This window comes from Oceanisphaera sediminis, from assembly GCF_039539745.1.
GTDB lineage: Bacteria > Pseudomonadota > Gammaproteobacteria > Enterobacterales > Aeromonadaceae > Oceanimonas > Oceanimonas sediminis.
Genome location: NZ_BAABDS010000015.1, coordinates 57,672 through 115,342, shown reverse-complemented (window position 1 = coordinate 115,342; position 57,671 = coordinate 57,672). Strand labels below are relative to the sequence as shown.

Annotated in this window: 48 protein-coding genes (2 of these 48 cut by a window edge); 12 read left to right on the top strand and 36 right to left on the bottom strand. The window is 52.1% G+C overall.

Going from position 1 to position 57,671, the window contains the following annotated elements; genetic code table 11:
* The 4 genes in view from ABD827_RS06640 to ABD827_RS06625 are tightly spaced (at most 41 nt apart) and all read right to left on the bottom strand, a layout consistent with a single transcriptional unit that may run on beyond the window.
* A protein-coding gene (locus ABD827_RS06640; protein ID WP_344963491.1) for a maleate cis-trans isomerase family protein crosses the window boundary here: on the bottom strand, window positions 1-596 show its 5' portion. It extends 136 nt beyond the left edge of the window; 596 of the gene's 732 nt are visible here — the first part of the coding sequence; its start codon is at window positions 594-596; its stop codon lies beyond the left edge, outside the window.
* A 41-nt stretch (window positions 597-637) separates the two neighbouring features.
* A complete protein-coding gene (locus ABD827_RS06635) occupies window positions 638-1,918 on the bottom strand; it encodes a TRAP transporter large permease (protein ID WP_344963489.1) in 1,281 nt (426 codons plus the stop codon).
* Complete coding sequence (locus ABD827_RS06630; RefSeq protein ID WP_344963487.1) at window positions 1,915-2,481, bottom strand: TRAP transporter small permease; 567 nt, start codon at window positions 2,479-2,481, stop codon at window positions 1,915-1,917. The genes ABD827_RS06635 and ABD827_RS06630 overlap by 4 nt, the downstream gene beginning before the upstream one ends.
* Entirely contained in the window at window positions 2,478-3,488 is a 1,011-nt protein-coding gene (locus ABD827_RS06625; protein ID WP_344963485.1) for a TRAP transporter substrate-binding protein, read from the bottom strand. Before ABD827_RS06625 ends, ABD827_RS06630 begins: the two co-directional genes overlap by 4 nt.
* A 373-nt stretch (window positions 3,489-3,861) precedes the next feature.
* Between ABD827_RS06625 and nirK the strand changes: the two genes are divergently transcribed.
* Genes nirK through ABD827_RS06610 form a run of 3 tightly spaced genes read left to right on the top strand, consistent with a single transcriptional unit; the run spans window position 3,862 to window position 6,597 of the window.
* Window positions 3,862-5,283 (top strand): copper-containing nitrite reductase, encoded by a 1,422-nt coding sequence (gene nirK, locus ABD827_RS06620; RefSeq protein ID WP_344963483.1) that lies wholly within the window; start codon window positions 3,862-3,864, stop codon window positions 5,281-5,283.
* The gene (locus tag ABD827_RS06615) at window positions 5,283-6,101 is read left to right on the top strand and encodes a formylglycine-generating enzyme family protein (protein ID WP_344963481.1); all 819 of its coding nucleotides are present in this window, start codon (window positions 5,283-5,285) and stop codon (window positions 6,099-6,101) included. Before nirK ends, ABD827_RS06615 begins: the two co-directional genes overlap by 1 nt.
* Complete coding sequence (locus tag ABD827_RS06610; protein ID WP_344963479.1) at window positions 6,061-6,597, top strand: SCO family protein; 537 nt, start codon at window positions 6,061-6,063, stop codon at window positions 6,595-6,597. Before ABD827_RS06615 ends, ABD827_RS06610 begins: the two co-directional genes overlap by 41 nt.
* 483 nt (window positions 6,598-7,080) lie before the next feature.
* Here ABD827_RS06610 and ABD827_RS06605 read toward each other — a convergent pair whose 3' ends face one another.
* On the bottom strand, window positions 7,081-7,716 hold the full coding sequence (locus ABD827_RS06605) for a YceH family protein (protein ID WP_344963477.1): 636 nt from the start codon (window positions 7,714-7,716) through the stop codon (window positions 7,081-7,083).
* A 254-nt stretch (window positions 7,717-7,970) separates the two neighbouring features.
* On the opposite strand from ABD827_RS06605, the gene ABD827_RS06600 reads away from it, so the two are divergent.
* Window positions 7,971-9,854, top strand: a complete 1,884-nt coding sequence (locus tag ABD827_RS06600; RefSeq protein ID WP_344963475.1) for a methyl-accepting chemotaxis protein — start codon at window positions 7,971-7,973, stop codon at window positions 9,852-9,854.
* A gap of 105 nt (window positions 9,855-9,959) precedes the next feature.
* The gene (locus ABD827_RS06595) at window positions 9,960-10,511 is read left to right on the top strand and encodes a hydrolase (protein WP_344963473.1); all 552 of its coding nucleotides are present in this window, start codon (window positions 9,960-9,962) and stop codon (window positions 10,509-10,511) included.
* 72 nt (window positions 10,512-10,583) lie between these two features.
* Here the strand turns inward: ABD827_RS06595 and ABD827_RS06590 are convergent, their stop codons facing one another.
* Window positions 10,584-12,008 (bottom strand): alanine/glycine:cation symporter family protein, encoded by a 1,425-nt coding sequence (locus tag ABD827_RS06590; protein ID WP_344963471.1) that lies wholly within the window; start codon window positions 12,006-12,008, stop codon window positions 10,584-10,586.
* 414 nt (window positions 12,009-12,422) lie between these two features.
* Here ABD827_RS06590 and tal point away from each other — a divergent pair, with 414 nt between their 5' ends.
* Window positions 12,423-13,376, top strand: a complete 954-nt coding sequence (gene tal, locus ABD827_RS06585) for a transaldolase (protein WP_344963469.1) — start codon at window positions 12,423-12,425, stop codon at window positions 13,374-13,376.
* Between the two features lie 201 nt (window positions 13,377-13,577).
* Window positions 13,578-13,766 (top strand): DUF3545 family protein, encoded by a 189-nt coding sequence (locus ABD827_RS06580; RefSeq protein WP_344963467.1) that lies wholly within the window; start codon window positions 13,578-13,580, stop codon window positions 13,764-13,766.
* A 267-nt stretch (window positions 13,767-14,033) separates the two neighbouring features.
* Here the strand turns inward: ABD827_RS06580 and ung are convergent, their stop codons facing one another.
* The 7 genes from ung to ABD827_RS06545 form a co-directional block, all read right to left on the bottom strand.
* The gene (ung, locus tag ABD827_RS06575; RefSeq protein ID WP_344963465.1) at window positions 14,034-14,717 is read right to left on the bottom strand and encodes a uracil-DNA glycosylase; all 684 of its coding nucleotides are present in this window, start codon (window positions 14,715-14,717) and stop codon (window positions 14,034-14,036) included.
* Between the two features lie 261 nt (window positions 14,718-14,978).
* Complete coding sequence (tesB, locus tag ABD827_RS06570) at window positions 14,979-15,845, bottom strand: acyl-CoA thioesterase II (protein WP_344963463.1); 867 nt, start codon at window positions 15,843-15,845, stop codon at window positions 14,979-14,981.
* Window positions 15,846-16,229: 384 nt separating this feature from the next.
* Window positions 16,230-16,445 (bottom strand): hypothetical protein, encoded by a 216-nt coding sequence (locus ABD827_RS06565; protein ID WP_344963461.1) that lies wholly within the window; start codon window positions 16,443-16,445, stop codon window positions 16,230-16,232.
* A 424-nt stretch (window positions 16,446-16,869) separates the two neighbouring features.
* The gene (gene thrC / locus ABD827_RS06560) at window positions 16,870-18,147 is read right to left on the bottom strand and encodes a threonine synthase (RefSeq protein WP_344963459.1); all 1,278 of its coding nucleotides are present in this window, start codon (window positions 18,145-18,147) and stop codon (window positions 16,870-16,872) included.
* Window positions 18,144-19,100 carry a homoserine kinase gene (gene thrB, locus ABD827_RS06555; RefSeq protein ID WP_344963457.1) on the bottom strand — a complete coding sequence of 319 codons (957 nt, stop codon included), beginning with the start codon at window positions 19,098-19,100 and terminating at the stop codon, window positions 18,144-18,146. The genes thrC and thrB overlap by 4 nt, the downstream gene beginning before the upstream one ends.
* On the bottom strand, window positions 19,101-21,560 hold the full coding sequence (gene thrA / locus ABD827_RS06550) for a bifunctional aspartate kinase/homoserine dehydrogenase I (protein WP_344963455.1): 2,460 nt from the start codon (window positions 21,558-21,560) through the stop codon (window positions 19,101-19,103).
* Between the two features lie 232 nt (window positions 21,561-21,792).
* Window positions 21,793-22,491, bottom strand: a complete 699-nt coding sequence (locus ABD827_RS06545) for a tRNA/rRNA methyltransferase (protein WP_344963453.1) — start codon at window positions 22,489-22,491, stop codon at window positions 21,793-21,795.
* 203 nt (window positions 22,492-22,694) lie between these two features.
* On the opposite strand from ABD827_RS06545, the gene ABD827_RS06540 reads away from it, so the two are divergent.
* Both ABD827_RS06540 and aceK read left to right on the top strand, forming a co-directional pair.
* Complete coding sequence (locus ABD827_RS06540; protein WP_344963451.1) at window positions 22,695-23,687, top strand: alpha-amylase family glycosyl hydrolase; 993 nt, start codon at window positions 22,695-22,697, stop codon at window positions 23,685-23,687.
* A gap of 393 nt (window positions 23,688-24,080) precedes the next feature.
* Complete coding sequence (gene aceK, locus ABD827_RS06535) at window positions 24,081-25,805, top strand: bifunctional isocitrate dehydrogenase kinase/phosphatase (protein ID WP_344963449.1); 1,725 nt, start codon at window positions 24,081-24,083, stop codon at window positions 25,803-25,805.
* A gap of 204 nt (window positions 25,806-26,009) precedes the next feature.
* Here the strand turns inward: aceK and ABD827_RS06530 are convergent, their stop codons facing one another.
* Window positions 26,010-26,501 (bottom strand): putative 4-hydroxy-4-methyl-2-oxoglutarate aldolase, encoded by a 492-nt coding sequence (locus ABD827_RS06530; RefSeq protein ID WP_298718287.1) that lies wholly within the window; start codon window positions 26,499-26,501, stop codon window positions 26,010-26,012.
* A gap of 503 nt (window positions 26,502-27,004) precedes the next feature.
* On the opposite strand from ABD827_RS06530, the gene arcA reads away from it, so the two are divergent.
* The 3 genes from arcA (at window position 27,005) to ABD827_RS06515 (ending at window position 29,880) form a co-directional block, all read left to right on the top strand.
* Window positions 27,005-27,721, top strand: a complete 717-nt coding sequence (gene arcA / locus ABD827_RS06525) for a two-component system response regulator ArcA (RefSeq protein WP_298718284.1) — start codon at window positions 27,005-27,007, stop codon at window positions 27,719-27,721.
* A gap of 127 nt (window positions 27,722-27,848) precedes the next feature.
* Complete coding sequence (locus ABD827_RS06520; RefSeq protein ID WP_344963445.1) at window positions 27,849-28,640, top strand: glycosyltransferase family 25 protein; 792 nt, start codon at window positions 27,849-27,851, stop codon at window positions 28,638-28,640.
* 4 nt (window positions 28,641-28,644) lie between these two features.
* On the top strand, window positions 28,645-29,880 hold the full coding sequence (locus ABD827_RS06515) for an O-antigen ligase family protein (protein WP_344963443.1): 1,236 nt from the start codon (window positions 28,645-28,647) through the stop codon (window positions 29,878-29,880).
* Window positions 29,881-30,018: 138 nt separating this feature from the next.
* Here ABD827_RS06515 and pgi read toward each other — a convergent pair whose 3' ends face one another.
* The 22 genes from pgi to ABD827_RS06405 all read right to left on the bottom strand — a co-directional run.
* A complete protein-coding gene (gene pgi, locus ABD827_RS06510) occupies window positions 30,019-31,662 on the bottom strand; it encodes a glucose-6-phosphate isomerase (RefSeq protein WP_344963441.1) in 1,644 nt (547 codons plus the stop codon).
* 168 nt (window positions 31,663-31,830) lie between these two features.
* Window positions 31,831-33,228 carry an MBL fold metallo-hydrolase gene (locus ABD827_RS06505; RefSeq protein WP_344963439.1) on the bottom strand — a complete coding sequence of 466 codons (1,398 nt, stop codon included), beginning with the start codon at window positions 33,226-33,228 and terminating at the stop codon, window positions 31,831-31,833.
* Between the two features lie 226 nt (window positions 33,229-33,454).
* Window positions 33,455-35,425 (bottom strand): polysaccharide biosynthesis protein, encoded by a 1,971-nt coding sequence (locus ABD827_RS06500; protein ID WP_344963437.1) that lies wholly within the window; start codon window positions 35,423-35,425, stop codon window positions 33,455-33,457.
* 28 nt (window positions 35,426-35,453) lie between these two features.
* The gene (locus ABD827_RS06495) at window positions 35,454-36,635 is read right to left on the bottom strand and encodes a DegT/DnrJ/EryC1/StrS family aminotransferase (protein WP_344963435.1); all 1,182 of its coding nucleotides are present in this window, start codon (window positions 36,633-36,635) and stop codon (window positions 35,454-35,456) included.
* A gap of 34 nt (window positions 36,636-36,669) precedes the next feature.
* Window positions 36,670-37,296, bottom strand: a complete 627-nt coding sequence (locus ABD827_RS06490; RefSeq protein ID WP_344963433.1) for an acetyltransferase — start codon at window positions 37,294-37,296, stop codon at window positions 36,670-36,672.
* A complete protein-coding gene (locus ABD827_RS06485) occupies window positions 37,289-37,912 on the bottom strand; it encodes a sugar transferase (protein WP_344963431.1) in 624 nt (207 codons plus the stop codon). The genes ABD827_RS06490 and ABD827_RS06485 overlap by 8 nt, the downstream gene beginning before the upstream one ends.
* A complete protein-coding gene (locus tag ABD827_RS06480) occupies window positions 37,905-39,146 on the bottom strand; it encodes a glycosyltransferase family 4 protein (protein WP_344963429.1) in 1,242 nt (413 codons plus the stop codon). Before ABD827_RS06480 ends, ABD827_RS06485 begins: the two co-directional genes overlap by 8 nt.
* A 60-nt stretch (window positions 39,147-39,206) precedes the next feature.
* Window positions 39,207-41,030, bottom strand: a complete 1,824-nt coding sequence (locus tag ABD827_RS06475; protein ID WP_344963427.1) for a hypothetical protein — start codon at window positions 41,028-41,030, stop codon at window positions 39,207-39,209.
* A gap of 14 nt (window positions 41,031-41,044) precedes the next feature.
* The gene (locus ABD827_RS06470; protein ID WP_344963424.1) at window positions 41,045-42,172 is read right to left on the bottom strand and encodes a glycosyltransferase; all 1,128 of its coding nucleotides are present in this window, start codon (window positions 42,170-42,172) and stop codon (window positions 41,045-41,047) included.
* A gap of 218 nt (window positions 42,173-42,390) precedes the next feature.
* On the bottom strand, window positions 42,391-43,728 hold the full coding sequence (locus ABD827_RS06465) for a hypothetical protein (RefSeq protein WP_344963422.1): 1,338 nt from the start codon (window positions 43,726-43,728) through the stop codon (window positions 42,391-42,393).
* 1 nt (window position 43,729) lies between these two features.
* The gene (locus tag ABD827_RS06460) at window positions 43,730-45,079 is read right to left on the bottom strand and encodes a polysaccharide deacetylase family protein (RefSeq protein WP_344963420.1); all 1,350 of its coding nucleotides are present in this window, start codon (window positions 45,077-45,079) and stop codon (window positions 43,730-43,732) included.
* A gap of 26 nt (window positions 45,080-45,105) precedes the next feature.
* Window positions 45,106-46,062: a GNAT family N-acetyltransferase gene (locus ABD827_RS06455; protein WP_344963418.1), complete on the bottom strand. Its 957-nt coding sequence runs from the start codon at window positions 46,060-46,062 to the stop codon at window positions 45,106-45,108.
* Window positions 46,052-47,014 carry a sulfotransferase gene (locus ABD827_RS06450; protein ID WP_344963416.1) on the bottom strand — a complete coding sequence of 321 codons (963 nt, stop codon included), beginning with the start codon at window positions 47,012-47,014 and terminating at the stop codon, window positions 46,052-46,054. Before ABD827_RS06450 ends, ABD827_RS06455 begins: the two co-directional genes overlap by 11 nt.
* Window position 47,015: 1 nt before the next feature.
* Entirely contained in the window at window positions 47,016-48,266 is a 1,251-nt protein-coding gene (locus ABD827_RS06445; protein WP_344963414.1) for a lipopolysaccharide biosynthesis protein, read from the bottom strand.
* 22 nt (window positions 48,267-48,288) lie between these two features.
* The gene (locus ABD827_RS06440; RefSeq protein ID WP_344963412.1) at window positions 48,289-50,007 is read right to left on the bottom strand and encodes an SLC13 family permease; all 1,719 of its coding nucleotides are present in this window, start codon (window positions 50,005-50,007) and stop codon (window positions 48,289-48,291) included.
* Window position 50,008: 1 nt separating this feature from the next.
* On the bottom strand, window positions 50,009-51,922 hold the full coding sequence (cysN, locus tag ABD827_RS06435; protein WP_344963410.1) for a sulfate adenylyltransferase subunit CysN: 1,914 nt from the start codon (window positions 51,920-51,922) through the stop codon (window positions 50,009-50,011).
* A 60-nt stretch (window positions 51,923-51,982) separates the two neighbouring features.
* Window positions 51,983-52,330 (bottom strand): four helix bundle protein, encoded by a 348-nt coding sequence (locus tag ABD827_RS06430; protein ID WP_344963408.1) that lies wholly within the window; start codon window positions 52,328-52,330, stop codon window positions 51,983-51,985.
* 159 nt (window positions 52,331-52,489) lie between these two features.
* Entirely contained in the window at window positions 52,490-53,389 is a 900-nt protein-coding gene (gene cysD, locus ABD827_RS06425; RefSeq protein ID WP_344963406.1) for a sulfate adenylyltransferase subunit CysD, read from the bottom strand.
* A gap of 18 nt (window positions 53,390-53,407) precedes the next feature.
* Window positions 53,408-55,255 (bottom strand): acyltransferase family protein, encoded by a 1,848-nt coding sequence (locus ABD827_RS06420; protein ID WP_344963404.1) that lies wholly within the window; start codon window positions 55,253-55,255, stop codon window positions 53,408-53,410.
* Window positions 55,255-56,331: a DegT/DnrJ/EryC1/StrS family aminotransferase gene (locus ABD827_RS06415; protein WP_344963402.1), complete on the bottom strand. Its 1,077-nt coding sequence runs from the start codon at window positions 56,329-56,331 to the stop codon at window positions 55,255-55,257. Before ABD827_RS06415 ends, ABD827_RS06420 begins: the two co-directional genes overlap by 1 nt.
* Window positions 56,332-56,601: 270 nt before the next feature.
* A complete protein-coding gene (gene wbpD / locus ABD827_RS06410; RefSeq protein WP_344963400.1) occupies window positions 56,602-57,177 on the bottom strand; it encodes a UDP-2-acetamido-3-amino-2,3-dideoxy-D-glucuronate N-acetyltransferase in 576 nt (191 codons plus the stop codon).
* 146 nt (window positions 57,178-57,323) lie between these two features.
* Window positions 57,324-57,671 carry the 3' end of a Gfo/Idh/MocA family protein gene (locus ABD827_RS06405; RefSeq protein WP_344963398.1) on the bottom strand. The gene runs 600 nt beyond the window's last position, so only the last 348 of its 948 coding nucleotides appear in the window; its start codon lies beyond the right edge, outside the window; the stop codon is at window positions 57,324-57,326.

Sequence of the window (57,671 nt, the reverse complement as noted above, 5' to 3'; positions counted from 1 at the left end):
GCCACTCGGGCACCGCGCAGGTTGGTGCAGAAAATGGTGATGGCATCACATTGCTGCTCGGCGGCCACGGCACGTACCATTTCCTCAAGGGTTTCCTCGCTCACCTCGGAGAAGGAGAAGTTGCCCTTGTCATTGAGGTGACGCTCGGCCACACATTCGAAGCCGGCGGCGGCATAGGTGGCAATCACCTTGCTCTGCACATCGTGCAGGTAGGGGGTGACGAGGCCGAAGCGCTTGACCCCGGTCAGCGTGAACAGCTCGTTCAGCGCCAGCACCGAGGTGGTGGCAGGAATGCCGGTTTCCCGGGTGATGGCGTCACACAAAATCTCGTCATCCTGAAAACCGCGCCAGCCGGACGAGGTGCCGCTCCAGGTAATGGACTGCACTTTGGCATCCGCCAGCAGCCGGGACGCCTGCAGGAAAGGCTCGTTGTCGAACTGGCTCAGGGCCTGCTCGGTCAGCGAAATCTCGGTCACCTTGAGGCGGCCGAAGTGGGCGCTGGTGTTGTCCACACCGTGCAGAATATCGGCAGTCACCGGCTCCAGGCTGGTGTTGGAAGACGGGGTCAGCACACCTAACAAAGTACGATCAGTCATCTTTTTCTCCTTGGAAAAATTTTCGATTTTTCAGTTAACAATCAATAACCCAGGGCATGCGGCAGGGCCGTCACGATTTCCGGGAAAAACCAGCACAACATCAACACCAGGTATTGCAGAGCGATAAAGGGCCAGACATAGCGCAACAGTTGGGACATGGGGATCTTGGCGATACCACACATCACGAACAGCAGCACCCCGACCGGCGGTGTCATCATGCCGATGACCAGGTTGAACACGAACAGAAAGCCGAAGTAGAGCGGGTCTATGCCGTAGGCCAGGGCAATGGGCGCAAACAGCGGCACCAACATGATGTAGGCGGCGTTCGACTCCAGAAACATGCCCACTATCAGCAGCATCACCATCACCATGGCGAGGAACACCTCGGGGTTACTGGTAAAGCCCTGAATGAACTCGGACAGCCGCAGCGGCAACAACTCTATGGTGAACAGAAAGGTCAGTGGCGTGGCAAAGGCGATCAGCGCACCGACGACCGCCGAGGTCAGCGCGGCCCGGAACATGCAGCCCGGCAGCTCGCTCCAGCTCAGCTTGCGAGTGACCCACTTGCCGACGATAAAGGCATAGATCACCGCGATGGCCGCCCCTTCGGTGGCAGTAAAGACACCCCCGACGATACCGCCGATCACCACCACCGGCATCAGGATAATGGCCCCTGCCCGCTTGCCCTGGATCAGCAGATTCTGCCAGCTGAAGGGTTCACCGGTGGGTGCATAGCCCTTGCGATGCGCGATATAGCTGGCCAGGCCCATCATGCCGACCACCAGCAGGATTCCGGGCACCACACCGGCCATGAAGAGGCCGCCGACCGATACCGAAGAGCCCGCCATCAGCGCGTAGACGATCATGGCCGCACTGGGTGGAATAATGGGACCCAGGTTGGAGGCCGAGGCCACCACCGCCGAGCCGAAGCCCACGTCGTAATGCTTTTTCATCGACGGCATCATGGTGGTGCCCAGCGCACTGGCACCCGCCACGGCAGCACCGGTCACCGAAGCCAGGCCCAGGCCGGACAGCAGGGTGACATGGGCCAGACCGCCCTTGACCCGCCCCACCACGGCGTTGGCGAAGTCGATGGTGCGCTGCATCACCTGACCGCCCACCATCAACTCGCCCGCCAGCATGAACAGCGGAATCGCCATCAGCGGAAAGGAGTTGACCGCGTGCATCATTCGCTGCGGCAATACCGACAGCTCGATACCGCTGTAGGCCAGGCCACCCAATGCCGCCAGACCGAGCGAAAACGCCAGCGGCATGCCAAGCAAGGCCAATACCAGAAACAACACTATGGCCAATGTAGTCATGAGACGTCCTCCTCGTTATCCGGCTCGCGCCAGGTATCGGTACCCTGCCAGGCCATGAACAGCAGATGCAGCAAGGCATGGCCGCAGCTGAGCATCACCGGGAAATAGAACACCGAGGCGGTGACCGGCAGCGTTGGCATCAGCTCTTCCCAGGTGTCGATGGAGACCATTACCGCCTGGTAGCAGACCACCACCATCAGCACGCCACTGATCAGCAACATGAGACGCGCCAGTCGCTCCTGCCATTGGGCCGGCAGCCGGTTGGTCAACACATCGATGCCCACATGCACCCCTTGCTTGAGACCGTGGGGAATGGCCAGAAAGATGGCCCAGACGAAGGCCAGTCGTGATCCTTCATCGGCCCAGTCGATGGACTCCGACAGCAGGTAACGACTGAACACCTGGGACGATACCAGCAGCACCATCACCGCCATGGTCGCCTGAATCAGCAGCATGGAGGCCCTGTCCACCCCCAACAGACAGCGCCGTACAGACGCTGCCAGGGATGAGCTTGCTCCCGGCCCGGCAAGCATATCGGCATGCTCACTGTGGCCGGCTTTCATGACTTGGCTCCATCCAGTACCGCGTCAACCAGGTCGGCGCCGAGGCGATCTTTCAGCTCTTCGACGATACCGGCGGTCTTGTCCTGCATGGCCTGATGCAGCTCGGGCGTCACCGCATTGAACTTCATGCCGGCGGCAATCAGCTCGTCCCGGGACAGGCTGTCTTCTTCGGCCGCTTTTTCACGCTGCCAGGCCACGGCCTTGGTCATGGCATCGCGCAGCACCTGCTGCTCGTCGTCCGACATGCGGTCGAACTTTCTCTTGTTGGCCACCACCACGATAAAGTCGAAGAAGTGGTTGGTATCGGTGAGATACTGCTGCACTTCGCCGAAGTTGTTCTTGCGAATGATGCTGAAGGGGTTTTCCTGACCGTCGATCACCTTCTGCTGCAGGGCCGAATACACCTCGTTGATGCCCATGGACACCGGGCTGGCGCCCAGGGCACGGAAGCTCTTCAGGTGAGTTTCATTCGGCTGCAGGCGGATCTTGAGGCCGTCGAAGTCTTCGATGGACTCGATGGGCCGCACGCTGTTGGTGATATGGCGCGCGCCCAGCTCCATGAAGCCGAGGGCGACGAAGCCTTTTTCCGCCAGCTTGTCGTTGAGCAGATCCCCGACCTCGCCGTCAATCACGCGAAAGGCGGTTTCCCGGTCTTTCAGTACAAACGGCAGGCTGATGGCTTCCAGCTCAGGCACGGTGCGCGACAGAAAGGACACGCCGATCCAGGTCATGCTCAGCACACCGGAGCGCACCTGATCGACATTTTCGGAAGCCCCGCCCAGCTGCATGGCCGGAAACAGATGCACCTTGATGTCGTTATCGGTCGCGGTTTCTACCTCCTGCTTGAACACTTCCATCGCCAGGCTGCTGGAATGGTCGGTGGCGAAGTTGCCGGCGACCCTCAGGGTGTCGGCGAGCACAGGTCCGCTGGCCAGTGCCGTGCCCAGCATGATCCCCAGCAGGCTTTTCTGAAAACGTTTTCCAAAAGGCTGTATATTGCTATCCATGGCTTACTCCCTTGGCTTGTCGGTGTGGGTACGGCTAGATATTATTATGAATATATAATTATATATACATAAAATTAACAACCCTTCCTTCTGCATCCTGCCTTCCTCGACCATAAAAACACACAAGAATCTGATTTTATTGATAATAAATTCAAGCGCCGCCATTTTTGGCAATATTAAAAAGTGAGATCCATGTTACATTTTTCGCCTGGCGACCCTGACTCGACTCATTTTTGACCTTCCCTGCCCTAATAACGCCGCTTTATTGATCTGTATCAGGTCTCAATATGAACCGGCTTATAAACTTGCATATGAAATACAGCTTTTGGTTTCTACGGTCATCATACACAGCGCCTCGCGCAGGGAGCATTCTATGAAACTGAGCAATATCGTTACCGCCTTGGGTTTTACCTTCGCCCTGTCGGCCCAGGCCGCCAGTCTGCCGGTAATAGACGCCGTGCTGACCTCGCCGCCCATGGTGCCGCCGCCCATTCAGCGGGATCACGCCGCCAAACTGGTGGTGAAGATGGAAACCGTGGAAAAGGTGATGGAGATCGCCGACGGGGTGGAATACATGTTCTGGACCTTCGGCGGCTCGGTGCCGGGTCAGTTTCTGCGGGTGCGTGAAGGTGACGAAGTGGAGTTTCATCTCTCCAACCATCCCGGCTCCAAGATGCCGCACAACATAGACTTGCACGCGGTCACCGGCCCCGGTGGCGGTGCGGCCTCGTCCTTTACCGCCCCCGGCCATACCTCGGTATTCAACTTCAAGGCGCTCAACCCCGGGCTCTATGTGTATCACTGCGCCACCGCACCGGTGGGCATGCACATCGCCAACGGCATGTATGGCCTGATCCTGGTGGAGCCGAAGGAAGGATTGCCGCCGGTAGACAAGGAATATTACGTGATGCAGGGCGACTTCTATACCAAGGGCGCCTATGGCGAACAGGGCCTGCAGTCGTTTGACATGGACAAGGCCATCAAGGAGCAACCGGACTATGTGGTGTTCAACGGCGCCGTGGGTGCGCTGAATGGTGAAAAGGCACTCACCGCCAACGTGGGCGAAACCGTGCGGCTTTTTGTGGGCAACGGCGGGCCTAACTTGGTGTCGTCTTTCCATGTCATCGGCGAGATTTTCGACAAGGTGAGTGTGGAAGGCGGCAATCTGTACAACGAAAACGTGCAGACCACCCTGGTGCCTGCCGGTGGCGCCGCCATGGCCGAATTCAAGCTGGAGGTGCCCGGCAACTTCATTCTGGTGGATCACTCCATCTTTCGTGCCTTCAACAAGGGCGCGCTCGGCATGATGGCGGTAGACGGCCCCGAAGATAAAATCGTCTATTCCGGCAAGGTGGCCGAAAACGTCTATCTGCCCGAAGGCTCGGCGGTACAGAGCATTCCCAACGGTCATCCCAAACTGGTGGCCAACAACAAGGACGACCAATTGCTGTACGGCAAGCGGGTGTATGAGGCCAACTGTCAGGCCTGTCACCAGGCCGAAGGCCAGGGCATACCCGGCGCCTTCCCTCCGCTGGCCGGTTCCGATTTTCTCAACGCCGATACCACCCGTGCCATCGATGTGGTGCTGCACGGCCTGAAAGGTCCTATCAAGGTCAACGGTCAGGCCTTCGACAGCATAATGCCGGCCATGCGCCTCACCGATGAAGACACCGCCAACGTGCTGACCTATGTGCTGAACAGCTGGGACAACCGGGGTGGCGTCGTCACGCCGGATGAGGTGGCCAAACGCCGCGACGAAGGCAAGGCCATCATCATGGAAGGGAGCGCCCACTGATGAATCCGTTGCTGCTGTTGTCGCTGGCGGCCCTGCACATGGCAGCCTTGCCGATAGCCGCCGGGCCGGTAACGGTGCCACAGATGGCCGAGCTGCCCGGCGGGGTAGTTCGGCCGCTGTATCTCACCAAAGACAGCCCGCTCACTCCGGTGGCGCCATTTTGGCTGGATACCACCCCGGTCACCAATCGCCAGTTTGCCGACTTCGTGCGCCGGCACCCACGCTGGCAACGCAATCGGGCGGTGGCGCTGTTTGTAGAACCCCAATACCTGAGCCACTGGGGGCCGAACGGCCCTCAGCCCGAGCAACTCGAACAGCCGGTAACCCATGTGTCCTGGTTTGCGGCCGGCGCCTACTGTCAAGCCCGGGGCAAGCGATTGCCGACGGTGGCGGAGTGGGAGTTTGCCGCCCAGGCCTCACAGCTTGCCGCCAATGGCAGCCGTGAGCCGGGCTACACCCGGCGTATTCTGTCCTGGTATGCCCGCCCGACCACCGCGACCCTGCCGAAGGTGGGGCAAAGCCCGGCCAACTACTGGCACATACAGGACTTGCACGGCCTGGTGTGGGAATGGACCCGGGATTTCAACTCCAGCCTGGTCACCGGCGAGTCTCGCGGTGACAGCACGCTGGACCAGGGACTGTTCTGCGGCTCGGCCGCCACCGGCAGCGCCGATCCGTCCGACTATGCCGCCTTCATGCGCTTCGGCTTTCGCTCCAGCCTGAAGGCGCCTTACACCCTGGGCAACCTGGGGTTTCGTTGTGCACAGGAGAGACCCGATGAGAGCACCGATGCTACTGCTGATATTGGCAGCCTTTAATCTTCAGGCCGCCCTGCCCGGCGACTCTATTTACCAGCTCAACAGCGATTGGCAAAACCGCCAGGGAAACAGCCTGAACATTCAACAACTGGCGGGCAAGAAGCAGCTAGTGGCGATGATCTATACCGACTGCATCACCGCCTGCCCGGTGATCGTGTCCGATCTCAAGGCGATACAGGCAGCCCTCGGCACCGAACAGCAACAAGGGCTGGGCTTTGTGCTGGTGTCGCTGACCCCGGCGAAGGACACGCCCAAAATCATGCGCCACTTCGCCAAAAAGAGAAAGCTGGATGAGCACTGGACCCTGCTCAGCGGCAACGATGAGCAGGTACGCACCCTGGCCATGGCGCTGAACATTCGCTACATGGGGCTGGCCGACGGTGAAGTTGCCCATTCCAACGCCATTACCGTGCTGGACGAACAGGGCCGAGTGCAGTTTCAGCAAACCGGCCTGCCCGGCGGACCCGAAGCGCTTATCGATAAACTGGGGCTTTAAACAAAGCGGTAGGCCTGTCTCTTAGTCACAAATCGTTGAGAATGACCGCCATGCGAAGCAGCAGCGCGGTTGCACTCCGCCGACACGCTTCAAGCCCATCCATGGGACGCTCGCCAAATGTCATCCCTGACATTTGGCGGTCGGCTTCGGCAATCCCCGCTGCTGCTTCGTGAAGCTGAGGTGCAATCTGTCGAATACTGACAGCCAACCCGATGCTCAACACGGAGGGGTTTGTCAGTGGTGCTCACCGACGACTCCGAGCCTCCAAAGAGGCGGCTGGGATAGACTCTGTCGACCATCACATGACAGGTCAACAAAGGCTCCTGCAATGCTGACACTCCCGCCATCCTTGGCGGTCGGACGTCATGTGCTGAGCGTCGCAGGGATGCGGTTTAGCGTGTCGGAAGAGGCTACCCAGTTGCCTCTGTGCATATTTTATGGACTGACAGACTTGTGACCAAGAGGCAGGCCACAAGCTTTCTTTTAGCCTTCCAGCTCGGCAATGCGAGCCTGTAACCGGGCCACTTCCGCTTCCAGCTCGGTGATCCGCGCCTGCAGCTCTGCCTTCGGCTGATGTGAACCGGCACCGGCCGGTACGGCGGCTTCCAGTGAATAGTCGGTATCGCCAAACAAATGACCGTAGCGCGAATCCCGCCTGCCGGGCTGGCGTGGCAGCTTGATCACGAAGGGTCCCTTCTCGATCAGGCTTTGCAGGCAGTCATCTACCTGCGACACATCCTTGAACTGATGCAGGCGCGGGGTACGACTGCGCAACTCGCCCGGCGTCTGGGGCCCGCGCAGCAGCAGTTCGCAGACGATGGCCAGCTCGCCGGGGCCGAAATGCAGATCCCCAAACTCGGTATTACAGAACCGGTGTTGATATTTGGCGGCGCGGGCATTGAAGCCGGCGGTATTGTTGACCAGCCGCCGGGCAATCAGGGTATTGAGTACCGACTGTACCTCTTCTTCGTTGAGGCTCAGCACCGGATCGCGGTTGCTTTTCTGGTTGCAGGCGTTGACCAGTGAATTCAGGGTCAGAGGATACACTTCGGGCGTGGATACCTGTTTTTCGATCAGACAGCCGATAACCCGTTGTTCCAGAAGCGAAAGCTGTTCCATGTACAGACTCCTTTGTTTTGCTTTCCAGACTACCGGACAAACCCCGAAACACCAACGACTACCGAGGCACGGGCCACGATGAGTTGCGATACCAGTGCTGGTGGCAAGACCGATTAGCCCGGCCAGAAAAACCGGAAAACTGTGCACCAGCGCAGATTCTGAAAAAAAATCAGGCTACTCAGTACGTTGCCCCAGGCGATAAGACTAAAGTAGACGCCGTTTCAGACAAGATCATCACTAAGGGACCTAGTTGTATGAAAATCGCCCACAAGGTCGGCTTTGCCGCCGCCGCCGTGCTGCTGCTGACCGTCAGCATACTGTCATGGATGCAGCTTTCGCAGGTGCGTGACGCCCTGCGTAGCCAGACCGCCGCTTCCATCAATGAAACCAGCTCCACCCTCGCCAGCCAGGTAGAAAACTGGCTCAACACCAAACTCAAGCTCATCGACATGATGGCCCAGAATATCGACGGCCAGTTCAGCCCCGAGCAGGTACAACAGGTATTCAACACCCCGCTGTTGCAGGATGAATTTCTGCTGATATTCGGTGGTCTGGAAAGCGAGAACGGCCGCCGTATCACCAACGACCCCGGCTGGAATCCTACCGGTTGGGATGCGCGCCAGCGCCCCTGGTATTCGGTGGCCATGCAGGCCGAACGGGCCGTGCTGACCGAACCCTATGCCGATGCCGCCACCGGCGAGATTCTGATCTCGGCGGTGTCCAAAATCAGCGCCAACGGCCGGCCCCGCGGCGCCTTTGGCGGCGATCTCAGCCTGCAATCGGTGGCCGACGCCATTAATGTCATCGACTTCAACGGTGCCGGCTATGCCTTTCTGGTGGCCGACAACGGCCACATCATTTCTCATCCCGATGCCGAGCTGAACGGTCAGTCACTCGAAACATTGTTTGAAGGACAGCGCCCGGCCTTTACCCCTTCAATCAGCAACTATTCACTGAACGGCGAGCCGCACTGGGTGTCCTTTACCCCGCTGACCCACTTGCAGGGTGCCGATTGGTACATAGGTGTGGTGCTGGATGAAGCCACGGTGATGGCCAAGGCCGACAGCCTGCAATGGCAGGCACTGCTGATTTCGGTACTGGGCGTGCTGATAAGCCTGGTGCTGCTGATCCTGCTGATGACCAAGCTGCTCAAGCCGCTCAATGGCCTGCACCAGTCGCTGAAAGACATCAACGGCGGCCAGGGCGATCTGACCAAGCGTCTTCCCATTCTGCATCGTGATGACTTTGGTCTGGTGGCCGGTGAATTCAACGGTTTTCTGGCTCACTTGCAGAAGCTGATCGGTGAGGTGATGGACAGCTCGCACAAGCTGAAAGCCAGTATCAACGACACCTCGGGCCAGTCGGAACAGGCCGAAAACCAGTTGCAGGTGCAACTGCAGGAGCTGGATCAATTGGCCACCGCCATGCATGAAATGGCCGCCACCGCCACCGAAGTGGCGCAGCATGCTCAGCACGCGGCCGAGGCCGCCAATGCCGCCAATCAGGAAACCGAGCAGGGCGCCCTGGTGGTATCCCGCTCCACCCAGGCGGTAGAGCGACTGGCCGCCGACATGGAAGACACCATGGCCTCGGTGAACGAGCTGGCTCAATTGAGCCGTAATATCGAGTCCATTCTGTCGGTGATCTCCGGCATTGCCGAGCAAACCAATCTGCTGGCACTGAATGCCGCCATTGAAGCAGCCCGGGCCGGCGAATCGGGCCGCGGCTTTGCGGTGGTGGCGGATGAAGTGCGCTCGCTCGCGTCACGCACCCAGCAGTCCACCCAGGAAATCGGCAACATGATAGAGCAACTGCAGAACGGGGTGCGGCTGGCGGAAAACAAGATGAAGCAGAGCCAGACGCTGGCAGCACAGACCTCGGTGGATGCCGCCGAAGCCAACGAGGTATTGGCCCGCATTCGTGACGCCATCGGCCGCATCAACGACATGAATCTGCAAATTGCCACCGCGGCAGAAGAACAAAGCGCCACCAGCGAAGAGATCAACCAGAACACCACCAACATCCGCGACATCAGCCAGCACGTGGCCACCGGTGCCGTGGCGCAGGTAAAACACTGCCAGGGCATGCTTGAACAGATGCAAAAGCAGAATAACCTGCTGGGCGAGTTCAAGGTCTGATCCCGCTCCATCATCCGTTGGTTATAAAGGCGCCTGCGGGCGCCTTTCTCTTTCCCCGGCAAAAACGGCATACTGGGCGCAAGCCTAATCATCGAGGAGCATGAAATGTTAATGGAGTCTGGTAAAGCGGCGCTGATGGTGGTGGATGTTCAGGAAAAACTGCTGCCGGCCATTGATGAAAGCGAACGCCTCGGCGCCCGTATTGAATGGCTGATCTCGGCCTGTCATACCCTGGATACCCCGATACTGTTTACCGAGCAGTATCCGCGCGGTCTGGGCCACACCCTGCCCGCCCTCACCGCACTGGTGGAGCAGCCCGAAGTGGTGGAGAAAATGCACTTTTCTGTGGTGGCCGCCAACTGTCGGCCCGCGCACTGGCAACAGTATCAGCAGGTGATTGTGTGCGGCATGGAAACCCACGTTTGCGTGCTGCAAACGGTGCTGGAACTGCTGAAGGAAGGCAAAGAGGTGTTTGTGGTGGCCGACGCCGTGGGCAGCCGTAGCGAAGAAAACCGCCAGCTGGGGCTGGAGCGCATGCGCGATGCGGGCGCCCAGATAGTCAGCCGGGAAATGGTGATTTTCGAGCTGATGCACCAGGCCGGCACCGAGGCGTTCAAAACAGTCAGTAAACAGTTTTTGCGCGGCGAGCAGCCTTAACTGATTGTGAGGGGTGAGACGTAAGGCGTGAGGAGTCATACACTTTCCTCCTCACCCCTCACTCCTAACGCTTTACGCTTTTTTGTCCCAGATCCCTTCTTCAAGCTGGCGATGCAGCTCGGGATACTTGCTGGCATCGAAGGAGGGCACCTTGCCCAGCTTGCGCTGGTCGTTATAATCCCGCGCCAGCTTCACCACCACCCCCGACAGCAACAGAATCGCCGCCAGGTTGGTCAGTGCCATCAGGCCCATGGACGCATCGGCCATGGCCCAGATGGTCGGCAGTTCGCCCATGGCACCGAACATCACCATGCCCAGCACGAACAGGCGGAAAATCAGCAGGCCGCCCTTGTGGTTGTGCTCCAGAAAGATCAGGTTGTTTTCCGCATAGGCGTAGTTGGCCACGATGCTGGTGAAGGCAAAGAACAGAATCGCGATGGCGATAAAAGTATTACCCCAGTCACCCACCTCGTGGGACAGCGCTCGCTGGGTCAGCTCGATACCGGTAATGCCGGAGCCGGGCTCGAATTGGCCGGACAGCAGTATGATGGAGGCGGTACAGGTACAGATAACGATGGTATCGGTAAAGACCCCCAGCATCTGCACATACCCCTGAGACGCCGGGTGCGGCGGATACGGCGTGGCCGAGGCCGCGGCGTTGGGCGCCGAGCCCATACCGGCTTCGTTCGAGAACAGACCGCGCTTGATGCCGTTCATCATCGCCTGGGAAATGGCATAACCGATGGCGCCGCCACCGGCCTGATCCAGACCGAAGGCCGACTTGACGATAAGGCTGAACACGCCCGGCAGCTCTGTGATGTTCATCGCCACCACCACCAGCGCAATCAGCAGATACGCCAGTGCCATGACCGGCACGACCAGCTCGGCAAAACGGGCGATGGAGCGCAGCCCCCCGAAGATGATCACCCCGGCCATCAAGACCAGCGCGACCCCGGTAGCCCAGTCGGGAATACCGAACGCCACGTTCATGGCGGCACTGATGGAGTTGGCCTGTACCGCATTGAATACCAGACCGAAGGCGATGATCAGGAAGATGGCGAACAGCACGCCCATCCAGCGCATCCCCAGGCCTTTTTCCATGTAATAGGCAGGGCCGCCGCGATAGTTGCCGTCTTCATCCTTGACCTTGTACAACTGGGCCAGGGCACTTTCCGCAAAGGCGGTGGACATGCCGATCAGGGCAATCAGCCACATCCAGAAAATCGCCCCCGGACCGCCCAGATACAGGGCAACGGCTACCCCGGCCAGGTTACCGGTGCCGACTCGGGCCGCCAGACTGGTACAGAGTGCCTGAAAGGAGGAAATACCCGCCGCATCGGATTTGCGGCTGTGCTTGAGCACGGAAAACATGTGACCGAAATGGCGAAACTGAATAAAGCCCAGCCGCAGGGTAAAGAAGATTCCCGCACCCAACAGCAGGTAAATCAGTATGGTGCCCCAGAGCAGGTCGTTGATAAAACCGATTATTGCGTCCATTAATATGTCTCTGCTTGCTTCAAATGATGAACCCCGCCCGACCGTTAGTCCGGGCCCCGGATCCGCAGCGCACGGAATCTAGCACAGGCAGGAAAAATAGCCATGTGATCCCGGTCACACCAAAACATTACCAAGGGCAAAAAAGCGATCAAAACAGCAATAAATACACAATAAAACGAAGTTAATAAAACAAAAAACCAACATTAAGTTGTTTATTGAAACATAAACCCACTATAAAAATGAACACAAAAACAAGATTCATACAAATCCCGTCCTTGGTGCCGATCGCGGTTGCCGACTTGAAGAATCAGGCATACGTTCTGCCGGCTTGATCCCCTGCTTTATTTTGGTGCCCCGAATAAGGGATACTGTGGCACTCTTTTTACAAGCCGACCAGACAAAGGATCCTTTCCCATGGCCGATAAACTGACCCAACTGAGAGCCTTGACTACCGTGGTTGCCGACACCGGCGACATCGAAGCCATCCGCAAGTACCAGCCCCAGGATGCTACCACCAACCCTTCACTGATCCTGAAGGCCGCCCAGATCCAGGAATATCAGCCGCTGCTGACCGAAGCCGTCGCCTGGGCCAAGTCCCAAAGCCGGGATGCCGAACAACAGCTGCTTGATGCCTCCGACAAGCTGGCGGTAAACATCGGTTGCGAGATTCTCAAGCTGATCCCCGGCCGCATGTCTACCGAAGTGGATGCCCGGCTGTCGTTTGATACCGAGGCCAGCATTCAGAAAGCCCGCCATCTGATTGAGCTGTACCAACAGGCCGGTGTGGGTCGCGAGCGCATCCTGATCAAGCTGGCGTCCACCTGGGAAGGCATTCGTGCCGCCGAAGTGCTGGAGCAGGAAGGCATCAACTGCAACCTGACCCTGCTGTTCAGCTTTGCCCAGGCCCGCGCCTGTGCCGAAGCCGGCGCCTATCTGATCTCGCCGTTCGTGGGCCGCATCCTCGACTGGTACAAGCAGAACACCGATCAGAAAGAATACACCGCCGAGCAGGATCCGGGCGTGCTGTCGGTGACCCAGATCTATGACTATTACAAGGCGCACGGCTACAGCACCGTGGTGATGGGCGCCAGCTTCCGCAACATCGACGAAATCCTGGAACTGGCCGGCTGTGACCGCCTGACCATAGGCCCCAACCTGCTGGAAGAACTGAGCCAGGCAGAAGGCGAAGTGGTTGCCAAGCTGCAGGACAAGGGCGCCACTCAGCCCCGCCCCGCCCCCATGACCGAAGCCCAGTTCCGTTGGGAACAAAACCAGGACGCCATGGCCACCGAAAAGCTGGCCGAAGGCATCCGCAACTTCGCCATCGACCAGGGCAAACTCGAAACCATGCTCAAGGCCATGCTGTAAGGCATGAGCTAAAACATGCATTAAAACAGGGCTCGGCTGCGTAGTTCGCACCGACAACCATGAGCTGAACAGCAAGAGACCGGCGTTAATTGACGCCGGTCTCTTTTTTGTAATCGCAGTGTAACAACAGGATTCTATTTTATAACTGCATGTGATATATCCGAATGTGACTACAACTGATAGCCAACAGGAGGGAGCCCCATGGAAAGGAGCAGCTTCGATCAGGAATTTGTGGTTGAACGGTCCTCACGTAAATCTCGTGAGCCTGCCAAAAAGCGCAAGTGGCGGGAAATAGAAGCATTACAAGACCAAAAGCGCTTACAACAAGAACTTCAGCAACTCGACTGTACCTTCGAACTCGAAGACTTGGCAGCAGAGCTTGAACTGTAGAGCACGGTAAATAAGTCATAATAATTCGTCAGGCGCCCTCGGGCGCCTTTTTGCGTTTGGCCGGACAGATGAATATTCTGCAGAAACCCCTCCCCTGCCCTCCCCTTGCCTTGCACCCCGCCGTGATTGCTGCAGATCCGAGGTTAAGGGGAGGGAGCAAAGCGTTGTCATGCCTGCCATTGGCACCGAACGGCCCCTCCCCCTTGGCAGCGGAGATACAGGCTCAGCGGCCGGTTCTCGCCAGGGGGAGGTTGGGAGGGGGTGTTGTTACGGCTGTTCGACCGTTGCGGGCAGGCACCAGTCGATGGGTGCCTTGCCCTGCTGTTGCAACAGCTCGTTGGTACGGGAAAAATGCCGGCAACCGAAAAAGCCCCGGTAGGCAGACAGGGGGCTGGGGTGAGCGGCGGTCAGTACATGGTGACGGCTGCGGTCGATCATGGCGCCTTTTTTCTGGGCATGGCTGCCCCACAGCAGAAATACCACGCCTTCACCCTGATCGTTGACCGCTTTGATCACCTTGTCGGTAAAGGTTTCCCAACCCAGTTTGGCATGGGAATGGGCCTTGCCCTCCTCCACCGTCAGCACCGTATTGAGCATCAACACCCCTTGCTCGGCCCAGGATTCCAGGTAACCATGTTCGGGCACCTGAAAGCCGGGAATGTCGCTGGCCAGCTCTTTATACATGTTGCGCAACGACGGCGGCACCCGCACGCCGGGCAATACCGAGAAGCACAGACCATGAGCCTGATTGGGTCCGTGATAGGGATCCTGCCCCAGCATCACCACCTTGACGCTGCCCGGTTCGGTATAGTGAAAGGCGTGAAAAATATGCTGCTGCGACGGATAGACAGCCTTGCCGGCGGCTCGTTCCTGTTTGACAAAAGACATCGCCTGCTGAAAATAAGACTGCTGTTGCTCATGGTCGATGAGCTGGTTCCAGGTCTGGGGCATGGGAATTCCGTTAACGACAAATTTGTAAGGCCGAATTTATTCGACCCCAGCGGCAGAAGCAAGCCGGGGCTGGTCGATTCAAATCGAGCCGGTGAATCGAGCTGGAATCGAGCTGAGACACCCACCTCTCGACGGAATCGATTGAGCCTCAAATTATCCGGATTTGGAATGGGCGTCGAGCTGGGACACCCATCCCTCATAAGAGTCTAATGAGTATTAACCTATCCAGATTTGAGGTGGGTGTCCTTTTTCGCCTCCCCCTCACACTTCAATGCGCGGCCGAATAAGTCCTTCCTGCATCGCCGTGGCGACCAGAGTACCGTCCCGGGTGTAAAAATGCCCCTGCACCAGGCCGCGGCCGGCAATGGCGCGCGGGCTTTCCATAACATAAAGCACCCAGTCATCGAAGCGAAAGTCCTGATGAAACCACATGGAGTGATCGATGGTGGCCACCTGCAGTTCGCGTTCCCAGAACGAGTGTCCATGGGGCATGAGCGCGGTGGGCAGAAAATTGAAATCCGAGGCATAGGCCAGCAGGTATTTGTGAATGCGGGGATCGTCCGGCAAGCGGCCGTTGGCCTTGAGCCAGATATGGCGCACCGGCTCGGCTTTTTCCGGCTTCATCGGATTGACGTAATTCACCTGCCGCATCTCTATCGGCTTTTCGGCCAACAGCTTGTTTTTGAGTCGATCCGGAATAAAACGGGACAGGGCCTGGATGCGTTCGCTCTCGGGTGTCAGCCCCTCGGGCCCGGCCACGTCGGGCATGGCGGCCTGATGCTCGAAACCGGCCACCGGTTGCTGAAACGAGGCGGTCATGTAGAAGATGGGCTTGCCGTATTGCAGCGCCTGCACCCGGCGGGTAGAGGTGGTTTTGCCGTCGCGGATATTTTCCACGTCGTAGATAATCGGCTTGTTGACGTCGCCCGGGCGCAAAAAGTAGGAGTGAAACGAGTGCACCGGGCGCTCCGGATCCAGGGTATATTTGGCCGCCGCCAACGCCTGGCCCATCACCTGTCCGCCAAAGACGGCACCAAAGCCCAGATCCATGCTCTGGCCACGATAGAGGCCGTTGTCCAGCGGCTCCAGCGCCAGCAGTGTCAATAAATTATCCAGTGCCTGACTCATGGTCTGTAACCTGTTAATTCTACGGGGCTTATACGTTAGCACAGGCAGATAATACCAGGGTAGCGGCCTCGACTACACATACGGCTGATGAAGAAAAGTAACAAGAAAAAAGGGCAGCCAATGATTGGCTGCCCTTCAAGGTGTCGTCGGTTTGCTCCTTAAACCTGATTGCTCCCTGCATTCCCTGACCTGACGCTTCCCGTGTCTTCCCCTTCCCGTTCCATCGGGCTGTTCCTGCATCGTCCTGATATGGTGGCATCCTGCTACCAGCGCCTCCTTCCGGGAGGTATTCCCTGCCGCATCCTGCGGTTGTCCTCTTGGCCATCCGGGCCGGGTCCTGGTGCCATCCTGGCTGTTTGGCGTTCCTCGCCATCCTTTGCCGCGTTACTCCTGTAACCGCAACGTCCCTGCTCCCTGTTCCGGCTTCTTGCCGGTGATCCCTGAAGGCTTCCTGCCAGTCCACTTCCTGTGTGCCAGCTGCCTTGCTGTTGATAAACATAATACGAGATCCGCCGCCAGGCTCAATGCACCCGGCGGTAACTTCCACTGCACATAAAACAAACAAAAAAATAAAAATTCATTTCTATCAATATCTTGCATTTAATCATGAGCCGAAGCCGGTAACACAAACCGCCTTATCCTAGCGCCGATTGAGAGATCTCTTACAAGATGTAGGGGGAATGGCGTTTCGGCCGTAACAAGGGGATCGCGTCTAGTCGCACCGGCCACTCGATTTATTGTACCGATGCCACTAATCCGGATTCCCGTCTGCTCGGGAATGACGACAAAAGAGAGCCTGGAGAGCTTGGTGGAACACCCATCTTTCAACTGACGAACTTGGTGGGACACCCATCTTTCAACTCGCTGTCACAACCAGATTTGGGATGGGTGTCCTTTTTCATTTGGCCGCTGCGGGTGAATTTGAGATGGGTGTCCCTTTTCGGTTTTCAGTCGCCCAAAACGAAACATGCCGGGACAAGCCCGGCATGACATACAGAGTACTGAGAGAGTACCGAGTGACGCTTTACTTCATCATCTTCGCCTTGAGGGCGGCGAAGTCGGCGGGGATGGTACCGTTGAGGGGCTCCATGGCCAGGTGCTTGGCCAGCGGACCCGGCAGCGGAATGTCCTGCCCCAGGATCTCGTCGACGTTTTCCTTGAACTTGGCCGGATGGGCGGTACAGAGGAAGATACCCACTTCGTCCTTGCCGCGTTCCTTGTTCAGCAGATCCCAACCGATGGTACCGTGGGGCTCGCACAGGTAACCCTGCTCGAACAGGCGCTTGAGCGCGTCTTTGGTCTGCTCGTCATTGAGTGCACCGGAGGCGATATCGGCCAGATTCCAGCCCTTCACCCGGCACAGCTCTTCCACTCGCGGCCAGTTGTTGGGGCGGCTCACGTCCATGGCGTTGGACAGGGTCGCCACTGTGTTTTTCGGATCCCAGCTGCCGCTTTCGAGATAACGCGGCACCGTGTCGTTGGCATTGGTGGCAGCCATGAAGCGCTTGACCGGCAGGCCCAGCGCCTTGGCAATCAGACCCGCGGTCAGGTTGCCGAAGTTGCCGGACGGCACGGCGATCACCGCCTTGCTACGCTGCTCGGCGGGCAGTTGTGCCACCGCTTCGAAGTAGTAGCATACCTGAGCCACCAGGCGGCTGATGTTGATGGAGTTGGCGGAGTTGAGGCCCACGGCGGCTTTCAGCTCTTCGTCGTCGAACGCCTGCTTGACCAGCGCCTGACAGTCGTCGAAGTCGCCCTGCACCGCATAGGTGCTGATGTTGTCGCCCAGGGTGGTGAACAGTTTTTCCTGCAGCGGGCTGATCTTGCCCTCGGGGTACAGGATCACCACTTCGATGTTGGGCAGGCCGTAGAAGGCATGGGCCACGGCGGCACCGGTGTCGCCGGAGGTGGCGGTCAATATGGTGATCTTTTTACCGTCTTTGCTCAGGGTCGCCAGGCACTGAGCCATGAAACGGCCACCGAAGTCCTTGAACGCCAGGGTGGGGCCATGAAACAGCTCCAGGGCATAGGTGTGATCGTCTACCTTGACCAGCGGCGCCGGGAAGGTAAAGGCGTGCTCCACCATGGCGGTAAGGGTGGATTCGGGAATTTCATCGCCGATCAGATGCTGCAAAACAGCCACCGAGCGCGGCACCAGTGGCAGCTCCAGCAGGGCGTCGATGTTGGCGATAGGAGTCAGGTTTTCCGGAAAAAACAATCCCTGACCACGACCCAGCCCCTGCTTTACCGCACCGGCAAAATCGATGGTTTCCGCATTATCCTTGATGTTGTACAACTTCATAATTCTGTTCCTGTTACCCGAGCGCCTTCGGCATCGATTTTACAAATATGGCAAAAGCCATCCTGATTCTGAATAAAGTGTTCGGCCAACCAGCCTTTCAGTTTTTCTGCCTGGCTCAAGTCCTTGAGCACGCAGAACACGGTGGGGCCGCTGCCGGAAATGCCGGTGGCCAGCGCCCCCATGGACGCAGCCTGCTCGCGCACCGCGTCAAAGCCGGGAATGAGCTGAGCCCGATAGGGTTCGGCAATCACGTCCTTGAGCATGGCGGCGGCCACCGGCTCCTGGCCCGTGTGGCTGGCATGCACAAAGCCCGCCAGCCGACGACCGTAGGTCAGGCAGTCCTGGCGGCGATATTGCGCCGGCAGTATGCTGCGCGCCGCCGAGGTAGACACGCTGATGCCCGGATAGCACAGCACCCAGTACCAGTCGTCGAAGCTGGGCAGGGTCTGGCTAATCACGCCGGCATCGTCCAGCACCAGCTGCATGCCGCCAAAGTGGCAGGGTGCCACGTTATCGTAATGAACGGAGCCGGAGATCTGCCCTTCCAGCTCGCCCATCAGCAGCATCAGTTCATGCTCGCTCAACGCCTGATCGTAAAAGGCATTCAGCGCCACAAAGGCGGCCACTATACTGGTGGCGCTGGAGCCGAGGCCCGAGCCTACCGGCATGTTTTTTTCCAGCGTCATCACCAGCGGCCTGGGGGACAGCCCCTTCTGCGCCAGCGCTTGTTCATAGGCCAGATAGCAGTCATAGACGATATTCTGCTTGAAATCGTCCGGCAACTTGTGGGCAAAGGCACCAATATTGTTCAGCGCAAACTCACCCTCGGTGTCGGCCACCAGTACCCGGTCACCCAGCAGGGTGCCGTCCAGCGGGGCCATGGCGGCCCCCAATATATCAAAACCCACGCTCACATTGGCGGTAGAGGCAGGGGCAAACGCAACAACACTCATTTAAATCTCCTGCTTCCAGTTATGGGTGCGCAACAGGTCGGCAAACACGCCGGCGGCGGTGACATCAGCACCGGCGCCGTAGCCACGCAATACCAGCGGAATCGGCTGATAATACTGGGTGTAGAACGCCAGTGCGTTTTCGCCGTCTTTTACCTTGAACAGCGGATCATCGCCATCCACCGCCTTGATGACCACCTTGCACCGGCCATTGTCGATTTCACCCACATAGCGCAGTACCTTGCCGTCGGCGGCAGCCTGAGCCACTCGCGCCTCGAAATAACCGTTGGCTTCGGGCAAACGGGCCATGAACTGTTCGATATCGCCGCTGGCATCGAACTCCGGCGGCAGCGAAGCTTCCACGTCGATGTCTTCCAGACTCAGGTTCATACCGGCTTCGCGGGCCAGGATCAGCAGCTTGCGCGCCACATCCATACCGCTGAGATCGTCTCGCGGATCCGGCTCGGTAAAGCCGTTTTCACGGGCGACGCGAGTGGCATCGGCAAAGCTCATGCCTTCGTCCAGCTTGCCGAAGATGTACGACATGGAGCCGGACAGAATGCCGCCAAAGGCCTTGAGCTGATCGCCGGCGCGGATCAGGTTCTGCAGGTTTTCGATCACCGGCAAACCGGCACCCACGTTGGTTTCGTACAGAAATTTGCGATGGGTACGCTGGGCGGCCCGGCGTAGCTGGCGGTAGTAATCCAGGCTGGCGGTGTTGGCTTTCTTGTTGGGGGTCACCACGTGGAAACCGGCCGCCAGAAAATCGGCGTACTGATCGGCCACGCCGTCGCTGGAGGTACAGTCCACCAGCACCGGGTTGATCAGGTGGCTGTCTTCCACCATGCGCTGCAGGCGCGGCAGATTAAAGGTATCGGTGGCCTGCTCCAGGCTGTCGCGCCACTCATTCAGATTGAGGCCATCGCGGTTCAGCGCCATCTTGCGGGAGTTGGCAATGCCGACTACCCGAATGCCGATATCCTGCGCTTCCAGCACCGGCTGCTGGCGACGAATTTGCTCCAACAGCGCCGCGCCCACACCGCCACAGCCCACCAGGAACACATCGATAAAGCGACGGCTGGAGAAGAAGTTCTGATGACAGGCCTTGATGGCTTCGGTGGTCTTGTTTTTGTGGATCACCGCCGAGATGGAGCGCTCGCTGGACCCCTGGGCGATGGCCACTATGTTGATGGAAGCCTCGGCCAGTGCATTGAAGAAGCGCGCCGACACGCCCTTGACGGTGCGCATGCGATCGCCCACCAAAGAGATAATCGCCAGCTCTTCAATGATGTCCAGCGGCTCCAGCAACTTGTTCTTGAACTCGAGCGCAAATTCGTCGGCGATGGCCTTTTGCGCCTTCAGCTGATCGAAACTGTGAATACATAAGCTGACGCTGTATTCCGACGAGCTCTGGGTGATCAGCACTATGCTGACCCCGGCGCGGGACACGCAAGAGAACAAACGACCGGCCATGCCCACCATGCCCTTCATGCCCGGGCCCGAGATGTTGATCATGGTCATGCCGACCAGATCGGAGATACCCTTGACCTGCTGGTCGTCGTCACTGCACTCGGGGCCAATCAGCGAGCCTTCGCCCTGGGGGTTACCGGTGTTCTTGATCAGACAGGGAATATGAAACTGGGCGATGGGCGCTATGGTCTTGGGATGCAGCACCTTGGCGCCGAAGTAGGACAGCTCCATCGCTTCTTTGTAAGACAGTTGCTTGAGCAACTTGGCATCCGGCACCAGACGCGGGTCGCAGTTGTAGACGCCGTCTACGTCGGTCCAGATTTCGCAGCATTCGGCATCCACACAGGCGGCCAGCACGGCGGCGGAGTAGTCGGAGCCGTTACGACCCAGAATGACGGTTTCGCCTTTCTCGTTACCGGCGGTGAAACCCGGCATCAGGTAGACGCAATCGTCACGCAGGCCCTGGTCGGCAAAACGCCGGCGGGAGACTTCGATATTGACGTGGGCTTCGAGGAAGCTGCCCTCGCCCAACAGCATGGTCTGGGGCGTAATCACTTCCACCTGCTCGCCGCGCGCCTTAAGCAGCTCGGCCATGGTGGCGATAGACAGTGCCTCGCCCCGGCTCAGAATGTGTGCCTGAGTGTTGTCCGGGCATTGCTGCAACAGGCTGACACCCTGCAGCAGGCGCGCCAGCTGACCCAGCTCGCGGTCGACCCGGGCCTTGAGTTCCTGATCGTCCAGTGACGCAAAGCGTGCCTTGAGACCGTCGATGATGGCATGAAAAATCTGTTCGATTTCCTGCAGTACCGGCGCCGGATCCAGGCCGCGAATGGTCTGCTCCACCACGGCAACCAGATGGTTGGTTACCTTGGCCGGAGCCGACAGAACCAGTGCCACCTGCGACTGCTGCTGGTTGTTGACCACGATATCGGCGACGTTGGTAAATCGCTCGCTGTTGGCCAAAGAGGTGCCGCCAAATTTCAAGACACGCATTCATTACTCCCTGTGTAAAACTAAAAAGCGTAAAACGAAAAAGCCCGCATCGGATGGGGACGCGGGCTTTATGATTCTAATCGATTTATCGTCAGCGCATCAGCCCGCCCCAGTGCCACCAGTGGTGGTACCGGTAATAATAATGGTGGTGGTAATGCGGCTTGCACTCGGCAACATGACGAACAACCTCTAAAAGCGAATGGCATAGCAATACCGCGCGCGCCCTGGCTTGTCAACTTTCATCTTTGGCAGACAAGGCCCGTTCCAGGTCTTTATAAAGCAGATGCAACAGATTAAGGTCCCGCTGTTCCAGCATAGGCAGCCGGTCACCTACCCACTCAGCCAGTTTTTCCTGCTGAGAAACACCGATAATTTCAAATAATTGTTCTGTTTTTTGCTGCAACACCCTTAACTGGGTGTTTTCGGTCTGAAGGTCGGATTTTTCTTCGTTTTGTTCACTCAGGCCCTGACTGAATTCATAGGCATAAAGCATGATGGCCTGGCCCAGATTCAGCGAAGGATAACTCACTTTCAGCGGCAGATAGCTGATGATATCGGCCAATGCCAGATCCTCGTTACTTAAGCCGGATTCCTCGCAGCCGAACAACAGCGCCACTTTTTGTACGCTTTTGCTGTTTACCTGGGCGATGGCCTGCTTGGGCGTCAGGTAGTAGCGATACCGTCCCCGATTTCGGGCCGTGGTAGCAATGACCAGATCCATGTCGGCCAGCGCCGGCGCCAGCTCGTCGAAATATTCGGCCTGCTCCAACACCTCCTGCGCCCCATGCGCAACCCAGTGCGCCTTGTCCTGCTCATGCACCCGGCTGTTGACCAGTCGCATTCGACCAAAGCCCATGGTCTTCATCGCCCGCGCCGCGGCCCCGACGTTTTCGGCTCGCGCCGGCGATTTAAGTACAAAATAAAGCTGCATGCCCATCTCCCAACAAAACGGAGCATATTGTCCCACAAATCCCCCCAGGGTGGGACACCCATCTTTCAGACCCGAAACCCGCTCCCACCATGGGACACCCACTTCGAACGCTGCGCCCCCGCCATGGGACACCCACCTCAAATTGCTCATTTTTTAATCTAAACCTATATTTAAGCTCTGCCCTCGAAATGGATAGTCGCATTATGACCCGCCCACGATCCGAGCTGGTATCACCCGATGAAACACCTTATTACCACTGTATCTGCCGCTGCGTACGACGCGCCTACCTGTTCGGTGAAGACCAGCTGACCGGCCAGAATTACAGCCATCGCAAACAATGGGTGCTGGATCGCCTGCGCCAGCTGCAGTCCGTGTTCACCATCGATCTGTGTGCTTATGCGGTAATGGCCAATCACTATCATCTGGTTGTTCATGTAGATACCCAGGCGGCTCTGGCACTGGATGAGACTGCGGTTGTAAGCCGGTGGCGCAAGTTATTTCGTCTGCCGGTATTGGTTGAACGTTATGTGGCGGGCTCGAACGGTTCGGATGCGGAGCAAGTGGCGGCAAAAGGTATTATCGCGCTGTGGCGCGAACGCCTGGCCGATTTATCCTGGTATATGCGATGCCTGAACGAACACATTGCCCGCAAGGCCAACCTCGAAGACGAATGCACAGGGCGGTTCTGGGAAGGCCGCTTTCATTCTCAGGCGATTCTGGATGACGCCGGCTTGCTGACCTGCATGACCTATGTCGACCTCAACCCGTTACGCGCCGGTATCGTCAAACAGCCTGAAGCGTCCGCCGATGTCTCTTTACACCAGCGGTTACAGCAATACAAAGCAGGCAGTGCTTCGACATCTACCTCCAAAAAGGCGACTTCACAACCTCATTTACTCCCATTTGTCCGCGACCTTACAGAGGATAAACGCAAGGGAATTCCCTTTGCTCTAGGCGATTACCTGGCCATGATTGATTGGGTAGGCCGGGTTCAATGCGAGGAACAACAAGGCTACATTCACTCCGGTGTACCTCCCCTGTTGGACAGAATGGGGCTTGATGCCAACAAGTTTCTGACCGCAGTAAAACCACATCAGCTGTCACATGGCACCGTTATCGGCCATGCCTCGGCCAGAATCGCCTACGCACGACTGCATCATCGACGATGTGTTATCGGCCCCGTTATTTCCACCTGAATTACCAGGTTACTGTTCGGTGATGACAACCAAGTACAGCCTTGCGACCTGTACCATCTCTGCTTCCTATCCAGCCCTTCACCCTACCATCATTCGCCATTTATCCGACTAAATTTCGGGATTGACGGTACAGAACCGCTGTTTCTAGCAGACGGTCGATTCAGACCGTCAAAAGTGAGCCAACAAGAGTAACAAAGGGCCACAAAAGGACAGCCACTTTTCAGAGATGGGTGTCCTTTTTCACTTTTTCATTGCTGTTTAATTTGAAAGCAGCATCCACCGCTCAAAATCTAGTCATCCTCAACGACTCACCGGGTTACTTGTTGTAACGTTTGAAGTGGCTGTCCTTTTTCACTTTGTCCTTTTCACTCTTCTCACAATACAGGAGTACGCATGAGCAACAATGCCAGGGACATGGCCCGAATCATCATGATTCGGTTTAATGACTTTTATCGCTGCTTTCTCGATATCACTCAGGAAGCCCAGGCCAGGTTCGAGCACAAGGACTGGCCAGGCGTTCAGCAGGCCGGGCGACAGCGTATTCGTCTATACGACCAGCATGTGAATGAGGCTGTGCAGGCCATTCGCCATCATAACGGCGGTGGCCCCTTGAGCCAGCACCAGCTAAAAGCCATCAAGCAGGCATTTAATGATCTGCTGACCGAACATGCCAATCCGGAAATTGCCGAGTCTTTTTACAACTCGGTGTATCGCCGTTCCTTTCGCCATCAGAACATTCGGGCAGAAAACCTGTATGTGCACGGCTTTGTTCATCGCTCGCCTTCGCCGGATCTCAGCCCCTGTTGTAGTAGCTACCCCATCAAAGCGGAGGATGTGAACAAGACCCTGCGCCAGGTGCTGCAGGCACTGCAGCTCGACGTTCCGTTTCGGGATCTGGAGCTGGACTTACAGTACCTCGACCGCTATCTGCAGCAGTTTGGTCCGGCCGAGTTAAGTGACGGCAACGCCAGCCTGATTTTTATCAAGCACCTGTTTTTTCGCAACAAGGGCGCCTACCTCATAGGCCGGCTGGAATGCGGCAACAGCTGCCTGCCCTTCATTCTGCCCATTCTGCATCATGAACAGGGCGGCCTTTATCTCGACACGCTAATCCTCTCTAACGACGACGCTTCCATTCTGTTCGGCTTCGCCCGCGCCTACTTTATGGTGTGGTGCCCGGTACCGGCGCTACTGGTGCATTTTTTACGGCCGCTGTTGCCCAACAAGGCCGATTACGAAATCTACAACGCCATCGGCTGTCAGAAGCACGGCAAAACCGAGTTTTACCGGAACTTTCTGCAGCAGCTGCACCACTCCCGCGATCAGTTTGTGGCGGCGCCGGGAATAAAAGGCATGGTGATGCATGTGTTCACCCTGCCCTCTTATGATGTAGTGTTCAAAATCATCAAGGACAAGTTCACGCCGCCCAAAGATGTCAGCCACGACACGGTGCGCGCCAAATACCGGCTGGTAAAACAGCACGACCGGGTGGGCCGCATGGCCGATACCATGGAATTCACCAACTTCGAGCTGCCGTTGCATCGCATCAGCCCCGAATTGCTGGCCGAGCTGCAGCAGGTCGCGCCCTCCTTGCTCACCATCAAGGACGATACCCTGATGATTCGTCATCTTTACACCGAGCGGCGCATGACCCCCCTCAACATTTATCTGGAGCATGCCACCGATCAACAGGTGGTTGATGCCATCGATGAATACGCCAACGCCATCAAGCAGCTGGCCACCGCCAATATCTTTCCCGGCGACATGCTGTTCAAGAACTTCGGCGTGACCCGTCACGGCCGGGTGATCTTTTACGACTACGACGAAATTGCCTACATGACCGAGTGCAACTTTCGCGACATCCCCGAGGCCCGCTACCCGGAAGACGAGTTCAGCGCCGAGCCCTGGTATTCGGTGGCGCCCAACGACATTTTTCCCGAAGAGTTCGCCACCTTTCTGCTCAGCAGCCCGCGCATTCGCGAGGCCTTCAAACAGCAGCACAACGATCTGTTTACCGCCGGCTACTGGCGCCAGCTGCAACAGAACATCAGCGACGGAATATTCGGCGACGTTTTCCCCTACCGGCGCAAGCGTCGCTTCCGGTATTTGTACTCATAAATGAAAAAGGACACCCATCTTTGAAAGATGGGTGTCCTGTCTGGGGTGTCCTGTCTGGGATGTCTTGAAAAGTGGGTGTCCCATGTCACTGACTCTGGACCCCCGCCTTCGCGAGGGTGACGAGAAAGAAAAGCTAGCCCCAGTATCCACATCAGTTATGAGATATTACTTATCACCATTCCCTATTCCCCGCTCTAACCAGCCCTATAACTGCGGGTGGCTCAGGGCCTCGCGGGCTACCAGGATGCCGTTGATATCGGCATAGAGGTAATCACCGGGATAGATAGTAACGCCGGCAAAGGTGACCGGCACATCCACATCCCCCAGACCGCGCTTTTCGGTCTTCATCGGGCAGGTACCCAGCGCCTTGACGCCCAGGGCCATGCTGCCGATGGCACCGGCATCGCGAATCGCGCCGTTAATTACCACCCCTTCCCAACCATTTTCTACCGCCAGCTCGGCCAACTGGTCACCCATCAGCGCCCGGCGCTGCATGCCGCCGCCATCCACAACCAATACCTTGCCGGTACCCGGCGTGGCCACCAGTTCCCGCACTCGGGAGTTATCCTCGTAACAACGCACCGTAACCACCTGACCCCAGAACACATCCTCGGCACCATAATCTCTGAACAAGAGGTCCAGTATCTTTACCTTGTCGCCGTGTTCGTCACATAAATCCGGTAATAAATCCAACATCTTGCGCTCCTTAACGTTGTAATATCGCCCATTCGCTCCCGTTTTGCCCCACACCCTAGACAAGTGCAGAGCCGGGACTTTGCCTCAGACTAGCTCACCCTAGCGCCAGCCGAAAGACAGTCGCGTTATCAGCCTTCTTTATAACATTTGGCGGTATTTGTTAAAACTTTGCTTGACCTGGATCAGACAGCCCCCTAAAACTATTTAACATTATCGGCTGCAGGCTGTTGTTATGCCCCTGTTAACTGTTAAAATAAGGCAACGTTAGGTAATGGACCTCTGTTCGTCCCGTCTGTCTATTTTTTGGGCGTGAAGCAGTAACTGCATGGGATGCAAATAAAAACGGCTCAAAGAAACAGGGCCACCGGGCCTGTGCCTTACCTCCCACGGCGGTAGCGCAAGGCAAAGAAATGATGCGGTAGCGTGAACAAGCGACACCTCCCTTCCAACGCCGGTAACTGTTGAAACTGAATTCTATTTACATCTAAAAAACAGGTAGGCTCATGCAGACTCCTCACATTCTGATCGTCGAAGACGAATTGGTTACCCGCAATACCCTGAAAGGCATTTTCGAGGCCGAAGGCTACGCCGTACTGGAAGCCACCGACGGCGAAGAAATGCACAAGGCGCTGTCCGGTAACAAGATCAATCTGGTGATCATGGACATCAACCTGCCCGGCAAAAACGGCCTGCTGCTGGCGCGCGAACTGCGTGAACAACACAACCTGGCATTGATGTTTCTGACCGGCCGCGACAACGAAGTCGACAAGATCCTGGGCCTGGAAATAGGCGCCGACGACTACATCACCAAGCCGTTCAACCCGCGCGAACTGACCATTCGGGCCCGCAATCTGCTGAGCCGTACCATGCAGACTCCGGAAGCGCAGGAAGAAGAAAAGCAGGTAGAAGCCTACCGCTTCAACGGCTGGACCCTGGACATCAACAGCCGCGCTCTGGTCAGCCCCAACGGTGAAATGTTCAAGCTGCCGCGCAGCGAGTTCCGCGCCATGGTGCACTTCTGCGAAAACCCGGGTCAGATCCAGAGCCGTGCCGAACTGCTGAAAAAAATGACCGGCCGCGAGCTCAAGCCTCACGATCGCACCGTGGACGTAACCATTCGCCGCATTCGCAAGCACTTCGAGTCCATTCCCGACACCCCGGAAATCATCGCCACCATCCATGGTGAAGGCTACCGCTTCTGCGGTGACCTGGAAGGCTGATAAAAAACCCGCTTCGGCGGGTTTTTTTATACTCTAACCGTATAGCAATCGTTAAAAACTGCCAGATTTTACCTTGCTAGCCCGCCTAAAAATCATCCATACCACCGTTAAGGTTTTCACTCAAATCATGGTATTATCTGCGCAATTTTTTGTATTGCAGGTTTACCCTATGCCAGTCATGCCCGTTTTTGTCATCAGCCTGAAAAGAAGTCAGGAGCGCAGAGACTATATAGCCAGCCAGCTGCAGGCTCAGGGAATAGATTTCTCGTTTTTTGATGCCATAGACGGCAGTGATAAAAGTAACCCACTACTCAAGCGTTACAACTACACCAAGCGACTGTGGCTGACCAGCGGCAAAATGCCCACCAATGGTGAAATAGGTTGTTACGCCAGTCATTACTCCCTGTGGCAAAAATGTGTAGACATGAACCAGCCGCTGGTGGTGGTGGAAGATGATGCAAAAATCTGCCCTAACGCAGAACAAACTCTGAAGATGGTGGCCGAAAAAATTGAACAGTATGGTTGCTTACGGCTAGAAACCGTGATCAGGGGCGAAACCATCCCCATGGAGGAAGCTGAACATTACCGCATCAGCTGGATGAGTGACAACTTCGGTGGTCTACGCGCCTATGCCCTTGCACCTTGGGCGGCAAAAAAACTGCTGAATGGCTCAAAGACCTGGTCGCTACCGGTAGACAACTACTTGGGTGCCCCTTATTTTCACGGCATGGAATCCTACCACCTGCATCCGGATTTTGCCGAAGATACTCGTCCGTTCGAAACAACTATCCAGTTTTATGACGAGGATAAAGTACCGTTTTATCGTAAACCCAGTCGAGAAGTTTATTCCGCCTATCGAAAGCTAAGGCTTTACTTACACAATAAAAAATTCAAAAAAAACCTTAACCGCACGGGCTGATTGCATGTTTAATTTTAACAAAAGCGCATTGTTTACCTGGCTGGAAACTCTCTTTTTGCTAAGCCCCTTAACCTGGACGATGTTCGGATTGTTCAATGTGCCAGATGGTAAGTCGGTACTCAGCCGGCTCATACCTCTAGTTGCAATATATTGTCTGTTTCGCTTCAAAGGCGAGTGGCGTAAAAACCTCGCCATCCCCGGCTTCAAAATGTTCAGCTTAGCCAATATCGCCTTGTTTGTATTGTTCAGCCTGCAGCATCTGCTGGGCGGAGAAGAGTTCAGTTTTGCCCGAACCCTGCTGTTGGTTCAGCTTTATTTAACTGTGCTGCCTTGGCGTAACATCGCTATGAGCCACATAACAGCTGTTGTAGCTCTGGGCGCCATATTAACCGGCGTGGGATCGGTATATGAAGTAATGGTATTGAACATAGGTAGAGCCGGAGCCTTGGCATCCAACCCTATTCCCTATGCAACGTTTGCCTCTGTATTGCTGATTAGTTGCCTGTTTTTCTTGTTCACCCTTAATAACGGTAAACGCCTTGGTGCCCTATATCTTGCCGGTGTTGCAGGTGCCACCACCGCCATTGTTTTCAGCGGTACTCGTGGCGCCTGGCTGGCGGTAGTGGTTACCTTGCTGATGCTGGCCCTGCCCTTGGCCCGCAGGGCCACACCAAAAACATTGCTCGCCACCCTGATAGCCGGCAGTTTACTGGCCAGCGGAAGTATTTACGCCCTGGGGGACAAGCTGGAAAGCCGATACCAGCAAACCAGTGCCGAATTTGCTAACATCACCAACAACAACATGAACACCTCCATCGGCATTCGACTGCAGTTGTGGCAACGGGGCTGGAGCTACATCACACAGTCTCCACTGCTGGGCACCGGTACTGCCGGTTACCTTCATAAAATAGGACAAGACAAAAACGCCGACCTTATCACTCCGTCTGCGGCATATCAGGCAAATGCTCATTTCCATAACCAGTATATCGACACCCTGGTGCGCACCGGTGCCCTCGGCCTGTTTGCACTGCTGGCTTGGATGCTGCTGCCAGCCTGGCTGTTGCATAAACAAGGACACGGCGGCTTAAGAAACTGGGCCCTGGTCGGCACCGCCATCGTGTTGATTGCCGGCCTGACCGACGTACCCTTTCATCACACCCACATCGTTTACTTCTACAGCATGCTGATGGGAGTCATATTGCTTACAGCACGTGAAAACAATGTGAAGGGTGAGGGGTGAGGGGTGAGGGGTGAGGGGGGAGGGGTGAGGGGTGAGGGGGGAGGGGTGAGGGGTGAGGCCATATTGTAGGGTCGAATTCATTCGACCAAAAATATTACACCATAGCTAAAGTGGCCCAATAAATTGGGCCAAATGCCTTCACTTCCACGCTTTAATCTGTGCCAATAGCCCATTGGTAGCACCATCATGCGTGGTCGTTACCTCATCAGAGGACAAGTCGGTTATCAAACGGGCGGCCAGTTTTTTACCCAACTCCACCCCCCATTGATCGAAGCTGTTGATGTTCCACATAATGCCCTGCACAAAGGTCTTGTGCTCATACATGGCAATAAGGGCGCCCAGATTATAAGGCGTTAGTTCATCACACAAAATAGTGGTGCTGGGGCGATTACCGTCCATCACCTTGTAGGGCGCCAGCCGAGAAATGGTCTCGGCATTCAATCCCTCGGCCGCCAGCTCGGTCTCTACCTGCGGTTGGTTTTTACCGAAAGCCAGCGCCTGAGCCTGGGCCAGCATATTGCCCAGCAGCTTGCGTTGGTGCTCGGGGTAGTTGTAATGAGAACGGGCAAAACCAATAAAGTCCGCCGGCACCACCTGACTGCCCTGATGTAACAACTGAAAAAACGCATGCTGACCGTTGGTGCCCACTTCTCCCCACACTACAGGGCCGGTATTATAGGTAGTCTTCTCTCCGGCGTTATCCACTCCTTTGCCGTTGGACTCCATATTCAGCTGCTGCAAATAAGCCGGAAAACGCGTCAGATGATGGCTGTAGGGAAAAACGCCTTCGCTCTGCAGCCCCAGCACATTGATATTCCATATACTCAGCAGGGCCAGTAATACCGGAATATTCTGCTCGAAAGGCGTATGGCGCAAGTGTTCATCCATCTCGTGGGCGCCTGCCAGCAGTTGCTCGAAGCGGTCGAAGCCCACAGCCAACGCAACCGGCAGACCAATGGCCGACCACAAAGAAAAACGCCCGCCAACCCAATCCCAAAACTCGAACATATGTTCGGTATCTATACCAAATGCCTGCACCGCAGGGCCATTGGTCGACACCGCCACAAAATGCTTTTTAACCTGTGCCGGATCATCACAGGCCGCCAGCAACCAGGCGCGGGCAGCACGGGCGTTGGTCATGGTTTCGTCGGTGGTGAAGGTTTTGGAAGAAATCACAAACAGGGTGCGGGCCGGATCCACCACCGCCAGCACAGAGGCCAGTTGGGCGCCGTCCATGTTCGACACAAAATGCACGCGAATGCCCTTGTCCTGGTAAGGCGCAAGCGCCTCGGCCACCATGGCCGGCCCCAGATCGGAGCCACCAATGCCGATGTTAACCACATCCGTCATCGGAAGGTTGGTAAAACCGAGCCAGTCGCCAGCATGCACCCGCTCGCAAAAGGTACGCATTCGCGCCAGCTCTGCATGCACCAAGGGCACTACATTCACTCCGTTCAGCGCCGCGCTGGCACCGGCCGGCATACGCAGCGCCGTATGCAGCGCCGCCCGGCCTTCGGTATGGTTAAACAGGTTATCGCCAAACAGTGCCTCTATGGCCGGCCTAAGCTTCATGTTTCGCGCCAGCTCGCACAACAAAGCCAGCACTTCACTCGACCAGTGCTGGCGAGACAGGTCCACCCTCATGTGTTCGCCAAAGGCGAAACAAAAGCGCGAAAACCGTGCAGGATCCTCGGCAAAGCGTTGGCTCAGACTCATTGCCTGCTCCTGCTGTTTAAGCTCCTGTAGCGCCATAAACCGTGGCTGCTGAATTAAAGATGTCATTCCAATCCCGTTATTTATTATCAAATTTTCATTGTGAGGCGTGAGGCGTGAGGCGTGAGGCGTGAGGCGTGAGGCGTGAGGCGTGAGGCGGGTATTGTAGGGTTCAATTTATTGGACCAACCTAATTGCCACATCGCTGGTCGAATGAATGCGACCCTACGCCAAGCCTCACCTCTCACTCGCTATCACCACCTCGGTCCCCGGCAACAGCTCTCCCAGCCTGGCCTGCAGCACCGCCTTGGCACCGGCCTCGCCGTGTATCAATCTAATCTGACGGGGCGCCGGCACAATGCCGGTGGCGAAGTTTATCAGATCCTGCTGGCCGGCATGGGCCGAATAGCCGCTTACCTGGTGCACCTGAGCCTTAATAGTGAAACGTTCACCGTCCAGCTCGACCCATCCGTTAGAGGTATTATCTTCACCAAAACGGGGGCCGTATTCCAGAATATCCCGCCCCGGCGTGCCCTCGGCCTGATAGCCCACAAACAGCACATCATTGCGGGCTTCCCCCAACATGGCCTTGAGGTAATTCACCACCCGGCCGCCGGCGCACATGCCGGAGCCCGCCAGCACCACACAAGGCTTGCGTGAGCGAGCCAGGTAGTTCACCGTATTCAGATGATCCCGGTGGCTGTTTATCACCGTTAATTGCTCGAACGACAAGGGATGCCGCCCCTCGCCCACCCGCTCTCTGGCCTCATCATTCCAGAACGGCTTGAGCTGGCGATACAGGCCGGTAAATCTGGCGGCTAGCGGCGAGTCTACCACTACTTCCAGCTCGTTCCAGGGCAAGTCTGGTGCCGCAGCTTCGCTACCAAATTCCGCCATCAGGCTTTCTATCTCATACAGCAGATCCTGAGTGCGGCCCAGGCTGAAGGCAGGGATCAGCAGGGTGCCGCCATCTTCCAGCGCATGCTCTACCGCCGCCTTCAGTCGCAGTCTTCGATCATGGCGACTTTCATAATTTTTATCACCATAGGTGCTTTCCATCACCAGCACATCACAGCGCTCCGGTGACTTCGGCGCCATCAGCAGCGGCGAATGAGGCGCGCCCAAATCACCGCTAAACACTATACGCTGCTCGTTCACCTCGCACTCCACATAGGCCGAGCCCAGAATATGACCTGCTCGCTGCAGCCGAATGCCAATATCGGTGCTATCTATCGCCTGCCATTCACCATAAGGCAAGGGCCGCAGCCGAGACTTGAGCATTTTCAGCACTCGATTGATCAACTTTTTATTGCGGGTAAAACCGATTTTAAGCGCATCTTCCAGCATGGCCGGCAGCAACAGAGCCGAAGGCTGAGAGCAGTAAATAGGCCCCTTGAATCCGGCCCCCAGCAAATACGGAATTCGCCCCACATGATCGATATGCACATGGGTGACCACCAGCGCCCTGATATGGCCGATATCAAAGTCGATAGCCAAATCGTCACGCCGCTCGGTGCCCTGAAAAAGACCACAGTCGATAAGGATACCGGTACCATTCACTCGTAGCTCGTGGCAAGAGCCGGTGACACCATTTACCGCTCCGTGATGCAACAGCTCAATCCCTTGCTCGCTCATCAAATCACTCCTTTCTTCACTTGCGCGCGTTTCGGTAGTATCCAATTCATTGGGCCTTTTTTGGCACCTCTTGCCGCACATTTTTAGAACCATAGCCCCTCAGATACAAAAATGCCCGCAGCTGGTTCACAACAACGGGCATCAGGATCCAATTCAGCCAGTCCCCTTTACCTCGCACCTGCAGAGCAACAGCGGAGAGCAACGCAAGGGGAGGGTTAGGGAGGCGTTACCGCACCAAGGCCACTACCGGTTTAACGCGTTCGGCCTCATCTACTATCGGTACCGAGGCAGCCGAAAAATCCGTCTTACCCTCTCGCCACACCAAATCGCAAATGCCGTCTTGCGGATTAAACGCCGTGGGCGCATCAAGCAGCAGCTGGCGGATCCGAGCCTGGTTGTAGTCCTCGCATGCAGCATCCAGATCTTTCAGCAAAATGGCCATTTCATCCCAAGGCAGATGTACCTCGTTGGCGGTTCGAATTCGCGGGTGTACCGTGGGTTGTTCGTTACCGCCAATCAGCAACTCTTCATAGAGTTTTTCACCCGGGCGCAGGCCGGTAATCTTTATTTCTATATCGCCATCCGGGTACTGCTCGTCTTTTACATCGAATCCCATCAGCCGGATCATCTTGCGAGCCAGCTCGATAATGCGCACCGGCTCACCCATGTCCAGCACAAACACATCGCCGCCCTTGCCCATGGCACCAGCCTGAATCACCAACTGAGCCGCCTCGGGAATGGTCATGAAATAACGGGTAATGTCTTCGTGCGTCAAGGTAATGGGACCACCAGCCCGAATCTGCTTCTTGAACAAAGGCACCACTGAGCCGGAAGACCCCAACACGTTACCAAAGCGCACCATGCAAAAACGCGTACTGCTCTGCCGTAACGCCAACCCTTGCAGCACCAGCTCGGCCAGCCGCTTGCTCGTGCCCATTACATTGGTGGGGCGAACGGCCTTGTCGGTAGAAATAAGCACAAAGGTTTCTATCCCACAAGCAATAGCAGCTTCCGCCGCCCGCCAGGTGCCGAACACATTATTGCGCACACCTTCAACCACATTATATTCCACCAAGGGAACATGCTTGCAGGCGGCGGCGTGATACACTGTTTGCACACCAAAGACCTGCATTACCGCTTCCAGCCGATTTTGCCGTTGCACCGATGCCATAATGGGCACGATGCGTACCGAATAGCACTGCTCCCGACACAGGCCATTCAGTTCCTGGTCTATCTGATACAGTGCATATTCCGACATTTCAAACAGCACCAGGGTGCTGGGCCCCTGCTGCACAACCTGCCGGCATAGCTCGGAGCCAATAGAGCCGCCGGCACCAGTGATCATTACTACCTTGTTGTTGATATTGGCGGCAATAAGATCGGGAAAAGGCGCAACCGGGTCTCGCCCCAGCAAATCTTCTATGCTGATTTCGTGCAGCTCGTTCACCTTGGCCTTGCCGCTGACCAGATCGGCCATGCCGGGAATGGTAAGAATATCTACCGGCAATAGCTCCAGTCCATCCACAATCTCGCGCCGGCGCTGACGAGAAATACTGGGCATGGCCAGCAACAGCTTCTGGGCGCCGTAGCGCTCGACCAACCAAGCAATATCCGCCGCTGAATATACGGTAAGTCCCTGCAACAGGGCCTTATGCAAACTAGGATTGTCATCCACAAAGGCTACCGCACGATATTCACTGCCGTACATCATAGAGGTATTGAGCTGACGACCAGAGGAACCAGCCCCGTAGATGATCACCGGTGTTTTATACTTTTTGGTACTCTGGTTATACAGCGCCCGAGCCATGGTCCGCGCGCCGCCACACAACAACAGCGCCAAAGCGCTATAAATAATAGGCACGGAGCGTGGCAAAAAGGCACCAAAGTAATAGGCTGCCAGCACCATGGTAACGGCAGAAACAGCGATCCCTCCCATCATGGTAACGGTGGCATGATGCCCCAGATAACGCAGCACGGCCCGATAAAGCCCGAATCGGATAAAATACAGTAAGGTAATCGGCAACATGGTTGCCAGCACCAACCAGTGTGTGTAAGAACCCAACAGATAGGAGCTATCCAGCCGTAACAGATACGCCGCCCAGAAGGAAATGCTGATAAACAGCGTATCAAGCAGCAGGCTGATAAACCGTTTGACCGAACGGGGCTGCTGGAAAAGCCAGCTGATAGCTGAATTCATCGTTATTACCTTATTGAAACTGTTATCGTCAAGAAGAGCGCTGTGCCAGGGTCAATACTTCTGCCAGCACGTCACAACTTTTATTTACTTCCTGCTCCGTCAAGGTGGGATGTACCAAAAACATCAGACTGGTATCTCCCAGCTCACGGGCATGAGGCAGCCGCTTGGCCGGCCGAAAGTCGGTGCCGTCGAACGCTTTTTCCAGATACACCTCAGAGCAACTGCCCTGAAAACAGGGCACGCCCCGGCTCATGACTTCATCCACTATCCGATCCCGGCTCCAGCCGACCGCCAGCTGCTCGGGGTTAACAAACAGATAGTGTTTGTATTCCGCATGCTCCATGTATTCCGGCACCACAACGGTGCGCACCACATCAAAACCACGGGCGACCTCGTCAATACGGGCACCATTGGCCTGGCGAGCCGCCGTCCAGCTGCTCATTCGCTTGAGCTGAATACGTCCGATCACAGCCTGCATTTCGGTCATGCGCAAGTTGGTGCCAAAGCTTTCGTGCAACCAGCGGAAGCCGGCCGTATGCTCTCGCTCGTACACCGCCTCAAAGCTTTTTCCGTGGTCCTTGTAGCTCCACATCTTGCGCCACAGGGCTTCATCATTGGTGGTGACCATGCCACCCTCGCCACCGGTGGTCATTATCTTGTCCTGGCAGAACGACCAGGCACCGATATGGCCGATGCTGCCCACGGCGCGGCCCTTGTATCTGGCACTATGGGCCTGGGCGCAGTCTTCAATCACGTAAAAACCATGTTGCTGACTAAGCGCCATAATGGCATCCATCTCTGCTGGCATACCTGCCAGATGCACCACTACCACTGCTTTGGTATTGGGTGTTAACACCGCCGCAATGTTTTCGGCTTCAATGTTCTGGCTATTCAAGTCCACATCAGCAAACACCGGTCGTGCTCCCGCGGTAACAATAGATGACACTGAGGCTAAAAAGGTACGAGGGGTAACAATCACTTCATCACCCTCACCCACTTCTAGTGCTTTTAGCGCCACATCGAGTGCCAAGGTGCCATTCGCCAAGGCCACCCCATAGTTACTATCGGCCCAAGCTGCAAACTCTTGTTCAAACAGCCGGCACTGCTGGCCAGTCCAGTAATTAACCCTGTTGGAAAGCAGTACATCGCGTGCGGCATTAGCTTCTTCCTCGGTAAAAGAAGGCCAAGGCGAGAAAGGAGTATTCAACATAAGGGGTTATCTCATTACTTTTGTGAAATTTGTTTTAATTCTGACAGAGTAAACGCGCAGGATTGCCAGCTACACAGACCGCCGGAGGCACAGGTTTGACCACTACAGCTCCAGCGCCAACTACAGCTCCAGCGCCAATATCCATTAGTTGGCGCACGCAGGCGCCAACGCCCAGCCAAGCCACGCGCCCCACCCTGACACCACCTGCCAAGGCGGCATTGGGGCTGATATGAACACCAGCTTCCAGCACGCAGTCATGATCCACACTAGCATTGGTATTGATAATACAGGCTTCGCCTAAACGAACATCCACATTAATAACGGCACCAGCCATTACTACAGAGCCGGAGCCAATATGCGCATAACGACTAACCACTGCCGCTGGGTGTACCAGGGTAATCAACTGGGCGCCACTGCCGGCCAGCTGAGCCTGCTTTTCAAGCCGAATGCTATTGTTGCCAATCCCGACTAACACCCCATCAAACTCTGCAAACTTGTCCAGCAGTGCAGCGGTATCACCAGCCACAGGCCAATGGCTATTAAGCATCAGACTAGGCCATGCGTCATCAAAGAAAGTAATGCTCCGCCAACCGACTAACTCAGCCATATCAGCCAATACTTTACCATGGCCGCTCGCTCCCAAAATAGCCAATTTACTCATGACTGTTACTATGATCATCGGCAGTTTTAGACCCGGAAAATTTACTCATCGTAGCCTCGCCATCGGCAGAAATGCCATCGCGCACAAAGACTCTTTTAACAGTAAGCAGCAAGATCTTGAGATCCAGCCATAATGAACCGTTGTCTACATACCATACATCCAGCTTGAACTTGTCTTCCCAGCTGATGGCATTACGACCATTAATCTGTGCCCAGCCCGTTACACCAGGGCGAACCTCATGGCGACGATATTGCTCGGCATTATATAAAGGCAAATATTCCATCAGCAGTGGTCGTGGCCCCACCAGACTCATATCGCCTTTTAACACATTCCACAGTTCCGGCAGCTCATCCAGACTGGTGGAACGCAATAACTGACCAAAAGAAGTAAGGCGCTCAAAGTCAGGCAACGGATTGCCGTTGGCATCCGCTGCATCGCGCATGCTTCTAAACTTGATCATTTCAAACCGCTTGCCATTTATACCGGGCCTAATCTGACGAAACAATACCGGTGAACCTAAATTTTTGCGGATCTTCCAAGCGACAAGAGCGATCACAGGACTAAGCAAGATGAGTCCAAATAAAGAAGCGACAACGTCAAAAAAGCGTTTAATCATTTTTAGCAATCAACTCTGGAAATAAAATATTGATATAGTCATCAGCTAGCTTGGTGTAGGTTCTATGTTCAGCTAACCAGGTTTTCCCCTGACTACCCATCGCGATTCTTTCATTATTAGGCATTTCTGAAAACCTGACGATCTCAGCTGCCAATAAGTCTATATCACCGGCAGGTACAAATACGCCACATCCAGCCTCATCAATCATTGAAGGATGCCCGCTGTAAGAAGCAACAATAGGTTTACCCGCAGCCATGTAATCGATAACTTTATTTAGTGATTGTCCGTAGTCCCAAACTTTAGAAGGATAAACCGAGAAGTAAAGTAAATCAGCATACTGTAACACAGAGAGGACTTGGTTTTTTTTAACTCTAGGAGCGAAGCTTAAGTTAGATAAAGCACTATATTTGTCTATATAGTAATCCAGTAAGGAGCCTGAACCAAGCACTACAAAATGAATAGCGCTGTTGCTCTCTAGCTTCTTTGCACACTGAAAAAAAACATCAAGGTTATTGGTAATGCCAACTGTGCCAGAATAAACCACTAAAAACTTATCTAATGGAAGATGCTTTTTCACATAACAATCGGGCAATGGCTCATGCGCAGGATCAAATAATTCTTCATAAGCCCCCATAGGTATACAATCTACAGTTCGCTCATATCCTAAAACTTGTTTCACATGCTCACCTAAGTTTGGCATTGTACCAACGACAGCATCTGCATATTTGTAACCCAACCTTTCAGCAAAAGCTAGCAGCATAACAAAGGGGTTGCAATTACTAAAACCACCCTCTTCTGTAATACTTAAAGGCCATATATCGCGCACTTCGAAAACCAACTTACACTTGTACTTTCTCTTTAATATCAAACCATTAAAAATGGTTAACAAAGATAAACTAGAAACGATAATCACATCGGGATTAGCTATATTTTTCTTATTTAAAAAAAGTAAATTCCACTCAAAGTGAAACCAACTTAACACCCTGCTCAATGACTTAGCAGCACCATACCGCATCGTTTTAAGCCAAACAAGCTTCACACCATTTAACTCTTGGTGTGTCACAGTCTTATAAAGTTCAGGAACTTCTGCAACATTATTTGAGTCAGAAACTATAGCAATTGGCTGTATATTTTTTTTAGCCATACCTTCTAACAAAGAAAACCCTCGGCTACCAGGCGATGTGACTGATGGGCAAGAGAAGTATTTGGAAATATACCAAACTGTTCTTTTCATAAAAAACATTCTAATCCAAGTCAAAAAAATAAAGCTCCACACATATGGAGCTTACAAAATTCACACCTGATAAAGCTTAGGTATTTTATTAACAACAGTTATAACTTCTTTAAAATCCATACCTAATGTATCTAGATACCAACGAATGTTTTGATATCTGGGTTGGTTTTCGTCTGCAACAAGCTTTAAGGCTTCATCCCTAGTAACTTGACCTTCTCGTATCTGGTTACTTCTAAAAGTATCATGCTCAGTAAAACCTGCCACTGTATAATAAATATAGTTATAAAGCGCAGCTGTACCATCACCAATACGCCATGTTGTACTGGTATCTGGTGCCTTCTCCCAATCATATACATTTAACAAAGTATCATCTATTATATTTTCATCCCAACGCCAGTAGTCGAAAATGTGATAATAATCTTTCTTATCCGTAAAGCTTCGATAGTACTCCCCAGACAAGGTATCCCAAAGCGAACGATTAAAGTAACCAGGACTTTCAAACATAGCCTTTGTTCTTTGATAATGATACCTAAGTTGCTTTGACATGCCATGGCTGTATACTTTACTCCCTTCAAAATCAGGTTTTATGCCTAAAAAACCAGTTTTAAAGTGAGTAACTTCCAAGGGGTTAACTCCCCATAAATTGAGGTTAATACCTGTCTGTTTCTTGACTGTTTCAACGTGCCTAAAGAAATGTTTATCACCTGCTGTTAATAAAGCCATCATTCCTAAATGTGGAGACTTCAACCAGGCTTGAAGATTCATTTTAATATTGCGTCGCTTCTTTGATATATCATCAGCAACAATAATATTCTCAACACCAAGCTGAGCACACATGCGACTAATGTTTCTCCGGCCTAAATCAGTTACCATACCCCAATCATAGGTATAGGTAATTGGCTTCATTTTCAACTCTTCAATAATCAGGTGTAACCCATAGCAACTATCACGCCCTCCGGAGAATGGAACAATACAATCTTGCCCCTTGTTACGTCGATAAGGGGCAAGAAGATTGAATATTTCCTCTTTGGGTTTAGGGTTGTTTTTAGGTTTGTAATTATGACAATAATTACAAACCCCTTCATTATCAAAATAAATAAAAGGCATTGTTTCAGGTAGAATACACTTAGTGCATCTTTTTAAATTTACAGGGGTGTACTTCAACAACCCCTCCTCAGCTTTAATGAACTTAAACTCAGGAATTAAATTTTCTGTTCTTGTTTTATCATCAAAAATAGTAACATCTGCTTCAGATACTGGTATATCTAAAACCACGCCTCGCTCTCTTACCTGCTCAATATCATCACAGGAAATATCAGTAAGAGGATAGCTTTCTGAAGAAAAGAAGCGGCTTTCGCCTTTCTTACCAATATACAGGCTACCATTATTTGAAAAAACAATAGCCTTACCCATTTTAGGTAATACGATGGCACAAGCTACTACTCCCTTGCACAAGCCAAGCACTGCAGAGGGTATACCTTCAATATCTCCTCCCTGGGCTAAATGCATTTCAGTGATTCCCGTAATAACCTCAGAATCAATACTTAATTTTTTATCTAAATTTATTTCTTGCCAAATATCTTCGTCATTTACAATAATTCCATTATGGATTACAACAATATCTCCCCGCACAACGGGTTGATTATCACTTAAACCATTAGTAATTAATCTACTATGCCCCATAACAACATTGGAGGAGTAAGGATTAGCTTTTTTAATTAGCTTCTTAATATCAGCATCAGCTTTATAAACAATGCATTTCTCGTCTTTAAAAAACACAAGACCACTTGAGTCTCTACCTCGCTGCCGAGCATGAAGCGATAATGTATCGAGATCACTTTTAATAAAACCAGATACCGAAATTAAACCAAACAAACCACACATATAATCACCAACGTTTATTTTAAAACTTTTTTATACAACGAAATAAGATTACTCTCTTGCTTAGCCCAAGAAAGGTCAGCCAACTTACAATTATCTACTGCATAGACATACTGTCCAGTCTCGAACTTTTCGATACCATTCCTTATACTTTTTTCATCAAGATCAGTGCAAAATCCTAAAGAGTAATCTGAAACTACTTTTGAAATATCAGGGAAATTAGAAGCAAGCACCGGTAAACCTGCAAATGCATATTCAAACAACTTATTTGGTAAGCAATAATAATCACTCAAAGAAACATTTTCTATTAGACACAAACCAACATCCGCAGAACTAACAACCTCTACAACTTTGCTGTGCTCTACTGCATCATGTACATGAACATTTGAATAAGTAGCTTCTAAAGATTTCAACTCATCATAATACTCACCGTAACCAAGGAAAACCAAGTGTGCTTCAGGCTTTTCTTTAAAAGCTTCAAGGACAACATCAATACCTCGACCAGCACCAAGAATACCAACATAAATGAAAACATTGTTATCTTTTGGTATTAAGAACTTATCTCTAAGATAGTCTTTATTTTGCGAATTAATCTCTTTAAATATCGGAGAGTTAAGTACCACCGAACTTTCTTTGTAGCCAATATTGCTCAGATACCACTGTTTAATAGAGGGGCTCACTACAATTAGGCCGTCAACAAAACGCCATAATGCTTTTTCTACAAACAATGTTGCTTTGCCTAATAGTTTAGACAAACCATTGCGGTCAGACTCCAACTCATGCGCATCATAAACCAATTTTGCTTTAGTAAAAATCTTAACAAAAACACCAACAGGAAAAACTAAAGTATCATTACAATGAATTAGATCAGGCTTTATTTTTAGAGAGTGAAATATTGATTTTATAAAAAACTCTATTAGTGTGAAAAAATGCCTTAAAAAGGCAGGAAGAAAAATCAATTTCTTACTGTTAATGTTAAGTATTACAATATTATAATTATCACAGTTTATATTTTTCGTGCCTTCATTTAGCCTTATACCGACCCCATGCACACTATAACCGTTAGAGTATGCAGACTCCATCTCCTTTAATATTCTAGAGTCAGATCTTACATCCGTATGGGTAAGGTGTAGTATTTTTTTCATATGAAACCTATTAGTTGCCACATTAACGAACCACTTAAAAAACCTATAACACTTAAAGATAAAACCATTAGCCCACAGACTAATTATTGCTTTACATAGCACATAACATTAATTTATAAATCAGGTTAAATAACTATTCGCCTCAACGCTACTTTTAGTCAAGTTTAAAGTTATGATGCTAGATCACGGCTAGTGTAACTTTCGAAAATATTTTTATGTTATTTTTTAGTTATCAAAAATAATGGTTCTGAAGCAAAACCAATAAAAAACCACATAACAGCCCAATATATTCCAACAGCAATATTGCTATATAATAACAAAAATATTAACAAAAAAAACAACCACATGTTTACTACTACGCTCTGAAATCCAACTTGATTTACCTTAGCTAATTTTGACTTATTATACAGGTCTCTTAAGACGAAAAAAAACAACAAAACGACCAAGAGCAAACCTACCAACCCTAACTCAGCCATTACATTTGGTAAAAAACTATGTAATGTTTTCCCCGGATTGCCTGTTGTAAGGTAAGCAACATTTGTATTACCTAAAAATGGAGCGTAGCCCATTTGCTCTACCCCTGATTCTAAAAGTATATCTAGGCGGGAGGTTACTGAAGTAATCTCTCCAGCTCCAAAACCAAACAAATTAGTTTTATTTAAATCAAACCCGCTTAATCGAAGTGCAACTATCGAAAAAATAAGAACACTTAAAACTGCTACAACTGAAAAGGTAACTATAAACTTTAATATTTTTTTTGAGTTTGGGATGGTTAACTTGCCAGCTAAGAATGCATTGCGTAATTTATTATTAAAAGCCAAGAAAGATATAACAACCGTCATCAAATAAACCGCTGTTAAATTTGCTGTTGCTGCATTAGAGCCTATCATTTGGCTACTAATTAAATAAAAAAACAAACCAACACTATATATGAAAAGCCAAAAAACAATACTAGTGTTTTTTTGGCCCTGAACACTGGTCACTATAGTCAAATAAACAAATGATGTCATAATAAACAACATAATAAGAAAGTTACCTGGCCTTTGATAGTTTCCATCAACGCCTTCAATATAGAAAATATCGTCTCTATCTAACAATCGCCCCTGATAGCTGGTGAAAACAACCATACTAATCATAAAAAAAACAAACAAAGCTAACTTTGCAAAAATAAATTTACTTTCAGGCTCTGTTATTCTCTCAAGCGAAAGCCTAACAAACGCGCCAACGAAGAAAAACAACAGTATCCCACCGGTAGTTGCAACAGTGATTTGTTTCAGATACTCCAGATCACCCAAGTCAATTACAACTTTTAATGAAACCCAGACGACCAGCAATAAAAATATAAAAAAATGTAAGCGAACTGATATTAGACCGCAAGCACCTTGCAAGAAAATCGTGCCTCCCGCCAGCGCAACAAAACCGATCAATAGTGGTAAGGCTGCTCCCATCTCTCCAACATTTAGAATGTTTAGCGAAAAGTAAATAAATAGCAAGAGCATTTGCACAAAGCTAACAAGCTTGGGAAGACTTGACCTTCTAATTACAAATAGCTGCATTTCACCCCTCAATACAACGTTTATAAATCTGTTTAAACGCCTTTTGTTCGTCAAAGTATGAGTTATGCCACAGTAGAGTGAAACAGCCACCTAGCTTACGGCATTTATCCTTCAGTTCCAGAAACTTGTTTTGAGCATTATCAGTAATGCCTAACCCAAGGTATACGCTGTCTATCACTGTGCATTCCATGGCTATCAGTGGCCGGATACGTATATCCAGTATTTTTTGAGTTACGGGGTTAAAAGCTTGATATTCAAAACAGGTGCCACAACGAAAGCCTGGCCGGTCGGCATAGCTTAGTGTGGTCTCATAACTCATACCTGCATCATTCCAGGCTTGTAGCGTAGTGGGCTGCTCCCAACGCAAGTAGTGCATACGTCCGCCCAGTACATTTTGGATTATGCCTTCTTTCTGCATAACAGCATGCAGTCTTTCTGCTTCTTGTTTAATCAACTCAGGATTTTGGTAAGTACCGTAGCTGGGATGCAAGCCAATTTCATGTCCGCGTTGATGAATTCGTCGCATCAGGTTGCGAATTACAGGATGCTCAGGTTGATATTCTCCATCATTGGGATGATTACCACCGCAGATAAAATAAAAAGCACTTTTAAGGTTATTAGCTTCAGATACATCCATCAGCCAATCGAAAGTATTGTAAGGGTCCGCTGAGTTCAGCTGGGTGCGCGTTGCCAGTTTGACATAAGGTGCAGTTACAAAAGATTTAATGTCGTGACGTTTAAGCAGATGGCCTGCCATCATTCTGGCAATCATAGACCATGACTTAAATCCATACTGACTGGGAGCATCCACATCGTGTGAAACTCTCATACTGAACTGATGCTGTTTAAGCACCAGCTGTGGCCAGACCTCCTGAATTACCTGTCCTAAAATATGCAGCCATTCATCTACTATCGGCCGCTCCAGGTAGCCGTGTTTGTAAGCATGCGAAGACGCTGCGGGAAAACGCTGATGGTTATCCAGATCGGTACGGCCCACTTCTTCCAGTCGGGAGAGCATCCAGTAGGTAAGGCCGAGAATGTCGTAGTGGATGACGGTGCCCTGCTCCTTGTGTTCAATCAACCGAGATGGCAAGGCTGCCAGACCAGGGACAGGTATCAGGTCGTCTATGGCAGGCTGATAACCTTCCGCTTCGGCATTCCACTCTCGACAGGGAAAATCGGAGCTGGACTGATGAAAGGCAGCAAAAAGATTATCAAAAATAATCTGCCCTACAGCCGTTGAGTGATGCAGGCGCAAGGAGTTGTTTTCATGCACCAGTATGAATTCATGACCAAAACGTTCCTGCAACAGAACGCCCAGCCAGGACAGAGCAGCTTGAGAAAAAAACATGAAGGGTCCGATTCTGTAGAATTAAATCAGGATTTTAAAATGGTGCGTAATGTAAGCGCTGCTTTAAGAAAGCGAGATTGTGTTCTTGATACGCTAAAATAAGGTACTTGCTGAGCCCCAAAGGCCCTGAAAAATCTTTCAATTGGCTCAATCATAGAGCCTTCAAAGTCAAAGCTTTTAGTCACGGTTGCCGCAAACTGAATGGCTTCCCACATGCACAGACTGGTAGCTCCGCTGTTACGCAGGTCGGGATCGCCACCACCCAGCAGGTAATAAGCACTGTTATTATCCCAGATGATATAAACCCCCGCATGATGACGACCTTGCTCATCTACCGCAATAAAACACTTGCCGGCATTCCGTGACGTTGCATTTTTATCAATACGCTTAACCAGCTCTTCACTATAGGGCAAAGTCATGCCCTGACGGGAGAAAACCTTTCGGTTGAGCTTAAGAAAGGTATCAATGGGAAGATCGGTGACAACTTTTACACCTGCTTTATTTTGTGCTTTTCTAATATCTGTACGGATATTGGTATCAAAATTTTTATTAACCATATCCAGATCATTCAGCTCGTTAATAATATAGGTATAACGAGTAGTTTGCGCATATCCCATCCAGTGCAAAGGCAACCAGTTTGTACATTGATGATGCCAGTTTTGACTGTAGTGAACATGCATTGGAAGCTGGCTATAGAGCGCCTGCAAAAGATCTTTTTCCTGCGCAAGACGCCGAGCATATTTGGCAACGCTAGGACGAAGCCATGGCCCCAGATGCTGAGTCAGTGCCGGTTGAGACAATATGGTTAATCCATATTTTTTTTTGGTGACGTAAGGCATGGAGGCATGAATTTCATCTCCTTTTTCCACCAGCACCACATCCCAGCCGTCTCCTGCTACGGAATCCAGCCACCAAGCCTGACTGAAGATAGGAATAGTGATTTCTTTCTCACAAAGCTGGCGGTATTTATTTTTATTTGACATTAGTTACAGACCAATCCAATTTTTTTATTTCTTTGTTAAGTAGTGAGATTTCACTTTCATTCAGCACTAATCTTTCAGTAAGATTAATTATTGCAGATTCACATTCTTGCCGTTCGTTAAAGTTTAAAAACCGACCAACATCACTTACAGTCTTTTGATTTAAATCCAGGTAATTAACAATAGAGAACCTATCTTTCTCAAAAAGCGCTGAGTCTTCTGATATTTGTTTTTCAATATCGAATATCTGCCTAACTATCTGCTCAGGCCATTCAAGCTTATTAAGCTCAGAAACACTTTTTGGCATGATACTCCAAAAGCTGTTTTCTTTAATACCCAATTTACGCTTTGCCAGCAAAATAGACTGTGCAGTGTATTCAGGCTCTCTTCTAGCATAGATAAACTTTGCTTCAGGAAAAGCTTTAGATAGCAATCTCAATCTTTGCCCTGCATTCAAATTCTTAAAAACCAACGGTTTGTCATACTTATTAATTACTGAGGAGATCTCTTCTCTTATCTCCTTAACCATTTTATCAGTCACACCCTGATGATCTATAAAGTGTCTGTCTCTGGGTAACCAACGATACCAAAACCCTCCACATTCACTGGGCGATCTGAGACCTTTGGTAGCACCATGGTTAGAGCTGAAGCAGTTATGCGCTTTTTGTTTGAATAATTTATTGCTCAACCAAAAACCAAAAAAAAAGTTCTTGTTAAACTTGCATACCAGGTTATCGATATACAACACATCAAATTGATTAGTAATTGTCTGGTAAAGAATAGTAGAACCCGTTCTGGGAGCGCCGATAATAAAAACGGGCTGATGCTTAAGGGGCATGTTAGAGTATTTTCTATATTGCCTTTTTTCCCATAGCTTAACCACAGGTGATAACAGGCTGAACAACTTATTCATAAAGAATGAAAAATATCTTTTCGGGTCCAAGTACTTATTCAAACTAACTGTTCCTTCTGGCATGTGAGTAGATCAAAAAGTAAAAAAACAAATAATAAAGAGATAACACCACTACCAGAACATGTAAAAAATTCTCAATTGTATATTCCTGAAGCTGACTAAAATAAATAACAAAAACATACAAAAACAGCAAACCAAACTGCCACAGCATTCCAAGCTTATTCTTCTTGTTGATCTGGTTCATTACTGTAAGTGGAGACACCACGAATTTTATCATAAAAAATGGAATCATTATTTTTGCATAGGTGCCCGCAACACGCCAGTCAGGACCAAAAACATAATGAAAAAGATCTTCCACAAAAAAATACAAAACAAAGTAAACCGGAAGGCTTATTATAACCAATTTTTTGGTTGCACTAATAAAACTGTTATAAGCTCTTCCCGTCTGCTGATATTCTTTACTGGCTTGCTGAAAAAAAACCTGGCCAACCGCATTACCTATCAAGCTTGCAGGCATACCCAACATGCGCTCCGTAAAGCTGTAATGCCCTAGAGTTGACAGTCCGTAGTAAGATGATATCAACACATTATTAATGTTCTGGGAAAGCGTGTTTGCCAACCCGGCCCATAAGGTAAACTTGGGAAAATCCCTATATCTTTTAGCCAGCACAATCACTTTTCTTTTACAAAGCGACCTTGATAAATCATCCTTACCTATATTTTTTATTAGTCGGGTATTGGCAACAAGCTGAGAAAAAATTTGTCCACCAATCAAACCAGCAGCACCACTTTTAAAGAAGCCAACACTTAACTGAACACTAGCTGTTACAAATGACTTGGCAATAGCAGCATTTCTAAGATCTTTATAATGCTTTCTTCTTACATTGTAATAATTAAGAACATTAAAACATCCAGACAAAAAAACTGATAAAGGAACAAAATAAAGCCAAAATCCTATACTTTCATTTCCTAATGACTCTTTTATCTTTTCATTAGAAAAAACCACCACCAGCAACAATATCATGGAGATTGTTGTGCATATAGCAAAACCCAGCACCACCAGGTTAATGGCTTCACTGTCTTTTCTTGGAAGCATTATTGCCAACTCATAACGACCGTTAGCAATACTGGCAAAAACTGCAGTAATGGCAACAAACAGGCCCAGAACACCAAAATCTTCAGGCGAGTAGATCCTTGTCAGGATAGGGCTGATCGCAATGGGGATCGCTTGCGCAACTGCAGTACCCGTCATCAAGGTTAAGACATTTCTACTGAATTCAGATTTAGCTTTCAACTAATGGCCTACTGTAAAACAATTAAAAAATAAAAGGCACCAGCAAGCATACACAGATACCATAAAAAAGAGATAAAGGAATACCAACTTTGACATAGTCGAGATAACAGTAGTTCCCCGCACTGTAAACCATTAAGTTGGTTTGATAACCATAAGGGGTTAAAAACGACGCGCTGGCGGCAAAAGCGGTGGTCAACAGCAGGGGCTTAGCATCCACCTGATATTGTTCCGCTATGGCAAGACCGATGGGAAATGCCAGTGCTGCGGCGGCATTATTGGTAATCAGCTCGGTCAGCAGCCAGGTGGTGAGATACAAGCCCACCAGTGCGCCCCATAATCCCCACTGGGAGAACATCTCCACAATGTATGTAGCCATGCTGTTTGCCAGCCCGGAGTTCAGCATGGCCTGGGCCACGCCCAGGGCACAGCCAATAATCAGTGCCAGCTCCACCGGTGCCCGCCGGCGGATTTCCGAGGCAGACAATATGCCAAACGCAAGATAAGCCAGTAACAGCAGCGCCATCGCATCCAGCAAACTGAGTACCTCCGTGGCTGCCAGCAACAGGGCTGAAAAGAACCCCGTTACTATGCTGGCACCACGCCATCCACCGCTTTGGGTGCTATCTGGCATGCCATTTACCATGACAAAATTGCGAGCAATATTTGGTCGGGTATTAAAGTCGTCTCCAACCGCCAGCACCAATACATCCCCCGGGCGTAATGCCAGATTGCCCAACCCTCCTGCCAGCCGTTGGCTGCCCCGGCGCACCGCCACCACGGCGGCGTCGAACTGGCTGCGAAATGCCGCATCCCGAATGGTGCCGTTAACCAGAGTAGAAGACGGGCTTAACACCACTTCCACCAAGTTACGCTGCAGTAAGCCGGATGGAGTATGAGCAAGCTCAAGGCCCGGCAGGGCCAGCAGTTTATGCACCTCGGCCATATTGCCGGAAAATACCAGTCTGTCTTCCGCCTGCAATATTTCAGTGGGCTTAACGGGAGATATCAGGCTTGTGCCTCGCACCAGCTCAACCAGAAACAAGTCTTCAAGCTGCCTTAGCCCGGCTTCGGCCACGGTTTTCCCTACCATAGGTGCGCCGGAACACAGCCTAATTTCTGTAAAGTAATGCGCGTTTTTACTTTGCTCCGCCACTCCGTTTTCTGGCAGCAGCTGGTAGCAAAGCAGCAGTACCAGCACACCGCCCACAAATACAGGAGCTCCCACCAGGGTAAAGTCAAAAAACGAAAACCCCGGCAAGCCGGCATTTCTGGCCAGACCATCAATGATCAGATTGGTTGACGTGCCCACCAGTGTAAGCACACCGCCCAGAATAGCGGCATAAGACAGCGGGATCAGCAAGCGGCTGGGTGCTATTGCCTTGTTACGCTTTATCGGCCCCATCAAGGTAGCGACAACGGCGGTGTTGTTGGTAACGGAAGAAAGCAGCCCTGCCCCGCTCATCAGCTTTAGCAGCACGTTGCGTTCACTGCCCTTCAGCAACCAGCCGGCCAGACCATGCACCAGACTGGTTTTCTCCAGTGCCAGTGAGGCGATTAACAGCAGAAACAGGCTGACCAGTGATTCGTTCACAAAGTTCAGCAACAGCTGTTCTTTGCTGAGCAAACCACCGAAATAAAAAATCAGCACGGCACCGCCAAAGACATACAGCGGCCTGATGCGGGTAAACACCAGTGTTGCAATCAGGCCAGCCAGCACTAAGGCAACAACAGCTGCACTCATTTCAATTAGCGCCCAACAATACACCCTTTTCTTTGAGCAACTGGATCACCGCGTCGGCGGCTTCGTCGGCGCTGAGGCGGGTGGTATCCAGATGGATTTCTGCCGCTTCCGGTTGCTCGTAGGCCGAGTCGATGCCGGTGAAGTTTTTCAGCTCACCACGACGGGCTTTCTTGTACAGGCCCTTCACGTCACGCTCTTCGGCCACGTTCAGCGGGGTGTCGACAAACACCTCGATGAACTCGCCCTCGGCCAGTGACTCGCGCGCCATGCGGCGTTCGGCACGGAACGGCGAGATGAAGGCGGTCAGCACAATCAGGCCCGCGTCGACCATCAGCTTGGACACTTCCGCCACCCGGCGAATGTTTTCTACCCGGTCGGCGTCGGTAAAGCCCAGATCCTTGTTCAGACCGTGGCGCACGTTGTCGCCGTCCAGCAGGTAGGTGTGGCCACCCAGGGCGTGCAGCTTCTTCTCCACCAGGTTGGCAATGGTCGACTTGCCGGCACCGGACAAACCGGTAAACCACAGCACGCTCGGCTGCTGGCCTTTGGTCAGCGCCCGGGCTTCCTTGTTGACATCCACGTGTTGCATGTGAATGTTCTGGCTGCGGCGCAGGGCAAAGTGCAGCATGCCGGCGGCCACCGTGGTGTTGCTGAGGCGGTCGATCAGAATAAAGCCGCCGGTGTCCTTGTTGGTCTGGTAATCATCGAAGGCGATGGCGCGGTCCAGACTCAGGTTACAGACGCCGATGCCGTTCAACTCCAGCTGTTTGGCGGCGGTGTGCTCCAGGGTATTCACGTTCACCTGATACTTGATGTCGGTCACGCTGGCGGTCACGGTCTGGGTGCCAATCTTCAGCAGATAGGGGCGACCGGGCAGCAGGGCGTCGTCGTGCATCCACACCAGGGTGCTTTCAAACTGATCGGCGGTCTCGGCCGGGGCCTCGGCGATGGAGATCACATCACCGCGGGAGATATCGATTTCATCGGCCAGGGTCAGGGTGACCGACTGGCCGGCCACCGCCTGCTCCAGATCGCCGCTGTAGGTGACGATGCGCTCAACCGTGCTTTCCTTGCCCGACGGCTGCACGCGAATGCGGTCACCGGGCTTGATCACGCCGCTGGTGATGGAGCCGGAGAAGCCACGGAAGTCCAGGTTGGGGCGGTTGACCCACTGCACCGGCAGACGGAACGGCGCGCGCTGCATGCGGGTGTCGTCCACTTCTACGGTTTCCAGAAAGCCCATCAGGGTGGTACCGTGATACCAGGTCATTCTGGGGCTGGGTTCAACGATGTTGTCGCCCTTGAACGCCGACATCGGAATGTAGGTGATGTTGCTCAGACCCAGCTGCTCGGCAAACTGACCGTATTCTTCCACGATCTCGTTAAATCGTTGCTCGGAATAGTCGACCAGATCCATCTTGTTGATGGCCACCACAATCTGGCGAATGCCCAGCAGTGACATCAGATAGCTGTGACGACGGGTCTGGGTCAGAATGCCTTTACGGGCATCCACCATCAGAATGGCGGCATCGGCGGTAGAGGCACCGGTCACCATGTTGCGGGTGTACTGCTCGTGCCCCGGGGTGTCGGCCACAATGAACTTGCGCTTGTCGGTAGAGAAGAAGCGGTAGGCCACGTCGATGGTAATGCCCTGTTCGCGCTCGGCGGCCAGGCCATCAACCAGCAGGGCAAAGTCGATATCCTCGCCTTGAGTGCCCCATTTTTTGGAGTCGGCTTCCAAGGCGGCGAGCTGATCTTCAAACAGCATCTTGGATTCAAACAACAGGCGCCCAATCAGGGTACTCTTGCCGTCGTCCACGCTGCCGCAGGTAATGAACCGCAGCAGACTCTTGTTTTCGTGCTGCTGCAGATATTGCTCAATATCAGTGGCGATAAGATCCGATTGATGCGCCATGATGAAATCCTCTTTAAAGCGATAAGCCTTCAGCTGTCAGCTGTCAGAAAAACCGTCAGCTTATGGCGTTTGATTTATTGATGTGATCAGCCCGTTGATCATTTTGGAAATTTCTCTTGTCTCTTCCAGCAACAGCTTGCCGGGCTCTGAGGTGATGTAACCAATTTCCATGCCGATATAAATTTGTGTTCTCAGCTCGGCACATGAGCCCCGGGCAATCACTAAAAAATGCGTTTTGTCTTTGGCTGTCTGCCGTGTCATGCCTTCAGCGATATTGCTGGGTATGGACAAGCCGGAGCGAGTGATCTGGTCTCTGAAACCAAAGTCCTTGAGGTCTTTCATGGTTTTATACAGCTCAGCCGAAAGACGGGCCGACCGCTTCCACACCTGTAACTTCTCAAAGTTCATCACACACTCCTTTTTAGCTGTCAGCGTTTTAGCCGTCAGTTATTAGCTATCAGCTGTCAGTCGGCTTGCTGTGCCTGCAGGCTCAGCGCTTATCCTACCGACTCTGGTTGTTTTACTGATAGCTGACAGCTTACAGCTTTCTAACGTGCCTCCGGCACGTTAGAAATAACCCTCTTGTTTTTTCTTTTCCATGGAAGCGGCGGAGTCGTGGTCGATCATGCGGCCCTGACGTTCGGACGTTTTGGTGAGCAGCATTTCCTGAATAATGGCGGGCAGGGTGTCGGCCTCCGACTCCACGGCACCGGTCAGCGGATAACAGCCCAAGGTACGGAAGCGCACGTTTTTCATCATCGGCACTTCGCCTTCTTGCAGCGGCATGCGCTCGTCATCCACCATGATCAGGGTGCCGTCGCGCTCTACTACCGGGCGCTGGGCCGCGTAATACAGCGGCACAATGGGAATGTTTTCCAGGTGGATGTACTGCCAGATATCCAGCTCGGTCCAGTTGGACAGCGGGAATACCCGAATCGACTCGCCTTTTTTCTTGCGGGCGTTATACAGCTTCCACAATTCCGGGCGCTGGTTTTTCGGGTCCCAGCGGTGCTGCTCGGTACGGAACGAGAATATACGCTCCTTGGCACGGGACTTCTCTTCATCCCGACGGGCACCACCAAAGGCGGCATCAAAGCCGTACTGGTCCAGCGCCTGCTTCAGGCCCTCGGTCTTGGTAATGTCGGTATGCACCGCCGAGCCGTGGGTGAAGGGGTTGATGTCTTTTTCTACCGCTTCCGGGTTAACGTGCACCAGCAAGTCCATGCCCAGCTTCTCGACCATCTGATCGCGAAATTCGTACATTTCGCGAAACTTCCAGCGCGTGTCCACATGCAGCAGCGGGAAGGGGGGAAGGGACGGGTAAAAGGCTTTCATGGCCAAATGCAGCATCACGGCGCTGTCTTTACCAATGGAATAGAGCATGACCGGATTGTCGGCCTCTGCCACTACTTCCCGCATGATGTGGATACTTTCGGCTTCCAAGCGTTGGAGATGAGTAAGAGACATAGTTAACCTGTTATTAATTTAAATATCTAAATTTTTAAAAGTAGTTAAAGCTTGCTTGGCATATATCTTAGAGGCCACTTCATTTATGTGGTGTTCATCGTAATACACCATATCCCCTTGATAAAAAGGCGGCAATTCAAAAACTTTTAAACCCGTTAAATCTAACAATGATAAATTGACATATTGCCCACATTTATCTTCGAGAATATGATTTGCCTTTTTGTAACTAGGATTCACCTCAACTACAGAATTAAAACCTAGATACTCAAACCTTCTCGCCCTTAGAGGATTTCTCGACAAGCGTGGCTCTTGAGAAATAACAAAAAATTTAGTTTCTGGCTTACTCTGAACAAGTCCATCAAGTGCAGCTTCAAAGTGCTTGTATTTTAGATTGTTATCCCAACTAGCTGCTATAAATACAACTTCCGCTTCTTTTAAATATCCCTTAGCTTCTTCAATCTGTGCCAAACATGCTTTATGTGAATACTCTGGAATTCGCTGATAGTTAAACTCAGGAATAGTTACACAGCTACTGGCAGTGATCACCCTTGCTTTAAAGGCCAGCTCTTTACCTAAGTAATCAAAAAAATGGTTAAGCATCGCAGCGTGAGAATCGCCTATAACTAGCACTTCTTTATCGCTACTTAAATCGCCTTTTAGGCAGTTACCTACTATTTGACCATGGCAAATCGTCTTAGGGTCTGCGTAGCGGGTGTATTCCACTGGTAGCGGCTCTGGCGTGTAGTAAGCATTCATTTTTTTCATTCCCACGGCTGTTAGCACTACGACTGCAGCTAAGCTGGCATAGCCGAGGATTTGTTTTTTACTGCGTTTGAGCCTGAGCGGTGTTTCTATCCAGTAAAAGCTAGCTGTTGCTAAGGCCACGGTTAGTAGGACAAAGGCAAGGTTGTATTGCCAGTTGAGTATTGCAGCTCCTGTGTAGTAGCGCATAAAGGCTAAAACGGGCCAGTGCCACAGGTAGAGTGAGTAGGATAATGCACCAATCCATACTAATATTCTGCTGGATAGAAATTGAGTTATAGGATTGCTAGCATTGAGAAAAATAATTAGCGCTGCGCCGGTTATTGGGGTGAGTCCGGCGATACCCGGAAAGTAACCGGTTAGTTTGGGTACACAGAGAGAGGTAGCAATGAGCGCAATAGCTAGCCATATTAATGTTCGCTTACACCTATCCCCCAGCCTAAAGCCATCCTTCTTACCTATCAATAAAGCAACCCAAGCACCCATGAAAAATGCAGGTAAACGGGCAATTAAGCTGTAATAAGTAGCTTGCTCAAGCCCTAGCATACGCAAGCGGTATTCGGCATAAGCTGTTAAGGCAATGATGCTTAACGGCAGCAGCCAGTTAAGTAGGCGCTTAGGAAATAGTAAGAAAATAAAGGGAGCTAGCAGGTAAAACTGAATCTCTATTGCTAGCGACCAAGTATGTAGCAAGGGCTGCTCGTGGTTGGCGGGTGCAAAGTAATCACCAAAAGTGGCAAAATAGCTATTGCTGTTGAACCATGCGGCTTTTTTTAAGCCTCCTCTGTACGTTGCAAAGTCAGCTGGTAAAAAAAGTACCGCAGCTAGCAGGGTCACTACTATCAGCACAGTGAAATATGCAGGCGCGATACGCTTGAGGCGGCTCCTGTAGAAGTAATTTAAGGTAGATAATAATTGATATTCAGGTTTTGCTTTTTTGTGCAGCAAGATGCTGCTGATTAAGAAACCTGAAATCACCAGGAAGATATCCACGCCAACAAAACCGCCTGGCAGCCAAACGGGATTAAGGTGGAAAGTCATTACAGCCAATACTGCAATGGCTCTTAAACCTTGGATATCTTGGCGGTAAGCGGTGTTACTCACTAGGTTAATGCCTTAACAACGTTCAACTGATCTTCTTTACTCATATACGGATGCATCGGCAAGCTCATTACCTTTTCAGCAACTACGTCACCAGTTGATAACTGTACATCAGCATCAGCCACTGCTGGCTGCTTGTTGAGTGGAATAGGGTAATGCACTGCTGTTGGAATACCTGCTTCTTTAAGCCTGGCTTGTACTTGCTCACGGTTATCGACTTGAATAGTGTATTGCGCGTAAACGCTGGTGTTGTGTACTTCAACAAAGGGCGTGGTGGTAATGCCTGTCTGGTTGAGCAGCTGATCGTACTTTGCTGCAACCTGTTGGCGCAGGCTGACTTCTTCTGCAAATATTTCCAGCTTGGGTAGCAAAATCGCCGCCTGCAGGGTGTCTAAACGGCTGTTCACACCTACACGTATGTGGTGATAACGACGATCTTGACCGTGACGAGCTGTTTGGCGCAGCACTTTGGCTAATTCGTCATCGTTGGTAAAGATAGCGCCGCCGTCACCGTAGCAGCCGAGCGGCTTGCTTGGGAAAAAGCTCGTAGTGGCAACCGTACTTAAGTTACAAGACTTTTTGTCTTTGTAGGTAGCACCAAAGCTTTGAGCGGCATCTTCTATTACCGGTATACCGTACTTGTTAGCTATAGCGTTAATGGCATCAAAGTCTGCGCACTGGCCGTAAAGCGACACGGGAATAATGGCTTTGGTACGCGGGGTGATCGCGGCTTCTAGCTTGGTTGGGTCTAGATTATAAGTTTTAGGGCATACGTCCACGTAAATGGGCTTTGCACCAAGCAAGGCAACAGTTTCAGCGGTGGCTATGTAGGTAAAGCCAGGGGTGATGACTTCATCGCCAGGCCCGATGCCAAACGCCATTTGGGCTATTTGCAGGGCATCGGTGCCGTTGGCACAGGTGATACAGTGCCTGGCACCGGTAAAAGCGGCGAGCTTTTCTTCTAATTCTGACACTTCAGGCCCGAGGATGTACTGACCATGAGCGAGCACGTTTTGTATGCCAGCATCTATTTTTTCTTTAATACGCGCCTGCTGCGCAGCTAAGTCTATAAATTGCATTGTTTGCCTTTTCTAAAAGATGGAGTACTCAGCAACGGAACCCGCGAAATTCACAAAAAAATCAAGATGAGATAAAAGCGAAAAATGATATTACTGGTAAAATAAAAATTCAATGGGCTAATGGCTTAGGTATTATTTTCGGCAGTGTCCAATCCCGTTGTACAAGCTTGCAGTTTGAACATCTTCAGAAATTATCTCTATTTTTCTGTGGATTCTGCAGGTTCCGTTGCACAAATGCTCTTGGGCTTTATCTTGCCACTAACGTAGATCTTAGCCCTTAGTAACAGTGTTGCCGTTTAGGGTGTAGGTGGTGCCTGTGTGTTCGCAGCTAGTAGTGGCTTCGCCTTGTAGCGGTAAATCTAACTGCTCGCCAAATTCACTCATCCAGCCGATTTGTTTGGCTGGCACGCCAACCATCAGTGCGTAGGCAGGTACGTCTTTATTAATGACCGCACCGGCACCGACAAAGGCGTATTCACCAATGGTAATACCGCAAACAATGGTGCAGTTGGCGCCCAGGGTTGCGCCTTTTTTAACCAGCGTATTGCGGTACTGATCTTTACGCTCGATTAAAGAGCGTGGATTATATACGTTGGTAAACACCATGCTGGGCCCACAGAATACGCCCTCTTCCAAGTGTACGTTATCGTAAACCGAGACATTATTTTGTATTTTGCAGTGATCGCCTATGGTGACTTTATTACCCACGAAAACGTTTTGCCCAAGAGAGACCCCCTTGCCTATTTGCGCACCGCCACAGACGTGGGCGAAATGCCAAACACGGCTGCCTTCGCCTATTTGAGCACCTTCATCAACTATTGCAGATTCATGTTTTTGATAGTTCATATATGCTCCAAAAAACGGGAATAGTGATTGGGGAATTGGGAGTGGTTTGGAACAGAACTTGGGACTGGTTCGCCCTAACAACTCCCTAATCACCATTTCCAAATTCCTACCTCTCAACTATTCTCTATTCCCCCTCCCAGTCCCTATTACTTCATCACTTTCTTAAGTAATGGGTGTGGGTTGGCAGGATGGTCGACAAGTTTGGCTTTGCGCATGACATCAACGGTTTCAATAGCAGCACGGTTGTCTTCTACGCCATAGCCTTGCCCTGCCAAAATTCGCTGATAGCTTTGTGTATGCAGGTCGGTAAAGCCACCGGAAAACTCCAACTCTTCACCTTCAATATCAATGCTACGGTAAGTCGATTTTTCACCGTGCACGGCATTATCGGGCAAGTGGTTAGCATCTATAGACAAGAACCAACGCACATTAGCGCGCTCGTATTTTAGAAATCCGGACGACGTTTTTTCATCACGGTAATGCACTTCATTGTG

Coding starts and splice junctions, on each gene's coding strand:
- ABD827_RS06635 (WP_344963489.1), bottom strand. CDS start 1,918: ATGACTACATTGGCCATAGTGTTGTTTCTGGTATTGGCCTTGCTTGGC.
- ABD827_RS06630 (WP_344963487.1), bottom strand. CDS start 2,481: ATGAAAGCCGGCCACAGTGAGCATGCCGATATGCTTGCCGGGCCGGGA.
- ABD827_RS06625 (WP_344963485.1), bottom strand. CDS start 3,488: ATGGATAGCAATATACAGCCTTTTGGAAAACGTTTTCAGAAAAGCCTG.
- nirK (WP_344963483.1), top strand. CDS start 3,862: ATGAAACTGAGCAATATCGTTACCGCCTTGGGTTTTACCTTCGCCCTG.
- ABD827_RS06615 (WP_344963481.1), top strand. CDS start 5,283: ATGAATCCGTTGCTGCTGTTGTCGCTGGCGGCCCTGCACATGGCAGCC.
- ABD827_RS06610 (WP_344963479.1), top strand. CDS start 6,061: ATGAGAGCACCGATGCTACTGCTGATATTGGCAGCCTTTAATCTTCAG.
- ABD827_RS06605 (WP_344963477.1), bottom strand. CDS start 7,716: ATGGAACAGCTTTCGCTTCTGGAACAACGGGTTATCGGCTGTCTGATC.
- ABD827_RS06600 (WP_344963475.1), top strand. CDS start 7,971: ATGAAAATCGCCCACAAGGTCGGCTTTGCCGCCGCCGCCGTGCTGCTG.
- ABD827_RS06595 (WP_344963473.1), top strand. CDS start 9,960: ATGTTAATGGAGTCTGGTAAAGCGGCGCTGATGGTGGTGGATGTTCAG.
- ABD827_RS06590 (WP_344963471.1), bottom strand. CDS start 12,008: ATGGACGCAATAATCGGTTTTATCAACGACCTGCTCTGGGGCACCATA.
- tal (WP_344963469.1), top strand. CDS start 12,423: ATGGCCGATAAACTGACCCAACTGAGAGCCTTGACTACCGTGGTTGCC.
- ABD827_RS06580 (WP_344963467.1), top strand. CDS start 13,578: ATGGAAAGGAGCAGCTTCGATCAGGAATTTGTGGTTGAACGGTCCTCA.
- ung (WP_344963465.1), bottom strand. CDS start 14,717: ATGCCCCAGACCTGGAACCAGCTCATCGACCATGAGCAACAGCAGTCT.
- tesB (WP_344963463.1), bottom strand. CDS start 15,845: ATGAGTCAGGCACTGGATAATTTATTGACACTGCTGGCGCTGGAGCCG.
- ABD827_RS06565 (WP_344963461.1), bottom strand. CDS start 16,445: ATGCAAGATATTGATAGAAATGAATTTTTATTTTTTTGTTTGTTTTAT.
- thrC (WP_344963459.1), bottom strand. CDS start 18,147: ATGAAGTTGTACAACATCAAGGATAATGCGGAAACCATCGATTTTGCC.
- thrB (WP_344963457.1), bottom strand. CDS start 19,100: ATGAGTGTTGTTGCGTTTGCCCCTGCCTCTACCGCCAATGTGAGCGTG.
- thrA (WP_344963455.1), bottom strand. CDS start 21,560: ATGCGTGTCTTGAAATTTGGCGGCACCTCTTTGGCCAACAGCGAGCGA.
- ABD827_RS06545 (WP_344963453.1), bottom strand. CDS start 22,491: ATGCAGCTTTATTTTGTACTTAAATCGCCGGCGCGAGCCGAAAACGTC.
- ABD827_RS06540 (WP_344963451.1), top strand. CDS start 22,695: ATGACCCGCCCACGATCCGAGCTGGTATCACCCGATGAAACACCTTAT.
- aceK (WP_344963449.1), top strand. CDS start 24,081: ATGAGCAACAATGCCAGGGACATGGCCCGAATCATCATGATTCGGTTT.
- ABD827_RS06530 (WP_298718287.1), bottom strand. CDS start 26,501: ATGTTGGATTTATTACCGGATTTATGTGACGAACACGGCGACAAGGTA.
- arcA (WP_298718284.1), top strand. CDS start 27,005: ATGCAGACTCCTCACATTCTGATCGTCGAAGACGAATTGGTTACCCGC.
- ABD827_RS06520 (WP_344963445.1), top strand. CDS start 27,849: ATGGTATTATCTGCGCAATTTTTTGTATTGCAGGTTTACCCTATGCCA.
- ABD827_RS06515 (WP_344963443.1), top strand. CDS start 28,645: ATGTTTAATTTTAACAAAAGCGCATTGTTTACCTGGCTGGAAACTCTC.
- pgi (WP_344963441.1), bottom strand. CDS start 31,662: ATGACATCTTTAATTCAGCAGCCACGGTTTATGGCGCTACAGGAGCTT.
- ABD827_RS06505 (WP_344963439.1), bottom strand. CDS start 33,228: ATGAGCGAGCAAGGGATTGAGCTGTTGCATCACGGAGCGGTAAATGGT.
- ABD827_RS06500 (WP_344963437.1), bottom strand. CDS start 35,425: ATGAATTCAGCTATCAGCTGGCTTTTCCAGCAGCCCCGTTCGGTCAAA.
- ABD827_RS06495 (WP_344963435.1), bottom strand. CDS start 36,635: ATGTTGAATACTCCTTTCTCGCCTTGGCCTTCTTTTACCGAGGAAGAA.
- ABD827_RS06490 (WP_344963433.1), bottom strand. CDS start 37,296: ATGAGTAAATTGGCTATTTTGGGAGCGAGCGGCCATGGTAAAGTATTG.
- ABD827_RS06485 (WP_344963431.1), bottom strand. CDS start 37,912: ATGATTAAACGCTTTTTTGACGTTGTCGCTTCTTTATTTGGACTCATC.
- ABD827_RS06480 (WP_344963429.1), bottom strand. CDS start 39,146: ATGAAAAGAACAGTTTGGTATATTTCCAAATACTTCTCTTGCCCATCA.
- ABD827_RS06475 (WP_344963427.1), bottom strand. CDS start 41,030: ATGTGTGGTTTGTTTGGTTTAATTTCGGTATCTGGTTTTATTAAAAGT.
- ABD827_RS06470 (WP_344963424.1), bottom strand. CDS start 42,172: ATGAAAAAAATACTACACCTTACCCATACGGATGTAAGATCTGACTCT.
- ABD827_RS06465 (WP_344963422.1), bottom strand. CDS start 43,728: ATGCAGCTATTTGTAATTAGAAGGTCAAGTCTTCCCAAGCTTGTTAGC.
- ABD827_RS06460 (WP_344963420.1), bottom strand. CDS start 45,079: ATGTTTTTTTCTCAAGCTGCTCTGTCCTGGCTGGGCGTTCTGTTGCAG.
- ABD827_RS06455 (WP_344963418.1), bottom strand. CDS start 46,062: ATGTCAAATAAAAATAAATACCGCCAGCTTTGTGAGAAAGAAATCACT.
- ABD827_RS06440 (WP_344963412.1), bottom strand. CDS start 50,007: ATGAGTGCAGCTGTTGTTGCCTTAGTGCTGGCTGGCCTGATTGCAACA.
- cysN (WP_344963410.1), bottom strand. CDS start 51,922: ATGGCGCATCAATCGGATCTTATCGCCACTGATATTGAGCAATATCTG.
- ABD827_RS06430 (WP_344963408.1), bottom strand. CDS start 52,330: ATGAACTTTGAGAAGTTACAGGTGTGGAAGCGGTCGGCCCGTCTTTCG.
- cysD (WP_344963406.1), bottom strand. CDS start 53,389: ATGTCTCTTACTCATCTCCAACGCTTGGAAGCCGAAAGTATCCACATC.
- ABD827_RS06415 (WP_344963402.1), bottom strand. CDS start 56,331: ATGCAATTTATAGACTTAGCTGCGCAGCAGGCGCGTATTAAAGAAAAA.
- wbpD (WP_344963400.1), bottom strand. CDS start 57,177: ATGAACTATCAAAAACATGAATCTGCAATAGTTGATGAAGGTGCTCAA.